At 58.5% G+C, this 56,277-nt stretch carries 57 protein-coding genes and 1 pseudogene (1 of these 58 only partly in view); 26 read left to right on the top strand and 32 right to left on the bottom strand.

All coding sequences use genetic code 11. The features are described from left to right. From DCO47_RS01890 to DCO47_RS01880, 3 genes are all read right to left on the bottom strand, one after another. Positions 1-4,173: the 5' portion of a non-ribosomal peptide synthetase gene (locus DCO47_RS01890; protein ID WP_116657319.1), read on the bottom strand. The gene continues 4,836 nt to the left of window position 1, outside the view; only the first 4,173 of its 9,009 coding nucleotides appear in the window; the start codon lies at positions 4,171-4,173; its stop codon lies beyond the left edge, outside the window. Between the two features lie 938 nt (positions 4,174-5,111). After that, complete coding sequence (locus DCO47_RS01885; protein WP_042609968.1) at positions 5,112-5,501, bottom strand: low affinity iron permease family protein; 390 nt, start codon at positions 5,499-5,501, stop codon at positions 5,112-5,114. 108 nt (positions 5,502-5,609) lie between these two features. Beyond that, entirely contained in the window at positions 5,610-6,242 is a 633-nt protein-coding gene (locus tag DCO47_RS01880; RefSeq protein WP_116657318.1) for a dTMP kinase, read from the bottom strand. A gap of 102 nt (positions 6,243-6,344) precedes the next feature. On the opposite strand from DCO47_RS01880, the gene DCO47_RS01875 reads away from it, so the two are divergent. Continuing rightward, positions 6,345-7,406, top strand: a complete 1,062-nt coding sequence (locus tag DCO47_RS01875) for an SDR family oxidoreductase (RefSeq protein WP_116657317.1) — start codon at positions 6,345-6,347, stop codon at positions 7,404-7,406. A gap of 55 nt (positions 7,407-7,461) precedes the next feature. Here the strand turns inward: DCO47_RS01875 and DCO47_RS01870 are convergent, their stop codons facing one another. Beyond that, positions 7,462-8,589 (bottom strand): aromatic ring-hydroxylating dioxygenase subunit alpha, encoded by a 1,128-nt coding sequence (locus tag DCO47_RS01870; RefSeq protein ID WP_116657345.1) that lies wholly within the window; start codon positions 8,587-8,589, stop codon positions 7,462-7,464. Between the two features lie 325 nt (positions 8,590-8,914). Here DCO47_RS01870 and DCO47_RS01865 point away from each other — a divergent pair, with 325 nt between their 5' ends. The 7 genes from DCO47_RS01865 (at position 8,915) to DCO47_RS01835 (ending at position 13,665) form a co-directional block, all read left to right on the top strand. After that, positions 8,915-9,430 carry a DoxX family protein gene (locus DCO47_RS01865; RefSeq protein ID WP_042609971.1) on the top strand — a complete coding sequence of 172 codons (516 nt, stop codon included), beginning with the start codon at positions 8,915-8,917 and terminating at the stop codon, positions 9,428-9,430. Positions 9,431-9,476: 46 nt separating this feature from the next. Next, positions 9,477-10,361 carry a DUF692 domain-containing protein gene (locus DCO47_RS01860; protein ID WP_116657316.1) on the top strand — a complete coding sequence of 295 codons (885 nt, stop codon included), beginning with the start codon at positions 9,477-9,479 and terminating at the stop codon, positions 10,359-10,361. Next, positions 10,354-11,139, top strand: coding sequence for a DUF2063 domain-containing protein (locus DCO47_RS01855; RefSeq protein ID WP_116657315.1), 786 nt, complete (start codon positions 10,354-10,356; stop codon positions 11,137-11,139). The genes DCO47_RS01860 and DCO47_RS01855 overlap by 8 nt, the downstream gene beginning before the upstream one ends. 290 nt (positions 11,140-11,429) lie before the next feature. Next, the gene (locus tag DCO47_RS01850) at positions 11,430-11,897 is read left to right on the top strand and encodes a hypothetical protein (protein WP_116657314.1); all 468 of its coding nucleotides are present in this window, start codon (positions 11,430-11,432) and stop codon (positions 11,895-11,897) included. Positions 11,898-12,092: 195 nt separating this feature from the next. Further along, positions 12,093-12,308, top strand: coding sequence for a 4-oxalocrotonate tautomerase family protein (locus tag DCO47_RS01845; RefSeq protein ID WP_016774741.1), 216 nt, complete (start codon positions 12,093-12,095; stop codon positions 12,306-12,308). Then, on the top strand, positions 12,305-12,961 hold the full coding sequence (locus DCO47_RS01840) for a DsbA family oxidoreductase (protein WP_116657313.1): 657 nt from the start codon (positions 12,305-12,307) through the stop codon (positions 12,959-12,961). Before DCO47_RS01845 ends, DCO47_RS01840 begins: the two co-directional genes overlap by 4 nt. A 74-nt stretch (positions 12,962-13,035) precedes the next feature. Beyond that, positions 13,036-13,665 carry an isochorismatase family cysteine hydrolase gene (locus DCO47_RS01835; protein WP_116657312.1) on the top strand — a complete coding sequence of 210 codons (630 nt, stop codon included), beginning with the start codon at positions 13,036-13,038 and terminating at the stop codon, positions 13,663-13,665. A 179-nt stretch (positions 13,666-13,844) separates the two neighbouring features. On the opposite strand, the gene DCO47_RS01830 is transcribed toward DCO47_RS01835, so the two are convergent. Both DCO47_RS01830 and namA read right to left on the bottom strand, forming a co-directional pair. After that, positions 13,845-14,228 carry a nuclear transport factor 2 family protein gene (locus tag DCO47_RS01830; protein WP_064362362.1) on the bottom strand — a complete coding sequence of 128 codons (384 nt, stop codon included), beginning with the start codon at positions 14,226-14,228 and terminating at the stop codon, positions 13,845-13,847. Between the two features lie 65 nt (positions 14,229-14,293). Then, positions 14,294-15,334: an NADPH dehydrogenase NamA gene (namA, locus tag DCO47_RS01825; RefSeq protein ID WP_064362363.1), complete on the bottom strand. Its 1,041-nt coding sequence runs from the start codon at positions 15,332-15,334 to the stop codon at positions 14,294-14,296. Positions 15,335-15,446: 112 nt separating this feature from the next. Between namA and DCO47_RS01820 the strand changes: the two genes are divergently transcribed. Next, entirely contained in the window at positions 15,447-15,842 is a 396-nt protein-coding gene (locus DCO47_RS01820) for a helix-turn-helix domain-containing protein (RefSeq protein ID WP_064362365.1), read from the top strand. A gap of 124 nt (positions 15,843-15,966) precedes the next feature. On the opposite strand, the gene DCO47_RS01815 is transcribed toward DCO47_RS01820, so the two are convergent. The 9 genes from DCO47_RS01815 to DCO47_RS01770 all read right to left on the bottom strand — a co-directional run bounded on the left by DCO47_RS01815 (position 15,967) and on the right by DCO47_RS01770 (position 22,604). Next, the gene (locus DCO47_RS01815) at positions 15,967-16,407 is read right to left on the bottom strand and encodes an SRPBCC family protein (RefSeq protein ID WP_064362367.1); all 441 of its coding nucleotides are present in this window, start codon (positions 16,405-16,407) and stop codon (positions 15,967-15,969) included. Positions 16,408-16,542: 135 nt separating this feature from the next. Further along, positions 16,543-17,211 (bottom strand): NAD(P)-binding oxidoreductase, encoded by a 669-nt coding sequence (locus DCO47_RS01805; protein ID WP_064362369.1) that lies wholly within the window; start codon positions 17,209-17,211, stop codon positions 16,543-16,545. Positions 17,212-17,280: 69 nt separating this feature from the next. Then, the gene (locus tag DCO47_RS01800; RefSeq protein ID WP_048728942.1) at positions 17,281-17,667 is read right to left on the bottom strand and encodes a nuclear transport factor 2 family protein; all 387 of its coding nucleotides are present in this window, start codon (positions 17,665-17,667) and stop codon (positions 17,281-17,283) included. A 58-nt stretch (positions 17,668-17,725) separates the two neighbouring features. Beyond that, positions 17,726-18,106, bottom strand: a complete 381-nt coding sequence (locus DCO47_RS01795; RefSeq protein WP_064362371.1) for a nuclear transport factor 2 family protein — start codon at positions 18,104-18,106, stop codon at positions 17,726-17,728. 67 nt (positions 18,107-18,173) lie between these two features. Next, a complete protein-coding gene (locus DCO47_RS01790; protein WP_065617354.1) occupies positions 18,174-18,917 on the bottom strand; it encodes an SDR family oxidoreductase in 744 nt (247 codons plus the stop codon). A gap of 79 nt (positions 18,918-18,996) precedes the next feature. Next, complete coding sequence (locus DCO47_RS01785) at positions 18,997-20,103, bottom strand: alkene reductase (protein WP_064362377.1); 1,107 nt, start codon at positions 20,101-20,103, stop codon at positions 18,997-18,999. A 55-nt stretch (positions 20,104-20,158) separates the two neighbouring features. Continuing rightward, positions 20,159-20,740, bottom strand: a complete 582-nt coding sequence (locus DCO47_RS01780) for a TetR/AcrR family transcriptional regulator (RefSeq protein WP_064362378.1) — start codon at positions 20,738-20,740, stop codon at positions 20,159-20,161. 68 nt (positions 20,741-20,808) lie between these two features. Then, positions 20,809-22,065 carry a cation:dicarboxylate symporter family transporter gene (locus tag DCO47_RS01775; protein WP_065617356.1) on the bottom strand — a complete coding sequence of 419 codons (1,257 nt, stop codon included), beginning with the start codon at positions 22,063-22,065 and terminating at the stop codon, positions 20,809-20,811. Between the two features lie 113 nt (positions 22,066-22,178). Then, positions 22,179-22,604, bottom strand: a complete 426-nt coding sequence (locus DCO47_RS01770; RefSeq protein ID WP_039762906.1) for a VOC family protein — start codon at positions 22,602-22,604, stop codon at positions 22,179-22,181. Between the two features lie 154 nt (positions 22,605-22,758). Here DCO47_RS01770 and DCO47_RS01765 point away from each other — a divergent pair, with 154 nt between their 5' ends. Next, the gene (locus DCO47_RS01765) at positions 22,759-23,637 is read left to right on the top strand and encodes a LysR substrate-binding domain-containing protein (protein ID WP_116657311.1); all 879 of its coding nucleotides are present in this window, start codon (positions 22,759-22,761) and stop codon (positions 23,635-23,637) included. 46 nt (positions 23,638-23,683) lie between these two features. On the opposite strand, the gene DCO47_RS01760 is transcribed toward DCO47_RS01765, so the two are convergent. From DCO47_RS01760 to DCO47_RS01740, 5 genes and pseudogenes are all read right to left on the bottom strand, one after another. Then, positions 23,684-24,049, bottom strand: coding sequence for a histone-like nucleoid-structuring protein, MvaT/MvaU family (locus tag DCO47_RS01760; RefSeq protein WP_042609978.1), 366 nt, complete (start codon positions 24,047-24,049; stop codon positions 23,684-23,686). A gap of 67 nt (positions 24,050-24,116) precedes the next feature. After that, the gene (locus DCO47_RS01755) at positions 24,117-24,512 is read right to left on the bottom strand and encodes a DUF1330 domain-containing protein (protein WP_083201995.1); all 396 of its coding nucleotides are present in this window, start codon (positions 24,510-24,512) and stop codon (positions 24,117-24,119) included. A 45-nt stretch (positions 24,513-24,557) separates the two neighbouring features. After that, the gene (locus DCO47_RS01750) at positions 24,558-24,944 is read right to left on the bottom strand and encodes a putative quinol monooxygenase (RefSeq protein WP_116657310.1); all 387 of its coding nucleotides are present in this window, start codon (positions 24,942-24,944) and stop codon (positions 24,558-24,560) included. A gap of 17 nt (positions 24,945-24,961) precedes the next feature. Beyond that, a pseudogene (locus tag DCO47_RS27480) lies at positions 24,962-25,129 on the bottom strand (quinate dehydrogenase); the annotation flags it as partial. A 79-nt stretch (positions 25,130-25,208) separates the two neighbouring features. Next, positions 25,209-25,919: an SOS response-associated peptidase gene (locus DCO47_RS01740; RefSeq protein WP_083352807.1), complete on the bottom strand. Its 711-nt coding sequence runs from the start codon at positions 25,917-25,919 to the stop codon at positions 25,209-25,211. Between the two features lie 98 nt (positions 25,920-26,017). On the opposite strand from DCO47_RS01740, the gene DCO47_RS01735 reads away from it, so the two are divergent. From DCO47_RS01735 to DCO47_RS01725, 3 genes are all read left to right on the top strand, one after another. Then, a complete protein-coding gene (locus DCO47_RS01735) occupies positions 26,018-26,449 on the top strand; it encodes a LexA family transcriptional regulator (RefSeq protein WP_064362391.1) in 432 nt (143 codons plus the stop codon). Further along, positions 26,436-27,716, top strand: a complete 1,281-nt coding sequence (gene umuC / locus DCO47_RS01730; protein WP_116657308.1) for a translesion error-prone DNA polymerase V subunit UmuC — start codon at positions 26,436-26,438, stop codon at positions 27,714-27,716. The genes DCO47_RS01735 and umuC overlap by 14 nt, the downstream gene beginning before the upstream one ends. 178 nt (positions 27,717-27,894) lie before the next feature. Continuing rightward, a complete protein-coding gene (locus tag DCO47_RS01725) occupies positions 27,895-28,821 on the top strand; it encodes a DMT family transporter (protein ID WP_133247384.1) in 927 nt (308 codons plus the stop codon). 102 nt (positions 28,822-28,923) lie between these two features. Here the strand turns inward: DCO47_RS01725 and DCO47_RS01720 are convergent, their stop codons facing one another. After that, positions 28,924-29,682, bottom strand: coding sequence for a GIY-YIG nuclease family protein (locus DCO47_RS01720; RefSeq protein ID WP_083352810.1), 759 nt, complete (start codon positions 29,680-29,682; stop codon positions 28,924-28,926). A gap of 241 nt (positions 29,683-29,923) precedes the next feature. Beyond that, positions 29,924-30,355: a VOC family protein gene (locus DCO47_RS01715; RefSeq protein WP_083352811.1), complete on the bottom strand. Its 432-nt coding sequence runs from the start codon at positions 30,353-30,355 to the stop codon at positions 29,924-29,926. Positions 30,356-30,755: 400 nt separating this feature from the next. On the opposite strand from DCO47_RS01715, the gene folE reads away from it, so the two are divergent. The 3 genes from folE (at position 30,756) to DCO47_RS01700 (ending at position 32,826) form a co-directional block, all read left to right on the top strand. Then, positions 30,756-31,313: a GTP cyclohydrolase I FolE gene (gene folE, locus DCO47_RS01710; protein WP_064362399.1), complete on the top strand. Its 558-nt coding sequence runs from the start codon at positions 30,756-30,758 to the stop codon at positions 31,311-31,313. A 45-nt stretch (positions 31,314-31,358) separates the two neighbouring features. Next, entirely contained in the window at positions 31,359-31,901 is a 543-nt protein-coding gene (locus tag DCO47_RS01705) for a DUF3833 domain-containing protein (RefSeq protein WP_116657306.1), read from the top strand. A 121-nt stretch (positions 31,902-32,022) separates the two neighbouring features. Beyond that, positions 32,023-32,826, top strand: a complete 804-nt coding sequence (locus DCO47_RS01700; RefSeq protein WP_042609988.1) for a DUF1206 domain-containing protein — start codon at positions 32,023-32,025, stop codon at positions 32,824-32,826. A 42-nt stretch (positions 32,827-32,868) separates the two neighbouring features. On the opposite strand, the gene DCO47_RS01695 is transcribed toward DCO47_RS01700, so the two are convergent. After that, positions 32,869-34,161, bottom strand: coding sequence for an Nramp family divalent metal transporter (locus DCO47_RS01695; protein ID WP_371919852.1), 1,293 nt, complete (start codon positions 34,159-34,161; stop codon positions 32,869-32,871). A 274-nt stretch (positions 34,162-34,435) separates the two neighbouring features. Here DCO47_RS01695 and DCO47_RS01690 point away from each other — a divergent pair, with 274 nt between their 5' ends. Together DCO47_RS01690 and DCO47_RS01685 are read left to right on the top strand one after the other, a co-directional pair. Then, positions 34,436-35,569 (top strand): lactonase family protein, encoded by a 1,134-nt coding sequence (locus tag DCO47_RS01690; protein ID WP_116657305.1) that lies wholly within the window; start codon positions 34,436-34,438, stop codon positions 35,567-35,569. Between the two features lie 117 nt (positions 35,570-35,686). Continuing rightward, complete coding sequence (locus DCO47_RS01685) at positions 35,687-36,928, top strand: MFS transporter (protein WP_065617363.1); 1,242 nt, start codon at positions 35,687-35,689, stop codon at positions 36,926-36,928. A gap of 1 nt (position 36,929) precedes the next feature. On the opposite strand, the gene DCO47_RS01680 is transcribed toward DCO47_RS01685, so the two are convergent. Both DCO47_RS01680 and rclC read right to left on the bottom strand, forming a co-directional pair. Next, on the bottom strand, positions 36,930-37,157 hold the full coding sequence (locus DCO47_RS01680; RefSeq protein ID WP_042609992.1) for a DUF2790 domain-containing protein: 228 nt from the start codon (positions 37,155-37,157) through the stop codon (positions 36,930-36,932). A gap of 30 nt (positions 37,158-37,187) precedes the next feature. Continuing rightward, positions 37,188-37,763 carry a reactive chlorine resistance membrane protein RclC gene (rclC, locus tag DCO47_RS01675; RefSeq protein WP_116657304.1) on the bottom strand — a complete coding sequence of 192 codons (576 nt, stop codon included), beginning with the start codon at positions 37,761-37,763 and terminating at the stop codon, positions 37,188-37,190. A 125-nt stretch (positions 37,764-37,888) separates the two neighbouring features. On the opposite strand from rclC, the gene DCO47_RS01670 reads away from it, so the two are divergent. Both DCO47_RS01670 and DCO47_RS01665 read left to right on the top strand, forming a co-directional pair. Next, a complete protein-coding gene (locus DCO47_RS01670; RefSeq protein ID WP_116657303.1) occupies positions 37,889-38,794 on the top strand; it encodes an AraC family transcriptional regulator in 906 nt (301 codons plus the stop codon). A gap of 154 nt (positions 38,795-38,948) precedes the next feature. Beyond that, entirely contained in the window at positions 38,949-39,725 is a 777-nt protein-coding gene (locus DCO47_RS01665; RefSeq protein ID WP_116657302.1) for an alpha/beta fold hydrolase, read from the top strand. A 15-nt stretch (positions 39,726-39,740) separates the two neighbouring features. Here the strand turns inward: DCO47_RS01665 and DCO47_RS01660 are convergent, their stop codons facing one another. Together DCO47_RS01660 and DCO47_RS01650 are read right to left on the bottom strand one after the other, a co-directional pair. Continuing rightward, positions 39,741-40,661, bottom strand: coding sequence for a LysR family transcriptional regulator (locus tag DCO47_RS01660; RefSeq protein ID WP_116657301.1), 921 nt, complete (start codon positions 40,659-40,661; stop codon positions 39,741-39,743). Between the two features lie 153 nt (positions 40,662-40,814). Further along, positions 40,815-41,444, bottom strand: a complete 630-nt coding sequence (locus DCO47_RS01650; protein ID WP_042609997.1) for a glutathione S-transferase family protein — start codon at positions 41,442-41,444, stop codon at positions 40,815-40,817. A 283-nt stretch (positions 41,445-41,727) separates the two neighbouring features. Between DCO47_RS01650 and DCO47_RS01645 the strand changes: the two genes are divergently transcribed. Both DCO47_RS01645 and DCO47_RS01640 read left to right on the top strand, forming a co-directional pair. After that, on the top strand, positions 41,728-43,779 hold the full coding sequence (locus DCO47_RS01645) for a pyridoxamine 5'-phosphate oxidase family protein (protein WP_116657300.1): 2,052 nt from the start codon (positions 41,728-41,730) through the stop codon (positions 43,777-43,779). 18 nt (positions 43,780-43,797) lie between these two features. Further along, positions 43,798-44,013: a hypothetical protein gene (locus DCO47_RS01640; protein ID WP_116657299.1), complete on the top strand. Its 216-nt coding sequence runs from the start codon at positions 43,798-43,800 to the stop codon at positions 44,011-44,013. Here the strand turns inward: DCO47_RS01640 and gabP are convergent. After that, the gene (gabP, locus tag DCO47_RS01635) at positions 44,010-45,416 is read right to left on the bottom strand and encodes a GABA permease (protein ID WP_116657298.1); all 1,407 of its coding nucleotides are present in this window, start codon (positions 45,414-45,416) and stop codon (positions 44,010-44,012) included. The two genes, DCO47_RS01640 and gabP, sit on opposite strands and share 4 nt — an antisense overlap. A gap of 235 nt (positions 45,417-45,651) precedes the next feature. After that, the gene (locus DCO47_RS01630; RefSeq protein ID WP_116657297.1) at positions 45,652-47,778 is read right to left on the bottom strand and encodes a TonB-dependent siderophore receptor; all 2,127 of its coding nucleotides are present in this window, start codon (positions 47,776-47,778) and stop codon (positions 45,652-45,654) included. Between the two features lie 266 nt (positions 47,779-48,044). On the opposite strand from DCO47_RS01630, the gene paoC reads away from it, so the two are divergent. Both paoC and DCO47_RS01620 read left to right on the top strand, forming a co-directional pair. Then, on the top strand, positions 48,045-50,255 hold the full coding sequence (gene paoC, locus DCO47_RS01625) for an aldehyde oxidoreductase molybdenum-binding subunit PaoC (RefSeq protein ID WP_116657296.1): 2,211 nt from the start codon (positions 48,045-48,047) through the stop codon (positions 50,253-50,255). A gap of 26 nt (positions 50,256-50,281) precedes the next feature. After that, a complete protein-coding gene (locus tag DCO47_RS01620) occupies positions 50,282-50,614 on the top strand; it encodes a hypothetical protein (RefSeq protein ID WP_116657295.1) in 333 nt (110 codons plus the stop codon). A 101-nt stretch (positions 50,615-50,715) separates the two neighbouring features. Here DCO47_RS01620 and DCO47_RS01615 read toward each other — a convergent pair whose 3' ends face one another. Next, a complete protein-coding gene (locus tag DCO47_RS01615; RefSeq protein WP_042610004.1) occupies positions 50,716-51,300 on the bottom strand; it encodes a TetR/AcrR family transcriptional regulator in 585 nt (194 codons plus the stop codon). 212 nt (positions 51,301-51,512) lie between these two features. Between DCO47_RS01615 and DCO47_RS01610 the strand changes: the two genes are divergently transcribed. Both DCO47_RS01610 and DCO47_RS01605 read left to right on the top strand, forming a co-directional pair. Beyond that, the gene (locus DCO47_RS01610) at positions 51,513-52,190 is read left to right on the top strand and encodes a type 1 glutamine amidotransferase domain-containing protein (RefSeq protein WP_116657294.1); all 678 of its coding nucleotides are present in this window, start codon (positions 51,513-51,515) and stop codon (positions 52,188-52,190) included. Between the two features lie 103 nt (positions 52,191-52,293). Next, positions 52,294-53,415: an alkene reductase gene (locus DCO47_RS01605; protein ID WP_116657293.1), complete on the top strand. Its 1,122-nt coding sequence runs from the start codon at positions 52,294-52,296 to the stop codon at positions 53,413-53,415. 123 nt (positions 53,416-53,538) lie between these two features. Here the strand turns inward: DCO47_RS01605 and DCO47_RS01595 are convergent, their stop codons facing one another. Next, positions 53,539-55,032, bottom strand: a complete 1,494-nt coding sequence (locus DCO47_RS01595; RefSeq protein ID WP_042610007.1) for a sensor domain-containing diguanylate cyclase — start codon at positions 55,030-55,032, stop codon at positions 53,539-53,541. A gap of 130 nt (positions 55,033-55,162) precedes the next feature. Beyond that, positions 55,163-56,077, bottom strand: a complete 915-nt coding sequence (locus DCO47_RS01590) for a LysR family transcriptional regulator (protein ID WP_116657292.1) — start codon at positions 56,075-56,077, stop codon at positions 55,163-55,165. Between the last annotated feature and the right edge of the window lie 200 nt (positions 56,078-56,277).

Raw genomic sequence — 56,277 nt, 5'->3', positions numbered from 1 at the left:
GGTTTCGGTCGGCCCGTACTGGTTGTGCAACTGCGCGCCGCCGAGCCCGCGGACAAAGCCACGCAGCTCGTCATTGATTTGCAGGGCTTCACCGGCGGTGATGATCTCGCAGCCGCCGGCCGGCATCGGTGCATCGGCCTCGGTCAGGCCGGCGAGTTGCTGCAACACGGCGAACGGCAGGAACGCCCGCTGTACACCTTCGGCCACCAGGGTCGGGCGTAGCGCGGCGAGGTCCTTGCGACTGTCTTCGGTCATCAGCAACAGGCTGCCGCCCTGGCACAGCGTGCTGCAGATTTCCTGGAACGAGACGTCGAAATTCAGCGAGGCGAATTGCAGCACCCGCTGCGGTGCCCTGGCCTGATCGAGTTGCCAGGTGATCAGGTTGTCCAGCGCACGACGGCTGTGGGCCACGCCCTTGGGTCGTCCGGTGGAGCCGGAGGTGTAAAGCACGTAGCCGAGGTGTTCCGGGGTCACCGTGACCTGCGGGTCATCCGTCGGGTGTTGCGCCCATTGCGATGCGTCAGTGTCCAGGCAGCAGATTTTCGCCTCGTTAGCCGGTAGCCCGGCCATCAGGCTCGATTGCGTCAGCAGCAAGGTAGGCGCCGCATCACTGAACATGAACGCCAGACGTTCGCTCGGGTAAGCCGGATCGAATGGCACATACGCTGCACCGGCCTTGAGGATCGCCAGCAGGCCGATGACCATTTGCGGCGAACGCTCCAGGCACAGGCCGACGCGATGCTCGGGGCCTACGCCTTGTTCGATCAGGTAACGCGCGAGGCGGTTGGCGGCGCGATTCAGTTCGCCGTAGCTCAGTTGCTCACGGTCGGCGAGCAACGCCACGGCGTCGGGTGTTTGCCGGGCGAGGCTTTCGAAACGCGCCACGCAACCGGGTAGCGACGCGGTTTCCCGGGCGGTGCGGTTCCAGTCATGAACGATGCGCTGGTGTTGCTCGGCGCTCAGCAGCTTGATCCCCGCCAGCGACTGCTCGCTATTCTCGAGCATCTGCGTCAGTACCCGACGCAGGTACTCGCCGAACTGCTCGACGGTGCCGCGCTCGAACAGGCCCGAAGCATATTCCAGACCGCCGACGATCCGCCCGTCACGCTCACTGAGGGCCAGTTGCAGGTCGAACTTGGCCACGTGATGGCTGCTCTCGACCGGGGTCACCTCAAGCCCGGTCAGCAGCAGATCGGAATCCTGATCTTGTTCCCAGGCAAACAGCACCTGGAACAGCGGACTGTGGGCCAGACTGCGCGGCGGGTTGAGCAATTCCACCACTTGCTCGAACGGCAGGTCCTGATGCTCCTGAGCCTCCAGCGCCACTCGCCGCGCCTGTTGCAGCCATTGCGCCACCGACGGCGTACCCGATTGAGTCATCCGCAGAGCCAACGTATTGACGAAGAAACCGATCAGCCCTTCCAGTTCCTGTTGCGGGCGGTTGGCCGACGGCACGCCGATCACCACGTCGCTTTGCCCCGACAGGCGCGACAACAACAGCGAAAAACCGGCCAGCAGAGTCATGAACAGCGTCGTGCCTTGCTGCATGCCCAGGGCTTTCAATCGCGCGGTCAAAGCTTCGTCGAAGACCAATGGAACAAAGCCGCCGAGGTAATCCTGCACGGGCGGGCGCTTGTGATCGGTCGGCAGCGCCAGCAGCACCGGTGCGCCGCTGAGGGTTTCACGCCAGTAACGGCTTTGCTGCTCCAGAACGTCACCGGACAGCCACTGTTTTTGCCACACGGCGTAATCCACGTACTGCACCGGCAATGGCGGCAGCGGATCGTCGCGATCCTGTAACGCCGCTGCGTACAGCTGGCCGAGCTCGCGGGTGAGCACGCCCATCGACCAGCCGTCTGAGATGATGTGGTGCTGGGTCAGCAACAGCACATGGTCATCCGCCGCCAGCCGCACCAGGCTGACCCTCATCAGCGGGCCGCGGCTCAGATCGAATGGTTCGGCGCCCTCCTCGTCGATCAAGCGGCTCAGGCGTTTTTGCGCATCGTTCCCCTGTACGTCAATCACCGTCAGCCGGATACCGTGCGCAGGCGGCGAAACCAATTGCCGCCCTTCCCCTTCAACGGCAATGAACGTCGTGCGTAGCGCCGCATGGCGCGCCACCAGTTGATTGAAGCTGTGTTCGAGTGCTGCCACGTCCAGCGAACCGCGCAAACGCAGGTTCAACGGCATGTGATAGGCGGCGTTGCCACCCTCCATTTGCGCCAAAAACCACAGGCGCTGCTGAGCAGACGACAACGTTTGCGCGCCCGAGCGTTCAAGGGTTGTGATGGCTGGACGAGCCGCCGCCTGACTGGCATGCAGCCGTTCGGCGAACTCAGCCAGAACCGGCGCGGCAAACAGCGTCGAGGGTGCCACTTCCAGCCCCAGCGCATGACGAACCTGCGCCAGCACGCGCATCACCAGCAGCGAGTGACCGCCGAGGGCGAAGAACTGATCCTGACGCCCGACCTGCTCGACGCCGAGCACGTCGGCCCAGATTGCGGCGAGCGCTGTTTCCAGCGGGCCTTGTGGTACCTGATACTCCTGCTGCTCGAACGCCTCGATGTCCGGCGCCGGCAGGTTTGGTCGATCGACCTTGCCGTTGGCGGTCAGCGGCAACGCATCGAGACGCACGAAGGCGGTTGGCACCATGTAGTCCGGCAGACTGGTTTGCAGCTGTTCACGCAGCGCGCGCGGGCTCAGTGTTGAGTCTGGTTTTTCGCAGAAGTAGGCCACCAGACGCGGTTCACCGGGACTGTCCTGACGCAGCAACACCACGCTTTCCCGCACGCCCGGAATGTCCGCGAGCCGGGTTTCGATTTCCCCCAGCTCCAGACGCAGCCCGCGCAATTTGGCCTGGGAATCGTTGCGGCCGAGGAATTCCAATTGGCCGTCGGCCCGGTAACGCGCCAGATCACCGGTGCGATACAGACGCTCGCCCGCCACGAACGGGCTGTCGATGAAACGCTCAGCGGTCAGTTGCGGCAGGTTCAGATAACCGCGCGCCACGCCGACGCCACCGATGTACAGTTCACCGGCTCCTCCCTCGGCAACCGCTTTACCGTCAGCGTCGAGCAGGTAAATCCGGGTATTGGGCAGTGCCCGGCCGACGGGCAACACCGCGTCGATCTGGCTGCCTTCGGTGAATTCAAAACAGGTGCTGTCGATGCTCGCCTCGGTGACGCCATAGGCCTGGACGATCTGCACCTGCTCACCGCACAGCCTGCGTAATTGCCGGGCGCTGTGGGCGGTCCAGATGTCGGAGCCGCAGACCACGGTGCGCAGGAACGACAGGTCGTGGCCGGTCTCTTCGACCCACGCCAACAGTGGATTGAGCAGCGCCGGCACGAAGTCGGCAAAGCCGATGTGCGCGTCACGTATCAAGCGATACAGGGCCGGCGGGTCCATCAGGGTGTCCCGTGGACACAGCACCAGCGTGCCGCCAAAACCCAGCGCACGGATCAGGTCGGCGCTGAACACGTCGAAGGAAAAGCCGGCCATTTGCAGGTGGTTGATCGGCTCGCCCAACTCATAGAGTTGCGCCCAGTCAGCACTCACCGCAACCAGCCCGCGATGCTCGACCATCACGCCTTTCGGGGTGCCGGTGGAGCCGGAGGTGTAGATCACGTAAGCCAGGTGACGGGGTGTCAGGCCGATCGCGTGAGGATCAAGGTTGTCAGCCGCAAGCGCAGCCCAATCGCGGGCGTCGGCCAGATCCAGCAGAGTGGGGGTGGTCGCCGACTGTTCGAGCGCCGCCCGCAAAACAACGCGCGCCTGTCCATGGGTCAGCACCACCGGCGGTGCGCTGTCGGCCAGCATGTGCGCCAGCCGCGCCTGCGGATAAGACGGGTCCAGCGGTACATAGGCGCCGCCGGCCTTGAGCACCGCGAGTACGCCGACCAGCATTTCCAACGAACGCTCCAGGCACAGTCCGACTCGCACGTCCGGCCCGACCCCGAGCTTGCGAAGGTGATGGGCCAACCGGTTGGCGCGGGTGTTCAGTTCACGATAACTGAGCGCCTTCTGCTGCCAGCGTGCGGCGATGGCATCAGGGTTGCGCAGCACCTGCGCCTCAAACAGGCCGTGCACGCACAGATCTGCATCGAACGGTTTCAAGGAGCAAACGTCGGGCTGCGTTGGATTCGTCCCACGCAAGGAAGTGTTATCGAGCATCGGAGACTACCGTCCATGACTACTTTATTGTTGTGATCAGGCCGGGACAGAACATGCCCCGCCAGTCAGGCCCCGGCATCGGATGCCGGCAAGGTCATTCGAATTCAGGAGGATGGCACGGCACGCGCGTGCAGACTCGCGTTGAACGCGGGCACACGCAGAAATTCGGGGGGAGACAGGCTGGAGAAAAACGCCGCCGCGCGGTCGGCGCAGGCAACTGGAAGGTGGGTCGAATCATTGGCGACAGACGTCGCCCCATTCACTACATCGACGATTGCAAACCGCGTGACCAATTGAAACCTCGCCTTCCATTTTGAGGGTCAACGACGAGGAACAACCTGCGCGGGGATGACAGCGCCAGGGTGGTCCCGATCGGCTGCGACTGCCGGGTCTGTGGACACACGGCAATCTTCTGGCGCCGGGTTTGTGACCCGAAGCGCCGGCAGATAATAACCACGTTTTTTGCTGGTGAGGCAAACAAAATGTAGGAATTCTGCGAAATAAATATCAGCCGTTTCCCACATGGTTGCGACGATGGCAAAGAGACAGGGATGTCAAAAATGTTCGTACATCGTACTGCCGTTTCGTGCAGGCCACGGGCATCGAAAACCGCTGCAGAGTCTTGAGTGGCCAGCGAAAAAGTCACCACGCGACATCCTTCAGTAGCCGGGCGCTAACAAGCACTAACAACGCATAACTGACAGTCACTCGGCTGTGAAGGCAGGCTTGGATCTCACCGCTGAACGCCAGGCTACCTGCAAATCTTTTCGGTCGCCGCGCTCAGTCGAACGATGGTTTTGCGAGGGATTCGCCCACGCTGAACTACCCCGGAACAGAGCGCGGATTGTCCACGAGCACTGAGCGATCATGAAGATCAAAAACATTGCCGCTTGTGAACCGTCACGATAGCGACAGAAAAAAGACCACCACTCGAAATCCTAACGAGCGCCATTATCATGGATCGGCTCTACATCAATTTCACTCGATTCACCCAGCGCACGATACCGGTCCCGCAATTTTCTCAGCTCGCGCGCCTCCATCTTCTCAAGACCCAGCGTGGCGTTCTGCGCTTCGTTGGTGGCGCGTATCAGCTCATCAATCTTCAAATGCAAAATGTCGTTGTCGCGGTTCTGGGTGTTTTGAATGAGGAACACCATCAGGAACGTAATGATCGTGGTCGACGTGTTGATGATGAGTTGCCAGGTGTCGTTGTAGTGGAAATATGGCCCTGTTCCCGCCCAGGCGACGATCAGGAGGATCGCTGTCAAAAAGGTCTTCGGGCTACCCGCCCAGTTGGAAAGTGCCTGGCAAAAGCGTGCAAATCTCATCTTGAAACCTCTGAATAAACCTGACTACTTGACCTCGCTGGGCGGTGAAATACTTTGTAATATTTGCACCGCTCGTCGGCGGCGCAGATTCGCGCGCGTGCTCAGGCATCAGACCAAGGGAATATTCCGGCGGCTCATCACCTGATTGATCTCCACGACCACCCGCCTCGTCGCCTCCTCGATCGTTCCCTCATTCCGGCACAAAAACCAACCCTGATCGGCAGCGACTTGCTCAAAAGCCTGAGTGCAAGCGGCATGCTCCTCAAGCCCCCGAAGCACAGTGCTGCTCAGGCCGCGCCGTCGTGCCCCTGCCCTCGCCCACGAAATCTCCGGCGCAGTGACCACCCCGACATGCAGGTCGGGCACTTGGACGTTGCGATCAATATTGAGCTGCAGGATTTCTGCAAACGGGACTGTCCGGCGAAAGGCGGCCTCGGACGGGTACCAGCGATCGATCAGGATGATGCTGTCGGTGGGTTGTCTGGGCAGCACGTGCCGGGAGATCCAACTGCGGCTATCAGCCAGGCGTTGGCAGACTTCGAGTTCCAGATCCCGGTCAGGATGTCGGGCGAGCCGGTTCACCAGATGCATTGTCTCGCCCCTGAACGGGTCGCTTTTTTTCTCGCACAGTCGGATGACTTTCTGGTTGCCTGCCCTGAGGGCTTCAGTGATCGCCTCCAACAGCGAGGTTTTGCCGACGCCTTTGGGGCCATCCAGAGAAACAAACAGCGGACGAGTCATTGTTCACAGACTTCTACAGGGAGTAGCGAACACTCTAACGGATTTTCCGGTTGAACCTCTGCTGCCCACACGGACTCCCAAACTCAAATCCAGGAGAAACCTATGACCCAGACAGCTTTAGTCGTGGGCGCCAGCGGCATTGTCGGCAGCGCCATCACCCAGTTACTCATCGACAACAAATGGCAGGTCGCCGCCCTTTCGAGGCATCCATCGCAAGCGCAAGGCGTGATCCCTGTCGCGGCAGATCTTCAGGACCCGGCGTCGCTGGAACAGGCGCTGAGGGATTTGAAACCCACTCACGTGTTCATTACCACATGGTCACGGCAAGGCACAGAAGCCGAGAACATTCGGGTTAACGCCGCCATGGTACGCAACGTGCTCGCTGCGGTTCGCCCAGCCAAGAGCGTCGAACACGTAGCACTGGTCACTGGCCTGAAGCACTACCTCGGCCCGTTCGAAGCCTATGGTAAAGGCAGCCTTCCGCAGACACCGTTTCGCGAGGAACAAGGTCGTCTGGACGTCGAGAATTTCTATTACGCCCAGGAAGACGAACTCTTCGCCGCTGCTGAACAGGACGGCTTCACCTGGAGCGTCCATCGCCCGCACACCGTCACCGGGGTCGCCGTGGGCAATGCGATGAACATGGCAACCACCCTCGCCGTCTATGCCTCGGTGTGCAAACACACCAATCGCCCCTTTGTGTTTCCCGGATCGAGGGTGCAGTGGGACAGCCTCACCGATATGACGGACGCGCGGCAGTTGGCGAAACAACAACTGTGGGCGGCCACCACTCCGGCTGCGGCTAACCAGGCGTTCAATGTCACCAATGGCGACGTATTTCGCTGGAAATGGATGTGGGGCCGAATTGCCGAATACTTCGACTTGCCTGCTGCTGATTATCCTGCGTCGCCCTCTCCTCTGGAGAAGCAGATGGCTGACGACCAAGCCGTATGGACGCAGATAGTTGCCGAACACGCTTTGAAGGAATCGGATATCAGTCGCCTGATTTCCCCATGGCATACCGATGCAGATCTCGGTCGCCCGATCGAAGTGGTCACGGACATGTCGAAAAGCCGCATGATGGGCTTCACTGCCTACCAGGCGAGCGATCTGGCGTTTTTTGACGTCTTCGACAAACTGCGGGAGATGCGTTTGATCCCCTAGGCTGTTTCAGAACAGATAGGAAACGGTATGGCGCGTGATTTCAGGCGCAATCCCGCTACAGCTTTGAAGCGTCTTCGACTGCTTCAACCTGCGTAAGCGGGATGGTCTCAATCGCCCAGGCACGCGCCTGCCGACGTTCTGGGCTCGGCACCGCGCAAGCCTTTCGCCCCGTGAATTCTCGTCCGAGTCGGTCTTCGTCGATACGCCAGCCGTTCTGCTCCAACTCTTTCACACGACGCCTGAAGAAAATCTGCAACGCGTCCGATTTCAACGACACTTCCTGCTGCCAGGAATCCGGTACACGTTCTGGCCGGACATTCTTCAGCACTTCATGATCCTGCTCGAAGATCCGAATATTGCTGGCAACAAAACGTCGGTCAAACAGTCGGGATCGGAGGAATGTACGGCCCATCATCCACCAGGTTCGCGTGCGGTTGGCATCAATGGGGACATGCGCCGAGACAATGTGGATTCGCCACCCATTCGGCAATTCAAGTTCCAGCGTCGTGCACGGACCAGACAGATGAAAGCCTGGAATCGTCTCCACGCTCACCCGCTCAGTCGCAGATTTACGTCGAAATAACCCGGTGCGTTTTGGGCGCCGCATGATCATCTTCGCGCGCCCACTCCATGCATCGCCATCCACTTCAAATGCATCGATCTCAGGATGATCAGGGTCGCCGAACGTGCTGCCGTGAACGAATGGCGCGTGCGCAAAGTCGAGCCCGTTCTCAATGACACGATCCCAACTTGCCTCCCAGTCGAAATACCCGGAAACCACACGAATGTTCGCGTCATCTATCCAGTCGAGCACGGGTAGCGGCGGCCTTTCGTGCTCGGGCAGATCGCCGAGAAATGCCCAGACCCAGCCGTAGCGTTCAAGTGTGGGATAGGCATCGACTCGAGCCTTGGCGGGGATGCGCACATGCGGCTGTGCCGGGATATGTGTGCAGACGCCATCCGCTCCGAACCGCCACCCGTGGTAGGGACACTGCACGCTCTCCCCGACTTTGGTGCCGGCCGAAAGCGAGCCACCACGATGGACACAGACATCGGACAGAAGATGCGCCTTCCCGTTGTCGTCACGAAAGGCAACGAATGGCTGGCCAAGCAAGCGTACTGCCGCAAGTTCGTCGGTCAATTGCGTGGATGGCAGGACGACATACCAAAGGTTGGTGAGCATCAGGAAGTTGAACTCATTGGCTGGGAACGAGAGTGGCTTAGCCTTCTTCGACGCATTTGGAACAACGATGTTCAGTTGGACGTGACATCTCGAATGAATCAAACCTTGCCACAACCATTGTCGGGTATTGGTCTGTATCCAAGTGTGTATAGAGGCGGACGCGTTACACAACATTGAGCTTCCAGCAGCGCAAGACACAAGCGAGATACACCAACCCGATGAACTACGGTCACGGCCAGCGCAGTGGGTACCGTGCCTGGCACCTCTCATTGGGAGCACCTGAAATGCTTCCACTTTCTTGACGACAAGTCGGAGGTTTAAATCAATGCAAACAAACACGTCATCGGTCTTGAATCGGCTGCACCTTAACCTCGATCGCGTCGGAGACTGGATCGCGCCTTTAAGCCTGCGCGTTTTTCTGGCGTGGGAGTTTTTTGAGGCCGGGTGGGAAAAGTGGAACGGTGAGAACTGGTTCCCAAGCATTCAAGGTGCCTTTCCTTTTCCCTTCAATCAGCTGCCCGCTACGTTCAATTGGCAGTTATCAATGTGGGCAGAACTGCTCTGTTCCATTGCTTTGCTTGTAGGTCTGGGAACACGTCTTTCAGCACTGATCCTCATCGTGGTCACCGTTGTGGCAACTGCCGCAGTTCATTGGCCAGCAGACTGGTCGACGTTGAGCGAACTCGCAAGAGGCTACTCCATCAGCAATCAGGGCTACGGCAATTACAAGCTGCCCTTGATCTACCTCGTAGCACTTGTGCCGCTGCTGTTCACTGGGGCCGGCAAGCTGAGCCTGGATGCATTCATCCATCGGTGTATCCAGCGTTTGAATGCACGCTGAATCGTCATTGCTTTCGTCAGTTACATCGACTCGGAGAATCAAGCGAATGCAAACGAACATTTCATCGTCAATATCTTTAGCTCCACAGCCCGCTCGTGAGGCGACCGTTGGCCTCGGATTGCGCCGCGCACTACTCAAAACACTTCGTGACGCTCCAGTCGGGGATTTCGATTTTCTAGAGGTTGCTCCAGAGAACTGGATCGGCATCGGCGGCGCTCATGGGGATGCTCTGCAGTCGCTAGCTGAACGCTACCCGTTGTCATGCCATGGCCTGTCACTGTCGCTAGGTGGCAGTGCGCCTCTGGACGAGTCTTTTCTTGAGCAAGTACGAGGATTTCTCGATCGCTACCACGTGCCGTTTTATAGCGAACACCTGAGTTACTGCAGTGACGATGGCCATCTATACGACCTGCTGCCGTTGCCATTTACTGAGGAGGCGGTTCATCACGTTGCCGCGCGCATCCGTCGTGCACAGGACATCCTCGGCCGCCGTCTTGCCGTAGAGAACGTCTCTTATTACGCCGCTGCTCATCAGGATATGGACGAGCTTACTTTCACCAATGCAGTACTTCGCGAGGCTGATTGCGACCTGTTGCTCGACGTTAATAATGTGTACGTCAACTCAGTGAACCATCGGTTTGATCCAACGGTTTTCCTGGCCGGCGTGGAACCAGAACGCGTAGTCGCCATGCACGTGGCTGGGCATTACGACGAAGCCGATGACCTGATAATCGACACCCATGGTGCTTCGGTCAAACCGGTAGTCTGGTCATTGCTGGAACAGGCTTATGGCCTCTTTGGTGTAAAGCCAACGCTGCTGGAGCGCGATTTCAACTTTCCGTCTTACGACGAACTTGTGGCTGAGCTGAATACCATCAGGCGGTTGCAGCGCGACGCGGACGCTTTGGCGCGGGTGACCGTCGATGGCTGACTCCACTGCAAGTTTGCACAGTCAGCAGCTCGCGCTGACCCGTTACCTGCGTGACCCGGACAGTTACGCGCCGCCTGCGCAGATGAATCCCGCAAGAGCACAGGTCTATCTGAACCTGGTGTTCAATAATCTCCTGAGTTTGCTGGGCGGAACGTTTCCGGTACTGGTTGCCGTGTTGGGCGATGCTGGCTGGCGTGCGCTGGTCCGACGTTTTTTGCGTGACTACCGCGCGCAAACGCCACGTTTCGGAGAAATTGCTCGTGAGTTTGTAGACTTCGTAGCGAGCCTGGAGGACGCGCCTGGCTTTGAGCATCCCTGGTACCCGTTCTTGCCTGAATTGGCCCATTACGAGTGGGTGGAGATGGCGCTGCAACAGTTGGACGCTGCGCCGCTGGAGACCAGTGATGCGGCGCACCTACTCGACCGCCCCCTTCGGCTATCCCCGCTCGTCTGGCCGTTGGCTTACACCTGGGCCGTACATCGTCTCGGGCCAGGCCACCTGCCTTCTGAACCGCCAGAACTACCGACGTTGCTGCTGATCAGCCGGGTGCCGAGTGGTCAAGTGCAGTTCTCCCAGGTCAGTCCTCTGACGTACCGCTTGTTGCAGCGCATCGAGCAGTTCCCTCACATGGATGGCCGGGCGCAGTTGCATGCTTTGGCTGCAGAGGCTGGTGCATCAGATGTGACCAGCTTCGTTGCCGACGCGCTGGTTCTGCTGCGCCAGCTTCATCAGCAAGCTGCCGTCGGCGTAGCAGCGACACCGGTTTCAAGGCCGTAGTCCTGACGAGTGATCAACGGCCGAGGTCAGCTTTTGTATCTCTATGTACCTGCACGCGAAGTCTTGGGATTGGCTTACAAATGCATCTCTCGCTTGATACATCGTGGATACATGACCCCGGCTAAATAAGCCTTACCCGAATAAGGTCGCCCTGTCGAAGTGGAAGACGCTTGCGCGCATAAGCCTTGTAACTCAAGGCTTTTCCCACTTCGCCTAGAGCTTCCTTGCGGGTTTATTCGCCCTGTGGCGTGAACCGCGGCCCGGCCGCGCAAAGTATCTGGAGAATCACCATGTACCGTAAATCTTTCTCGAACAAAAAAAGTCTTGGCCTGGCCGCTATCGCTTTAGCCGGTGGCATGAGCCTGGCATCGTCTGCGGCTTTTGCTGTTGAGCCGTTGCCCCAAGGCTATCAGCTGGCATCGGCGGATAAGGTCGGCGAAGGCAAGTGTGGCGAAGGCAAATGCGGTGCCAGCCAAGCCAGCGACAAGTCCGTGACTGCCGAAGGCAAGTGCGGTGAAGGCAAGTGTGGTGACGACTCTTTCGCTCGCACAGATACCGACCATGATGGTCGCGTCTCTCTCAAAGAACTCCTGGCTGTGGCACCTCAGGGCGGTGAAGAATTTCAAGCGATGGACACCAACCACGATGGTTTTCTTTCTGAAGGCGAGGTCTACAAGTTCAGAAGCAACCAATACCTTTCCAACGGCAAGAAAGTACCCACCGAGCTTTTCACCCACATGAGCAAAGCGCAGAACTGATTCCTCCTGCCGTAGCATTCGCCCTCCCCTGCGGCCGCCGCCAGGGAGGGCGATTTACCTTCTGCAGATGTATTGATTACACAACGTCACAAGTGATGTTCTCCGCCCCTGATTTATCCACTGAAAGCGACACTTTAAAGTCCATCCCACTGCTCACCTCATCATGTCGATGGGGCGCCAACAGGAGACTTCCCCATGCCTTTCATCAGCGTTCGTATCACCCGCGATGGCGTCACCAAGGAACAGAAATCCCAAGTCATCGCCGAGATCACCAAAACCATGCAAACAGTCCTCAACAAGGACCCGCACCTCACCCATATCGTTATTGAAGAGGTCGATACCGACAACTGGGGCTATGCCGGAATTACCACCACCGAGTACCGCCAACAACTGACAGAGTCGAAGAAATGACCTTTCCTGTCAGGATCGACTTTGTGTCGGATGTGGTGTGCCCCTGGTGCGCACTCGGCGCCAAAGCGCTGGAACAAGCCATCGCTAATGTTGCCGGCGAAGTTGCAGTGGAGCTGACCTTCAAGCCTTTCGAACTGAACCCGGACATGCCGGCCGAGGGCGAGCACGCCATCCAGCACATGATGCGCAAATATGGGCGCAGCGCCGAAGAAGTTTCCTCGCGCAATGAAATGATCATCGCGCGTGGCAAAGCCATCGGTTTTCAGTTCGACCTGGAAAAGCGCAACCATTTCTACAACACCTTCGACGCCCATCGCCTTCTGCTCTGGGCCGTGCAGGAGGGCCGCCAGGTCGCGCTGAAGAAAATCCTGCTCGAGGCTTATTTCACCAACGGCCAGAACCCCAGCGATTACGAAACATTGGTGCGCCTGGCCGGTGAAGCGGGTCTTTCAACCACCCGCGCCCGCGAGATTTTGACTAGCGAGGCGTTCGCTAGCGAGGTCCGCGAACTTGAGGGGTTTTACCTTGAACGCGGAATTAATTCGGTCCCGGCCATGGTGCTGAACGGTCGTCAGTTGGTGTCCGGATCGCATTCAGTCAAGGAATACGAACACATCCTCAGGCAGGTGGCACGAGAGTCCACCACAGCCTGACCAAGCAGCTTATCAACACGATGCCCCGGCAAGCCCACGGCACCGGTCACTCAACCTGTGTGGAGTACATCGTCATGTCGAACGCCCTCTATCCGCTGAACCGCACCGCTTATCTGCTGGTCGATCCGTACAACGACTTCCTCTCGGAGAACGGCAAGGTCTTCCCCTTGATCAAGCCGATTGCCGACCAGGTCGGGCTGCTCGACAACCTGCGGGCCCTCGATCGCGCCGTACGAGCGCAGAACATTCCGGTGGTTATTGTGCCGCACCACCGCTGGGAACACGGCGACTACGAAGGCTGGGACCATCCAACGCCGACCCAATGCAAAATCATGCACATGCACCACTTCGCACGCGGTGAATGGGGCGGCGAATGGCATCCCGATTTCGCGCCGAAGGACGGCGACATCGTCGTACAGGAACATTGGGGCGCCAGCGGCTTTGCCAATACCGACCTCGATTTTCGCCTGAAGCAGATAGGCATCACCCACGTCATCATCGTCGGCCTGCTCGCCAATACCTGCATCGAAGCGACCGCCCGCTACGCCTCGGAATTGGGCTACCACGTCACCTTGGTGCGTGACGCGACCGCCGCTTTCCGTGCGGAAATGATGCACGCCGCCCACGACCTGAACGGGCCGACTTTCGCTCACTCAATCGTGACCACCCACGAATTGATTGCTGCGCTGGTACCGCAGGAGTAATGGCCCGTGAATCTCACAGTTTTGCTCTACTCCCGGGTATGTGGTGGCGTACGCGCTAACGGGCGCAAGAGTGACGACCGTCGGAGCGAGAGCAGATGTAAGGGTTTTCATGACGCTTCCATTTTTATTGATGAGTGATGGGAAGCCTCAATTGCCGCAGACTCATAGACGACAGAGGGTCAAGGCGCGACGTGGGTGTGAAAGATCTTACTGACGACCGCCCACTTGCCATCGACTTTCAACAGGTGGAAAAAGTCGGTGAAGGAAATGCCGGACATGTCGTTGGCGTCGATGCGTGCGCTAGCGGCCGTACCAACGATTTCAATGCGGACGATAGCTGCCGGTGCATCAGGGGACGGGCGAAAACCTTCATCAATACCCTTGAAAAGGATTTGAATTGCACCACCGGCCAAGTGACCGTCTACATCGACGCTGAACATGGTTGCTCGCTCATCGAAAGCTGGCTTCATGATGCTGCTTTTCGCTTGCTTGCAGCCCTCAATGTACTTATTCAGCACCTCGGTGATGGCTTGGTATTCGTGAACGTAAGTAGGTTTGCTCATGGTGTATTCCTGGTTCATCGAGTCGAATTGGATTAAGGTCTGGCACGCTTATGACGAGGGCAAATTCACGCTTTGGTATCTAGCCATACAGAGCCGTAACGAGTGTAGGCTTCAGGAATCTCAATGGCTTCTTTCAAGTCATCTGCTGCAGTACGCACCCAAAATGGATCGCGCAGCATTTGCCGTCCGACAAACACCAAGTCAGCTCGGCCGTTCTGCAGGATTTCCTCGGCTTGACGACCACTCTGAATCACACCCACTGCACCCGTCGCAATATGCAGCTCCTTACGTAGCAACTCAGCGGCCGGTACTTGGTAACCTGGATAAGTCTGAACCTTGATCATTTTGATCCCACCGGAGCTGCAGTCGATCAGATCGACGCCCTGCTCTTTCATCCAGCGACCGTATTCAAGAAATGACTCGGGTGTGTTTCCGCCTTCGGCGTAATCAGAGCTGGAGATACGAACAAACAGAGGACGATCGCCCCAATGGGTTTTGACTTCCTCCAGCACTTCGCGCAGGAAGCGATAGCGACGCTTGGCATCACCGCCATATTCGTCATCGCGGGTATTGGCGAGTGGGGATAGGAACTCACTCAGCAAATAACCGTGAGCGGCATGGATCTCGAGCACATCAAAGCCCGCTTCACTGGCGCGTCGTGCGGCATCGCCATAAAGCTTCACCAAACCCGGAATTTCGTCAGCCGCGAGTGCCCGAGGCACAGGGCTGGAATCCGTAAACGGAATCGCCGACGGGGCGATATGAATAAGGTTGGGCAGATCGGCATTGCGTCCCGCATGGCCGATCTGAGCGCCGGCTTTCGCACCAAAGCTGTGAAGCAGTTCGGTTAGCCCTTTCAAGCCGACAACGTGTTCATCGCTCCAGATCCCAAGGTCACCAGCCCCGATACGACCGTCAGCCTGGATAGCCAGCGTCTCGGGAAAAATCAGCGCCGCCTGACCCAGTGCGCGAGCTCCATAATGAACGCGGTGCCAATCAGTGACAAAGCCATCATCCGCTGCCATGTGCATGCACATGGGGGACATGACGACCCGGTTTTTCAGTTTAAGGCCTTTAATTTCATGGGGGGATAACAACAAACTCATCTGGCGGATTCCATACTGGTCAATATGGAATCATGCTAACTTACACACCACTTGCGTGTAAGTACGCACAATTTTGTGCTGTAGGCACACTTTTTATACCATGGTGATTTCAGTGAAAAAATGTAACCCTCAGGATGAAATTGAGGCCTTCGCTTGTCCCGTCGCGTTTACTGTCGATGTCATAGGTGGAAAATGGAAATCGCTCATACTGTTTCACTTGATGTCTGGAACGAAGCGCTTCAACGAGCTCCGACGCCTCATTCCAGATATCACTCAGAGGATGCTGACACTCCAGTTGAGAGAGCTGGAGACTGATGGGGTTATACATCGCGAAATCTATCGCGAGGTGCCGCCAAAGGTTGAGTATTCGCTGACAGAATTAGGCAACTCTCTCGCGCCTTTGGTGAGTGCCATGCGGGAATGGGGAGCTGTTCATGAGCGAAAGATTTTGGAGCTCAGGCGCTCTGCGGTGCCGGCGAGTTCGGTCGCTTCCTGTTCCACCATCTGATCACGCGAGGGCTTTGTGCTTCAGCACTGCTTTGAGCCGACAATCATCAGCTTCCAGGGCCTTTGGTATCCACGCTTAGAATACTTGCCTGGCCAAGCCTGTACGCGTCAATTCTTTGAAATGTTCAATGCCTGTTTAGAAACAGCTGAAGGCTATTGTGACCATCCACGATCAGTCCACGTATGAGTTCCTGATAGTCGTCTGCTGTATTCAAATCTTGCAGGTCAAAGCTTGCAGACCAATTGATGAACGTCTTGGGCTGTCCAGTGAGAGAGGCCAATTTCACCGTGGCAACATAGTTGTCCAGCGGTAATGGCGCCTCCTCGAAGCGGTAGGATAGCGTTGTATTGTGATCATCGACCGATAACAAACGCTCCCTGACAACTGCGCCATCGGCCAGCGTGAGTCTGCGAATACAGCCGACCAATCCATCAGGTTGGTTGTCCTCAATGCTGCTTTCGACAATCGATGGATGCCATTTATGAATCTCTCCAAATTTTTTCAACACGCTCCAGGCATGTCCAACATTGCTGTCCAAGACAGCGGAAAACTCAACCATCGGCATCGTGTATCTCCCTTCAGATATGTGCTGTAAGAGCACGGCGAGTCGGCGCAACCACCAGGCTGATCCGTGGATCGTCGAGCGCCTGTTTCAGAACCTCGCGTCCATCCAGCCCCGTAGCGCCAATCAAAACTAATTTCATTGCAAGCAACGCTCATGACCAAGCCTGCGAACAGCGTCGGAGACTGGCATGTCACCTTGAGTAAGCTCGATAATGACTCGACTCACCCTGGGCTGTTCGATCAACTCGGCAAGTGTCGCTGCTACGTCATCTCTCGAAACTTCACCGTAAGGAATAGCAACGTCAGCACGGATTCTGCCAGTGCCTGGGTCATCCAGAAGCGTTCCTGGACGCACAATTACCCAATCCAGACCCGTCCCAACCAAGTGAGCATCAGCTCGTTTTTTCACGGCAATGTAATTTTCGAAACCTTCGGATGACGGACTACCACGCAGCGCATCGGGGAAGGCCGAGACCAGAATGAAACGCCGGACACCTGCCTGAATTGTCGCGGCCACTGCCAACTCCAATCCCCGACCATCAATCGCATTAGTCAGATCCATACCTGCGCCGCCTGCCCCTGCGGTGAAGACCACGGCATCAATGCCCGACATAAGTCGCGCCATTTGCCCGGGATCCAGCTCAAGCAAATTGCCTATAACGGGCGTCGCGCCCAGGGCCGCAAGCTGACTTTCCTGCTCCGGGTTCCGATGCAGTGCGATCGTTTCGTGACCTCGCCCGACGAGCTGCTTAACCAATCGCCGCCCCACTTTGCCAGCGGCGCCGATGATGAAAACCTTACTCATGATCGCTTCTCCATTTGACGATGAACGAGCTCCGATCCCGGGATTGATTCAACCGGGATCGGTGAACGCTCAACCTTCGAACTGGTGATAAACCTTGGCGATGACCTTCCAGGTGCCGTCGATTTTGATCAGGGTCAGGTAGTCGTTGTAGTCGGCACCGATCGCATCCTTTTCCATATCGACACGCACAACGGCTGTCGTGGGTGTGATTGCCAAGATATCGAGGCGAGTCGTAATTTCTGGGGCGCTGCCATTCTTCTGAACGAAATCAAACAGATTCTTGATCGGGCCGCCAAGCAATTCACCATTTGTGAAACCGTACATCACAGCGTCTTTATGGAAAGCTTGAGCAACGCCTTCTGCACTGCCCACACGCAGACCTTCAACGTACTGATTGGCGGTAGCGATGACAGCGTTGTACTCGGAGGTTGGTACTGCCTTGATGTTCTTTGACATGGTTCTCTCCTTTTATTAGGGCGACGTAAAACACACGCCGCCAGACGCGCTCAAATGCTCAAGCGGTCGGATGGGTGTGGTAAATCTTGCTGACGATCGTCCACTTGCCTTCTACCTTCAGCAGGTTGAAGAAGTCGGTGAATCGATACCCCGAAACATTGTCAGTATCAACGCGCGCACTGGCGGCAGTGCCCACGATGTCGATGCGAACGATCGCGGCTTTGGCTTCGGGAGATGGGCGGAAAGAGTTGTCGATGACGTCGTACAGATTCTGGATCGCGCCGCCGACGAGCTTGTCGCCGTCGACGCCAAACATGGTTGCTTGCTCGTTGAACGCGGGCTTCATCAAAGTGCTGTCAGCCTTGGCACCACCTTCGTTGTACTGACTCAGAACAGCAACGATCGCGTCGTATTCCTGGACGTAGGTTGGGTTACTCATGATGTACTCCTGGTTGCATGTTGCCGGTGACTTTTGGTCAATCGGACACGGGAAACTCAAACGACAATCACCAATCCTGGCGAGTCGGCGAGATGATGAGATCGTTGACGGTGACGTTTTCCGGTTGGTTGAGCGCGTAGATCACTGCGCGGGCAACATCGTCGGGCGCAATGGCAATCCGGTTCAGCTCTTGGGCAGCCTTACGCCCTTCAGGATCGCTGACCTTGTCCGCCCAGCCGGTATTGATCACGCCCGGGCTGACAGTGTTGACGCGGATGCCATGCTGCACGCCCAACTCCTTTCGCATGGATTCGGTCATGGCCTGGACGAAGAACTTGGTAGCGCTGTAAACACCCGCCGCGGGGCCGACCTGGTGGCCTGCAACGGAGTCCATGTTGAGAATCTGCCCGGATTTCTGTCCAAGCATGAATGGCAACACAGCAGCAGTAGTGTTGAGGTAGCCCTTGATGTTCACATCGATCATCTTTTCCCAATCCTGCACGGCCAGATCGACCCAGTTGGAAAAGAGCATCAGACCGGCGTTGTTGACCAGGATGTCCACTGCGCCATAGGTATCTTGTGCAAACTTCGCGAGCGCTTTGGTTTGATCCAGATGGGTAACGTCTGTAGTGAACGCGACCACGTCGCTCCCGGCCTCACGCAACTCGGCAACAAACGCTTCCAACCCGTGCTGATCGAGTGCTGCTGCCACGACGCGAGCGCCCTGTGCGGCCAATGCGCGGGTGGTGGCAGCACCAATGCCGGAAGATGCGCCAGTGACGATGGCAACCTTGTTTTGCAAATAATTCATATTTGAGTACCTCTTGTGCGGCGAAATGTTTTCGCGACGAAGCCTCCCCGCGCCGAACTGACGCAAAGGGAATCTCTAATCAGTTGGAGTTGGCCGTTGGCCAATCGATGTAGCCCTTGGCGCCTCCGCCGTAGTAACTCTCGCGCGGAGCTATGGTCAGCTCGACACCGCGACGCAGGCGCTCTACCAGGTCGGGGTTGGCAATGAACAACCGACCAAACGCCACGGCATCAATCCGCCCTTGCGCCCTGCGCTCCAGCGCCATTTCCAGGTCATAGTTGTTGTTGCCAATGTACGAACCTTCGAACTGCGCACTCAGCGCGTCCAGATCCACCCCTTCAGGAACGGTACGAGAGGTGGCTGTCGCGCCTTCGACGAAATGCAGATAGGCCAAATTGAATCTGTTCAACTGTTGAATGAGGTGACCGTAGGTCGCCATGACGTTGCTGTCTGGAGGCGTGTTACCTGCATCAGGAGTTACGGGTGAAAGGCGGATGCCGACCCGATCACTACCCCAAATTGCTACCACGGCTTCGGTGACTTCAAGTGTCAGTCGTGTCCGATTTTCGATGGAGCCACCGTACCGGTCAGTCCGCTGGTTGGTGGAATCACGCAGGAACTGATCGAGCAGATAGCTGTTGGCAGAATGGACTTCCACACCGTCGAAACCGGCTCGCTTGGCATTTTCTGCCGCATGCCTGTACTGCTCGATGATCCCCGGGATCTCTGAGGTCTCAAGCGCCCGAGGCATGGACACTTCGACCATGCCATTGTTGGTATAGGTGGTCCCTTCGGCCTTGATTGCCGAGGGCGCGACCGGCGCTTCGCCGTTTGGCTGCAACTCAACGCTGGAGAAGCGACCTACGTGCCACAACTGGCTGACGATTTTTCCGCCGGCCGCGTGCACTGCGTCAGTGACTTTTTTCCAGCCTGCTACCTGCTCCTCTGTCCAGATTCCGGGCGTCATGGCATAGCCACGCCCCTGAGCCGAAATGTTTGTGGCCTCGGCAATGATCAGGCCCGCGCTGGCACGCTGGGCGTAATAAGTAGCGTGCATTTCATTCGGCACGCCGTCGTCGGCCATTCGGCTGCGAGTCACGGGGGCCATGACAATTCGGTTAGCCAGTTGTATCGCCCCCATGGTCATAGGGGAAAACAGGTCGGTGTCTGCGGCAATATCAATCATAAAAACTCCAAATGAATAGACCGGTCGTCTAGTTAAAAGCTTAAAAAAAATGCCCCTATGCCAGCAGGCGCTTACTCGTGATCAGTGCCGTATCAAAGGCAGCCGTCGTATTGCGGACTTTTACCAGAAGCGATGCCCCCAACCACAATTGATACAGCGATTCAGCCAGTGATTCTGCGTCTTGAGCCGAAGTGATTGAGCCATCAGCCATTCCTTGCTGAACACATCGCGTGATTCTCTCGATGATCAGCGCTGTGCCCTCCTCCAGTACGCCGCGCATGTCTTCCGACAGGTCGCACACTTCGGCGCCGAGTTTCACCACCAGGCATTTCTCCTCGGGATGATCGAACGCCTGCGTCTTCGCCCAATAGCGCAAATAGCCAAGGAGCCGCTCGGCACCCGTCCCTTGCGCCGCCATAACGACGTCCACCCGCCCGATGTACTCCTGAAAGTATTCCTCCAATAGTGCCTGGCCGAATTCCTCTTTGGAGGAGAAGTAGTGATAAAACGACCCTTTAGGTACACCCGCCGCCTTCAGCACTTCCATAAGACCGACAGCGGTGTAGCCTTTGTGGGTCATCAATGCCTTCGCTACATCGATGATGTGTTGTCGCATGTCTTGATTAGGTTTTTTCATAGTGAGCACAGCCTAATCAGAACTAGACCGGTCGTCTAGTAACTATTTCCAGTATCTGACGAACGCGACTAAACGCTTGCTGCCGTGTGCGGCTGAGAAGGTTTCAGTGCAACCTTCTCCCACTTGGCGATAACCAACGGTGCAATGGCATTGCCCAATACGTTCAGCGTGGTGGTGCCACTGTCGATAATCCTGAAGATGCCTGCGATCAACGCCACGCCCTCCAACGGTAATCCGGCGGACGCCAATGTCGCTGACAGGATGATGATGGCAAAACCGGGTACCCCTGCTGCTCCCTTTGAGGTCAGCACCATCGTCACCACCAGCAGGATCTGCTGCGACAGAGAAAGGTCGATGCCATAGAGCTGCGCCACGAAGATCGTTGCCACACCGAGAAAAATCGATGCGCCATCCAGGTTGAACGCATAACCCACTGGCACCACAAAACCGACGATCCGACGCGGGACACCGTAGTTCTCCAATCGCGTCATCAACTGCGGCATGACGGCGGCGGACGCGGCACTCGAAAACGCCAGAATAAGCTCATTGCGAAAGTACCTGATCAACTTGAAAATGTTTTCGCCGATCAAATAGCAAATGCCGCCAAGTATCACCAACGCGAAAACTATCAGCGCCAGATAAACCACCCCGATTAGCTTGAGCAACGGCAACAATGAGGCGAAACCAAACGTCGCCACGGTCGCGCCGATCATTCCAAACACGCCGATCGGTGCATAAGCCATGACGATTGAGACGACCTTGAACATTGCATCGGAAAGGCTCTGAACGACCGCGATGAAGGGTGCGCTTTTGTCCTTCGGCAGAGCGTTCAATGCCATGCCTAACAGCACCGCGAAAAACAACACGGACAGCAACTTCGCTTCTGACATAGCAACCAGCACATTGTCAGGGACGATGTTCTGCAAGATGACCAATGCGCCTTTGGCCGGCTCCAGAGTGATCGCTGCGGTGCCGTGCGAAATACCGGAAATGTCGGTGCCCGTCCCCGGCTCGAAAACATTGGCGAAACACAAGCCGATGACAATGGCCAAGGCCGTAATTGCAAAAAAGTAGCCCAGCGATTTTATCCCCATGCGGCCAAACGATTTGTTATCGCCACCGCCTGCGATGCCCAGAATCATGCAACAGAACACAATCGGTACAACCACCATCTTCATCATCTTGATGAAGATATCTCCGAGCGGTTTTAGGATCTCCGAACTCACCCATGCCTGATACTGCGGATGCGTATTGAAGTACCAACCGACAAGCACGCCAAGCAATAGCCCGGCAACGATTTGCCACACCAGGGGAATACGTTTCATGTCTAGCCTTCTTGTTGGAGTGAAAGGTCTGCGTCTATTCGCAGTTGCTAGAGTCATGAGCTTCCAGCTCATTTGAAATCAAATGGCACAACGCCGTTGTGCCATGGTTGTTGTTACTTGGCGAAGAGCTGGCTCATATCCTTGAACGCCTTGAACTCAAGAGCGTTGCCGCACGGGTCAAACAAAAACATGGTGGCTTGCTCGCCCACTTGGCCTTTGAAACGAATGTACGGTTCGATCACAAATTCGGTACCAAACGACTTCAAACGTTCGGCCAGTGCCTCCCACTGTTCCCAACCTAAAATGATGCCGAAGTGCGGAACTGGAACATCGTGTCCGTCAACCGGGTTGCTATGCACGCTTTCCTGCGAAGCGGTTTTTGGATGTTCATGAATCACCAGTTGGTGACCATAAAAATCGAAATCTACCCACTGCGTGCTGGAGCGCCCTTCTTCAAGACCAAAAACCTCACCGTAAAAGGTGCGAGCTGCAGCCAGGTCGTAAACAGGGATAGCAAGGTGGAATGGCGAGAGGCTCATGAGAACTCCAAATATTTTTTGTTGGTTGGCGAACATTTCCACCGCCATTGGCTCTCTGGATTAAGCCGTTGCCGTGGATGGGAAACATCGTAGGATGGGAAGCCAAACATAAAAATCAATATATATTTCTTAGAAACACAACTAATATTTGTGAATGATCAAAGAACTGAAGACACTCATTGCTGTGGCGCGTGAAGGCACGTTCGCCGCTGCCGGCAACAAGATCGGCCTGACTCAGGCCGCCGTGAGCGCGCAAATCCAGCGCCTGGAAGCCGAGCTCGGGTTCGAAATTTTCGACAGGAAAAGACGCTCGGCCCATCTCAACAAAATGGGCCACCAGATACTTCTGCAGGCGCAAGAGCTGCTGAGACTTTATGACAATCTGGGCTCTACAACGCTGGGCGAGCCTCCCAGCGTGCTGGTCAACATCGGTGCGATCGCGTCCGTGCAGCGCTCCTATTTGCCCGATGCGCTCGCAAAGTTTCACAAACAGTGTCCGCAGTGCCGCACACGTGTTATCCCGGGCCTTTCAATGGAGATGGTGAACCTCGTCGACGCCGGCGAGATCGACATGGCCGTGATCATTCGCCCGCCTTTCTCCCTTCAAAGTGACCTGCGCTGGACGACACTGGCGCTAGAGCCCTATCGACTGATCGTGCCACGTGACTTAGAGGGAGAAGACTGGTCGGAACTGCTGTCCAGCCAGCCATTCATTCGCTATGACCGATCATCCTTCGGCGGCAGGCAGGTCGACCGTTTCCTGCGGCAGATGCATTTCACCTTGCAGGAAGTTTGCGAGCTGGATGAACTGGAGGCCATCATCAAGCTGGTTGAAAAGGGTGTAGGCGTAGCTCTGGTGCCGCAGACAAAACCCCATCAGGAATGGCCCACAGGTGTACGGGCGATCGATTTGGGACAACACACCTTTCACCGGGATATCGGGTTGGTACATCGGTCTCGACAGAGTTTTACGGAGCCTGTGCGAATTTTGGCCCAGCTTATTAGTGATCAGGTAACAGCGATCTCCAAATAAGAGTTTCAAAAAAGGCCCTATCGGGCCTTTTTACTCAATCAACACATCACTTGGTCAGCCAAGACTCTACGGTCGCGGCGCCGTGCTTTGTTTTCCACTCCTTGAGCGTCTTGTGATTGCCGCCCTTCGTCTCTACCACTTCGCCGGAGTGCGGGTTTTTATAGACCTTCAACTGGCGAGGCTTGCGGCTACCCGCTTTGGACTCGACAGCTGGAGCGCGGCGACCTGCCTGTGGATCGAGCACATTGATCACGTCCTTCAAGCTGTAGCCGTACTTTGCGAGCAAATCACGCAGCTTGGTTTCGAACTCGATTTCTTTCTTGAGGCCTGCGTCACCCTTGAGGGCTTCGAGCGCCTGAAGCTGTTCGGCGAGGTGTTTTTCGAGCTGGCGAAATTCTGCGAGTTTGGACATGAAATCTCTCTTCTGCTGTTGATCGGGGCTTCCCGCTAAACAATATCCTAAATTTACAAAGTCGGAACTACCGCACCGGTACTCCCTCGATCAAGTAGACGTCCGTCTTGGCTGAACGCTGGCGGACTTTCCTCAGTTCTGTGTACTGCGCGGAGTTGTACCAAGCCTGGGCTTTTTCGACGCTCGCGAACTCGATCACCACACGGCGACGCTTTGGTGCTTCACCTTCAAGCGAAATGGTTTTTCCGCCTCGCACGATGAAATGTCCGCCATAGGGTTTGAAGGTTGATTCGACCTGCGCACTGTAAGGCTTCATCCCCTCGGGATCGGTAACTTCAAACTCGGCGACATAGTAGGCCGGTGGTGCGGCAGACTCAGCGTCCGATGCCATCACCCGACAACTGCCCGCCGCAAAATACGCCATTCCCGCCAGGGCAATCGCCATCACCTTGAAATTTTTCATTCACTTTGCTCCATTGAAAAATCAACTTGACCAGCGCGCAGCAGGTTATCGGCCATGCCGTGAACCAAGCTCGATCGGGGTGGTTTCAATCAGGCGCTTCGACAGAATCATCGACTTCGTAGTAACAGCGTACTTTTTGAAGTGCGGCGATTCGATATGGCTTCGATATGCCGAGTCGCTGGCGTAGATTTCGAAAAAATGAAACCAGTTTGGACGGTCGACTTCGGCCACGGCGTAGATGGATATGACGCCGGGCTCTACTCGAGTCGACTCAGATATCTCCTCTTTGACTGCGGCTTGATAGGCAGCAACCTGTGCGGGGTCGATTTCAAGTTGCGCGATGCGTACCACCAGGCCATTGTCTTCGGCGGCCAGCGCTTGTCCTGCCAGTAATCCTGTCAATGCGATCACTCTTGATAAACGTTTACCCATCAGTTTTTCCCCTTCCTTCACTGCGGCAGCGCATATGCCACCAAGTAATCACCCTTCTGCGTCGTCGCCGAATTACCGCCGGCGCTGACGACCAGATATTGTCGGCCACTCTTTGGAGAAACATACGTCATCGGGGTTGCCTCGGCGACGACAGGCAACCGCCCTTTCCACAGTTCTTCGCCGCTATGCTCGGCGGTTTTCCTCCTCATTGCCCGATGTTGCTGCAGCTGAGCCAGCCACGTCGATTTTTCCACCGCTGGTTTATCAATCGTCGACATCCGAGGCCAAGGAGAGCGGCTGAATGAGCTGCGGGCCTTGATTACGCACGTTGCCCACATCCTTGCCAACCTTGTACCAATGGAAATCCGTTGCCGGCCTGCAGTGCTCCATGGCTAATTCTCGAGCGCGTTCAGGTGAGGTATTGGGGTCGATCCATTCACGCGCATGCTCAGGCGCCAAGACCAGGGGCTTGCGGTCGTGGATATCGACCATGCCTTCATCACTTGCCGCGGTGATGATGACGAAGCCGTCCCGTTCGTCCGGTTCCAGAGCTTCGTGCACCTCGGCCAACCCTGCGAAGAACATCGGAATCTGCTCTTTCAGGGTGATGAAATACGGCTGCTTTTTCTTCGGATCTTCTTCGTCCTTGACCCACTCGAACCAGCCGTTCGCCGGCGCGAGTACGCGTCCGTCTGGCCAGAGCTGATTGAAAAATTTGCCGGTGATGACGGTCTCGACTCTTGCGTTGATCGGATCAGGACGCTTTCCCTTCGCCCAGAAAGGCGCCCATCCCCATCTGACCTTGTCAATGCTCAAGCCCTCCCTAACCGGCCGGATGATTTCCACCCGCGTCGACGGTGCGACGTTGTATCGCTCAACGGGCCAGAGGTCATAGCCATTGATCACCAACTGCCTTGGCGCAAGCTCCTTGAGGTAGTGATCCATCGATTCGTAGATCGAGTAGCGTCCGCACATGCTGTCACCCGTCGAATTGTGGTGCCTATGAGATTGACCGCAAGCGAACCAAATCGTTAACTGTATGTACGTACAGTTAACCTCCTAAGGCTTGCATCATGAGCATCATTCTTCTCGGCCCACTCGCTACTGGCGGCAAGAAGCTGCCCCTTTATTCCGCCAGGGTACCGGCGGGCTTCCCCTCCCCTGCGGCGGACCACATCGAAAAGCACATTTCCCTGGATGAGCTGTTCGATATCCGGGCGCCGCACGTGTATCTGGTGAGGATCGATGGCGACAGCATGCAAGGCGCGGGCATCTATTCCGGGGATATGGTGATCGTCGATCGGAGCATCGAGGCGGTCAGTGGCGATATCGTCATCGCTGCGTTGAACTCGGAGCCATTCTGCAAGCGCCTGCTTTTGCGCGAGAACGCCGTGATGCTTTTGTCGGAGAATCCGAAATACCCGGCGAGACATGTCATGGAAGGCGATGAGCTGGTGATCTGGGGTGTCGTGAAATACAGCGTCCGTGATCATGACCATGCGTGAACCGGTTTTTGCACTCATCGACTGCAACTCGTTTTACGCGAGCTGCGAGCGCGTCTTCAGGCCCGACCTGGCAAAGACCCCTATCGTGGTGCTGTCCAACAACGACGGCTGTGTGATCGCGCGTAGTTACGATGCCAAGCCTTTCGTGAAAATGGGTCAGCCATACTTTCAGATCAAAGACCATCTACGCCGGCATGGAATCGTGGCTTTCAGCAGTAATTACGCGCTGTACGGCGACATGAGCGAGCGCGTCATGACCATCATCGAATCGATGGTGCCGGCACTTGAGGTCTATAGCATCGATGAGGCATTTGCCGATTTGACTGGCATGCCCGGAGATCTGTCCGCGCTTGGCAGGCACATGCGCTCAACACTTCTCAAACGCGCCGGCATTCCAGTCGGAGTGGGCATCGCACGGACGAAGACGCTGGCCAAGCTCGCCAACCACACAGCCAAACGGCTGCTGGACATCACTGGCGGCGTGGTGGATCTGTGCGATCCGTTCAAACGGGACTGGACGCTGCGCAACACCGATGTCGGCGAAGTCTGGGGCGTCGGCCGGCGCATGAAGGCCCATCTGGAAACGATGGGCATCAAGACAGCGATGGACCTGGCGAAAGCCGATCCATGGATGCTTCGCCAGAAATTCAGCGTGGTGATCGAGAAGACTGCCCGCGAGCTCGCCGGCACCTCATGCCTGGAACTGGGTGAAGCTGATCCACCCAAGCAGGAGATCTGCTGCAGCAGGATGTTCGGCAACCGGCTCACGCAGATCGAGCCGATCAAAGAGGCCGTCGCCACCTACACTCAACGTGCGGCAGAAAAACTCCGAGCGCAAAACTCGCTGTGCAAGAAGATCCGCGTGAGCATTCGCACCGGCATGTTCAATCCTGAGGAAGCGAAATATGCCAATGGCGCCTTGGTGGAGTTACCGTACCCGACCAACGACGTGCGGCTGATGACGAAGGCTGCGACCGAAGCGGTCAATCGTCTCTTCCGTCCCGGCTACAAGTACAGCAAGGCGGAAGTGCTGCTGATGGATCTGCGCCAGCCTGGCGAATTCACCGATGACCTGTTCGCGCAATCCCAGCCGGCGATGGCAGACAAGGTGATGGGTGTGCTGGATGAGATCAATGGTCGCTGGGGAAAGGGCGTGCTGCGTGTAGCCAGCGTGCCTACAGCACCTGGATGGGCGATGCGTCGGGAGCTTATGAGCCAGAGTTATACGACGAAGCTGGATCAGTTGTGGACGGTGAGCGCCAGGTAGCGGCGACGGGATGGGCCACTGCCGCCTGAAAAACGAGCAGCCTTGAACGGCTGTTTATGGCCAGAAGCGGACAACGGTCAGGAATGAAAATCGCCGTCTGGCGTGTCGGCTATTTGCCCTGAGAATTCGCCACCATCTGTTAAATTCTCAGTTCACTGAAGGAACAGGAGTGCGATTCGTGAGCAAGTACAGTGCAAGCGGCGACAGTGTTGCCAAGGGCATATTGCTGATAAGCGCTGCTGTCTTTCTCCTTTCGCTGGCCGATGCAGCAGTAAAATATTTCAGCGCCAGACTTCCACTCTGGCAGTTGTTCCTCATCGTCTCCTGCCTGTCGGTGCCCACCCTTGTAGCCTGGCTCGCAAGGGACGTCAGATCGGGTCGATACTCAACCGCCTCGATGTTTTGGGTGACAATCAGGAGCATTCTGCTGTTGTTAATGTGGGTAACGTACTACTCGGCGTTACCGTTGATCCCGTTATCAGTGGCTGCCGTGGCGATCTACACAACTCCCCTTTTCATAGCGCTTTTCTCCACCCTTTACGGAGGTGAGCCGTTATCACTGCGAGGTTGGGTTGCGATAGGAATAGGTTTCGCGGGTGTCGCCACAGTGTTACGCCCGGGATCAGATGTTTTCGTCCTTGCAACTCTGCTACCTGTGATTGCGGCTGTTTTCTACGCGGTCGCGATGGTTGTGACACGTCGACATTGTCGCAATGAACATCCACTGGTATTGGCGCTGGGCTTGAATATCGCTTTTCTTTTCGCCGCCGTAATCGGAGGCGGCGCATCGCTGATGGTCAGTGAGTCCACAGTTGCTGGTGCTGCATTTCTACTCTCTCCCTGGCAGACGCCCGGTTGGCAGGAGATGCTTTTTATCTTCTGTTACGCCTGCGCCCTGATTTTCATAAATACGGCTACCGCCAAGGCCTACCAGGTTGCGCCTCCAGCACTTATCGGGACTTTCGATTATGCGTACCTGGTTTTCGCCTGCCTTTGGGGTTATGTACTGTTCCAGGAAACGCCGGACACCTTTACATGGGCTGGAATTGTTTTGATTGTCATTGCCGGCTTCCTGATTCTGCGCGCCCAAAAATGTAATCAATAGGCGCTTCTTGGCCCAGAGATATCGCCCGTGAGCGGCAGTTGTCGGCCAGAAGCGGACGTTTAATTTAATGTGGGCTGGGACGATTTCTGAAACTTGTGGGCTTTAAATGTCTCCCCATGCCTGTCCGCCGCTGGTAGGCTTGAACCGTGAATGTCTGCTTCGCCCCTTCCTCAATACCGCCTTAGCCTCTTCTCTGTTTCCGGACTGGCAGTGATGGATGTAGTGCTCAAGCGTCTCCTGATTCTCGTAGTCGGCACCCAGCCAGTCCAATTCCGTATCAACATACTGAATAATTTCCTCGAGTTGCGCACTAAACCACTCACCATTTGTGCGGTACTGGGCAAAATGCTCATGGCACTGCGTTTCGGCCGCAAGGCAGTCTGCAACTTTGACGTTTACGACATTGACGATAGGGCTCCCATGGCCGCCCATCTGTGCACGCTGCCGACGGCCAGCCGTCTTGGTGTGCCCGATTTTGCTCAGCCCCGTTATCCCATCAAATAAAACATAGACATAGCCTGTCAGCCGGTCAGGAGGGGTCGTAGGAGTGCCAGGCACCCGCGATGCTAGATGAGGGAGGAATTCTTTCGCAGCTTGTACTAGATGCGCCCAGGTCGGATGCACATCTTGTCTTACGCGCTCCTTGTTCTGCTTACGCAGTTCAGTCATACGGTCAAACTCATCCATGTGCGCCAAACGGTTCGCCTCATCGAGAATCATGCCCCAGCCAAATTTCGCCAATTCTTCCTGGAAGCGCTTTGCAGGTAAACCGAAAGTGACTGCCAGGTCGGCGAGTTCGACGTTTATGAATTGTTCTGCTGATCCATTTTTATCAGCTTCGGTTTTGGTGTCTCTGGTCAATTGAATAATTCCCGTTGCCTAATTTCGAAAATCGCGCCGTATCACACCCAAATATACGAGGTGTTGTCGATAAAGGAGGTTTTGTTCGTGGAGCAAGACGTCGCAGGGCGGCGAACCGAGCGCTAAGGAAGGGCCACATTTGGAGGCTATTTTCGGTAACGTCCGACCAATTAGGCTGGTTTTCTGCCTGCCGTCACAGGCAGAAAACGACCCAAAGCTGACCGGTCGGATTGGCTCAGATTCAGATTGAGCAAGCCGGCCGCTCACCCAACCTCTCTACCAACCTTACGAGATAACCGTCGGGATCCAGTACGATGAATTCGCGCTGGCCTACTTCTGCATTGTCAGCCCGATACCAAGTGTCTTTGCATTCTCGATAGAGTGGACATCCAGCCGAATCAAGTTTTTGGATGATGGGGGCGACAGCCTCAACATCAATCTGCAGGTTGATGCCTCTTCCAAACGGCTTGGTCAACGGCGCAGTCAGCCATTGACCCGCGTTCGAATCAACCTGCTCAAGCATTACTTGAGCACCATTCAAATCCAGGTATGCAAATCCATCTTCCGGGCGTTGATAAGCTACCTTGAACCCCAGACGAGAAACCCAAAAAGCCAGGCTGCTATCCAGGTTGGTGACCATTAACTCCGGAACCAGTTTGTTACGTTCGAACATGAGATGACTTCCATTTCAAAGGGCTTTTTCTTGCGGGCGGGCATGTTCTGCACTGATGGCTTCGATGCCACGTCGGGATCGTGGCGAGCGCGATGATGCACGCTCGGGTGGGAATTATCGAGTCGAATTGAGCGACCGCTTCTGGCCGATAGCTGCCATTCACCCCCGTGAGCTATCGATCCAAAACAGCCATCTGCCAGCCCGTATCAAGCCACTGACTGAACCTCGCCTTAAGTTTGTCCTGCCTGAAATTTCACGTCTGCACAAAAAAACCGCCGATTCGTTGTCAGTTGATCTTTTTCAGCCTATCTTCAATAAAACCTATACAGATTCCTCATATACGTACAACCTTTTTCACCCGACATTAGCCCTCACGCAGCACTCGCCACGAGTAACCCGAATGAGCCCAGAGTTAGCCAGCCATTACCGTGAGATCCTCGTTGGCGTCGGCGAGAACCCTGAGCGCGAAGGTCTGCGGGACACGCCCGAGCGGGCCGCCAAGGCCATGCGATACCTTTGCGACGGCTACGGGTTGAGCCTGGAAGACGTGACCAACGGTGCTCTGTTCGAATCGCAAAGTGATGAGATGGTGATCGTCAACGACATCGAGCTTTATTCGCTGTGCGAGCATCACATGCTTCCATTTATCGGCAAGGCGCATGTGGCGTACATCCCCACTGGCCGGGTGCTGGGGCTATCGAAGGTGGCGCGGGTGGTCGACATGTTCGCGCGGCGGCTGCAGATTCAGGAAAACCTTACTCAGCAGATTGCTCAAGCCATCCAGCAGATCACCGATGCCGCCGGTGTCGCGGTGGTCATTGAAGCCAGGCACATGTGCATGATGATGCGCGGTGTCGCGAAGCAGAATTCGGTCATGACGTCCTCCGTCATGCTCGGTGCCTTCCGTGATAGTTCGACGACGCGGCAGGAATTTCTCCAGCTCATCGGACGGCGCTAGGCCTATACGCCGCTCGTTAACTGTACAAGCTCAAGGAGTAGGAAGATGACCCGATTTCTGCTGCTATTAGTAGTGTCGCTCAGCATTGCAAGCTGCGGCAGTGTCGATGTTGCTCGGTACGCAGACCAGCAACCTGCATTGAGTCTGGAGCAGTTTTTCAGCCAGCCCGTCAAAGCCTGGGGGATGTTTCAGAAGCGCAACGGCGAAGTGACCAAGCGTTTCGAGGTCGACCTCGTCAGTCGTCGCGAAGGCAACAACCTGATTCTCGACGAGCGCTTTGTGTATAGCGACGGTACCCATCAACGCCGAATCTGGACCCTCACTCCCGAGGAGAATGGCCGCTGGAGCGGTCGCGCGGGCGACGTGGTCGGTGTCGCAAAGGGACAGATTGCAGGAAATGCTTTCCACTGGCGGTATCGCCTGAACCTGCCCGTCGACGATTCGACCTACGAGGTGAGCATGGACGACTGGATGTACCTGATCGACGAAGACACGTTGATCAACCGCACCAGTATGTCCAAGTGGGGTGTTGAGGTCGGCCAGGTGACAGTGTTCTTCCGTCGCCAGAGTGCTGGAGCGAAACCTTGATCCGTTGAATGGCAGGCCGTTAAGGGCGCACGTCACTCAAGGGTGACGTGACCCACAACCTTAATCGAACCCCTGCCCCGTCCACGGGTCTGCTTCACATCGATTCCCTGGAAGCAAACTCATGTCCACTCAACACACCCTTGTCCTGCTCGCCCGAGGCGGATATGCCGCGCGCGGTGTTCTGTACCTGATCATCGGCATTTTCGCCCTGCTCGCCGCCCATGACTCCACCAAACCAAAAGACAGCCATAAAAGCCTCGAAGCATTGCTCAGCCAGCCATTCGGCTATGTGCTGATCGGCGTTGTGGTCGCCGGTCTGCTGGCCTTCGCCGCTTGGCGGGCGCTGCAAGCGATTCGTGACATCGACCACCACGGCAATGAGTTCAAGGGTCTGGTTATTCGTGCAGGCTTGCTTGCTGGCGGTATGGTCAACGCGGCGCTGGCCTTCTTTGCCTTGGGTCTGCTGGTGAGTGGCCTCAGGAGTTCGGGCGGCTCCGGCGATGGCAAGACCAAGGATCTGCTCGCGCATCTGCTGTCGTTCGAACACTCGAATCTGTTGATCTACCTCGTCGCGCTGATCCCGCTCGGTGTCGGTATCGCCCACATCATCAAAGGCTGGAAAGCCTCGTTCGAGAAGTACTTCGAAGCGGATGACGAAGTCATGCGCTACGTGCGTCCGGTGTCGCGCTTTGGCTTGATCGCCCGAGGCGTGGTGTTTATCGAGATTGCGCTGTTGATGGCGGTCAGCGGCTCGGTTTACCAGGCAACGAATCCACCCGGCATGAAGGAAGCGCTGGATGCTTTGCAGAATCTGCCGGCTGGCGGCGTGCTGTTGATGCTGATGGCGTTGGGGCTGATCGCATTCTCGGTGTACAGTTTTTCCGAGGCCGCCTGGCGCAGGATCGAGATGGATGTGCCGTTGTAAGCAGCGATTCGAGGGGGCGTATGCCCCCTCGATTTCGGGTCATCAAGTGAACAGATCAACGCCCAGTTGAAAGGCCACCCACAGCGCCAGCCCAGTGGCAAACAACAGCGCGATGTTTTCGAACAGGTTGTTGCGGTACTGCTTGTCCAGCAGCGATTTCTGGTTGGACATGATCAGCAAGCCCAGGGAAATCACCGGCAAACCAATGATGTTCAACGCGCTGACACCAATGGTCAGCGTGACGAAATCCGGCATGCCCGGCATCGACCAGATCAGCGGCGTGACCAGGATGAACAGCATGAACCACTTGTGCATCGGGTCGTGATGGAACTCTTTGCCGTACTTCTCGCGCCGCTCAGGGCGAACGTGCTGGAAGGCATCGGTGATCAGCATCGGAAACGCCGTGGTCTTGCCGGAAATGCTGGCAAACAACGTTGCGAATACGCCGATGAAGAACACATACCAGCCAATCGGGCCGAAGTAGATTTCCAGCGCCTTGCCCAGATCGCCTAAGGTTTTCACCTCGATACCGTTCGGTCGCAGGATTTCCGCACCGACGATCCAGATCGCCAGGTTGATGATGATCCCGACGAACACCGCAAACAGCAGATCGTTGCGCTGAATGCGCTTGTGCTGCGGCCCGATCCAGCCTTTCTGGCGCATGACATAGGGGTGCACGAAGTTGGCGATCGAACCGGCGACCGCACCGATCACCGAGACCGCCACCAGCAACGCGCCGTGCACGCCCTCGTCAGGCGGAATGCTGAAGCCGATGGTGCCTTTGATGATGCCGGTGACATCCGGGCCGGACATCACCGCCAGAGCGATGAAGGCCAGCGTCATGATCGCCAGCAGCAGTTTCATTACGCCTTCGATCATCGTGTAGATGTTGCGCCCGACGAGCATCCAGACCGCCAGCACCACCGCCACCGAACACAGCAATGGCTGATCGATCTTGAACAGCATCGCCAGCGACTCGCCTGCCCCCTTGATCATGTAGGCGTTCATCAAGTGCCCCATCAACAAGGCGTAAACCAGCATGAACCAGGCAAACACCGGATTGAGCTGGGCATAGCCCTGAAGGATGGTCATGCCCTGGTTATTGCATAGCTGAAAGCGGGCAATGATGTTGACGATCAAGTACCGAAGCAACAACGAGACCGCCAGCACCCACATCATGGCGTAGCCGTAATTCGCGCCGGCCACCGAGGACGTGATCAGGTCGCCCGCGCCAAGCCACGACAGCACGGCGATGATGCCGGGGCCGAGCAGTTTCAGCGTTCGCAGGAACAGGTTTTGCGGTTTCGCAGCGGCCTGATGATCGAGTGGAGCCATGCTCGTCATAGGGGTATCTCCGTTATTGTTTTTGTGAGAACGAATGCAGTCCGGCACATTAGTAGGATGTCGTACAACAACGCTAATGGGAGAGTATGTAGAAATGTTTCATATCTGCCGAGGCATTGCCCTCCCCGATCATTTTCACCGATCCATCCCAGCTGAATCGACGCTGTGACAGAGGCGCGACCGGAGTACAGATCGGCCAAATATACATTGATGCCCCCGCCAATCACTCATAGGATGACTGATCACAAAAACAATACGGCTGGAAATGATGAAAAGAACCCTTTTGATCGCTGCGCTTGCCTCAACCCTTAGCGTGACTGCCAATGCCGCGACCTACGCCTACATCTCAAGTCCCGGTGACGGTCTGATCTCGCAATACCGCCTCGATCCGGACAACGGCGCGCTCACCCTGGTCGAACAGATCCAGGCCGGTGACCAGGTCAATCCAATGGCCCTCACCCCGGATGGCAAGGTGCTGTTTGCAGCCTTGCGGGTCAAACCTTTCCAGGTTCTGGGCTACCGGATCGATCCCCGAAGCGGTCATTTGACAAAGTTTACCCAGGCGCCTCTGGCAGAGAGCATGGCCTACCTGTCGACCGACCGAAAAGGTCGCTACCTGCTCGCGGCGTCTTACGGCGCCGACACCCTCAGCGTTCAGAAGATCGGCGAGGATCAACAACCTTCCGCCAGCATCCTGCGCTACCCGACCGGCCTGCATGCGCATTCGATTCGCACCGAGCCGAGCAATCGCTTTGCCTACGCCGGCAACCTGGGCACCGATAAGGTTCTGCAATATCGCCTGAATGCCCAGACGGGTGAGCTGAGCCCGATTGGCAGTGGTTCGGTCAGCGTCCCGGAGAAAACCGGGCCTCGGCATCTGGCATTCTCGCCGGACGGCAAATTCCTTTACGTCGTGGGCGAAATGAGTGGCACCGTGACCGCGTTCTCAATCGACCAAAGCAGCGGCGCGCTGACCCGAATCGCTGCAGCCAATGGCATTCCCGAGCGTTTGAAACTGGCCCACGGCGAAATCCGTGATGCGCGCAACAACGATCTGAAAGACGACCCGACCCCGCGCATCTGGGCCGCTGACCTGCGCATGTCGCCGGACGGAAAGCTGCTGCTGATGAGTGAACGTACCAGTAGCAGCGTCTCGGCGTTTTCCGTGAATCCGGCAACAGGCCGACTGGCCTTCCTCGACAACTACCCGGTGCAGGAACAGCAACCGCGCAACATCGCCTTCTCGCCCGATGGCCGCTGGCTGCTGGTCACGGGCGAGAAAAGTGCCAAGGTCGGTACTTACGCGGTGAGCAAGGATGGCGCCCTGAAGCGTGTCGGCGAAGCGGCATCGGGCAAAGGTGCATTGTGGATCGAGGTACTGCAAACCCCTGATCAGTGAGCCTCTGCGGAGCAGCAACTGCTCCGCTGTCCTGCAACTAATCTCCTGCCGCTTCGGTCATTAGCTTTGCCGAGGTTGATACATTTACGCAGACCTCACTTTCAAGAGACTGCCGTCGTGATCAGCCATCTCGATCGCCGCAACAACCGCTCGCTGGACAGTCTGAATTTCTTCCTCGCGGATGTTCGCGACGGCCTCGGGCCGTACCTCGCCATTTACTTGCTCGCCGTGCACCACTGGGACCCGGCCAGCATCGGTGTGGTCATGACCCTCGCCGGTATCGCTGCACTGATCACGCAAACACCCGCCGGTGCACTGGTTGACAGCAGTCGCGCGAAACGTGCGTTGATCATCATCGCCGCGCTGCTGGTGACCGCGAGTTGTCTGGTCCTGCCGTTCATTTCTTCATTCACTCTGGTGGCGTTGACCCAAGCCTTGAGCGCAGCGGCTGCGTCGATTTTCGCCCCGGCGATTTCCGCGATCACGCTGGGCATTACCGGCCCCCGGGCATTTACCCGGCGCACTGGCCGCAACGAGACGTTCAACCACGCCGGCAACGCGTGCGCCGCGTTGTTGGCCGGTTTGTTTGCGTATCTGTTCGGTCCGGTGGCGGTGTTTTATCTGATGGCGGTCATGGCGCTGGCCAGCGTGGTTGCCGTGCTGTTCGTCTCGGCCGAGGCGATAGATCATGACGTCGCGCGCGGTCTGCAACCTGGCGATCAGAGCCATCAGCCATCCGGGTTCAAGGTGCTGCTGAGCAATCGACCGCTGTTGATGTTTGCCCTGTGCTGCGCACTGTTCCACCTGGCCAATGCGGCGATGCTGCCGCTGGTGAGCCAGAAACTCGCGCAAGCCAACCTGCACATGGCCACGCCGCTGACGTCGGCATGCATCGTCGCCGCGCAACTGGTCATGGTGCCGATGGCGCTACTGGCCGGTGCGAAAGCCGATGTCTGGGGGCGCAAACCGTTGTTGCTGGCGGGTTTCCTGATCCTGCCGCTGCGCGGGTTGCTCTACACCTTCTCGGATGATCCCTACTGGCTGGTCGCCGTGCAGTTGCTCGACGGTGTTGGCGCCGGGCTTTTCGGGGCGCTGTTCCCGGTGATGGTCAAGGATCTCACCCTCGGCTCCGGGCATTTCAATGTCAGCCTCGGCGCACTGACGACCGCGTTTGGTCTGGGGGCGGCGTTGAGCAATGGACTGGCCGGGTTCGTCGTCGAGGCTGCCGGTTACAGCGCGGCATTCCTCACCCTCGCCGGGGTTGCAGCGGCGGCGTTCCTGCTGCTGTTGATCGGTGTTCCGGAAACGCTGCAGCGGACTGCCAAAATCGAGTCCGCTACAGTGCTGGGGCAAACCTGAGCTAATCGCCACCGCAGCCATTGCCCAGCACGGTGTACGTGGCGACATGCCGCTGACCGTGACTGTCTTCATAGACGACCTCCACCGGGACGATTCCGCAGGCGGCGCTGGTGTCGGTGATGCTGATGGTTTTGGCGATATCCAGTGGCACGCCGGTTTGTGCAGGTTCGGTGGCGGCGAACACGTTGCCAGCGACGATGGCCAGGGTCAAAGCGAAAAGCGTTTTCATGGTGTGATCTCTCTATTAAGGATGAGGAATTCAGGCCTGACGTTCGGTCAGCAATTGGCGCGCGGAATCGGCCATCACTGGCAGCGCTCCGGCGAGCATCAGGACGTCCTTGAGCACCAGTCGTCCGGCACCGGACAGATAGGGAAAGCCGTGCTGACCATCACCCAGCGCAGCGACCCAGGCTTCTGGCGTAGTGATCAGAAAGCTCAGGGTCACCAGCGGCGTAGCGAATGCCAGAGCGCCGCCGAGCAGGCCGGTACGGCGGGAAAGCGGATTGGACAGGACCAGCAGACCGATGAGGATTTCCACCACGCCGAGCCCGGTGGAAAAACCGTAGGTGTTGTTCGCGGCCTGCCAGGCGCGCTTGTCGGCGTTCAGTTCGCCCTCGTGGGTCAGGTGCGCCTTGTAGTCCTGAGGGTGTTCGTAGAAGAACGACATCACCGGGCTGTTGGCGACGAAGGGCGTGATGCTGTCGGCTTCGTACGGCACGAACTTCAACGCACCGATCCACAGGAACACGATGGCGATGGCCACGCGCATCAGCAGAATGCCGAAGCGATCGAGTTTGCCGAGCTGTTGTAGTCCGGCGTTGATTGAGGTGAACATGCGACTTCTCCAGATCAATGAAAGTGGAGTCAGTCTGCGGTGCTATCGAATCGCGCTTTTGTCGGTCATGCTCAACGTCTTGCTCAATCGTCTCAACTTTGCGGACTCCATCGTGATGCGTGCCAATGAACTCGCTCGATAAGCTCATCAGCCTGGCCAACGTGCGCGGCGGCCTGGATCTGCGTTGCCAGTTTCAGGGCGACTGGGCACGTGATCACCAGCAGGAAGCCTTGGGCAAGGCGCCCTATCACATCGTCCTCAAAGGTGAATGCCGGGTTGAGCTGGCGAGCGGACAACGCCTGGCGATGCGCGCCGGCGATATTCTTTTGCTGCCACGGGGCACGCCACATGTGCTGCACAGCACCGGTAAAAACGTAGCGCCGATGGCGCCAACGCTGATTCCCGGCGGGGTGTTGCCAATCTATCGGCTGGGTGGCGCGAGCGCCGATCTGGACATGCTCTGCGGTGGCTTTCATTACAACCGCGCGTCGATGCTGTTCGCTGCCCTCCCCGACTACCTGTTGATTGCCAACGATGGCTTGCCGGTGGATGCGCCGCTGACTGCCCTGGTCGGGCTGTTACGCAGCGAAGCTGACAGCGAGCAACCGGGCGCACGATTTCTTCTCGACTCGCTGTCCCAGGCCTTGTTCACCTTGATCCTGCGTGCGCATCTGGCCCGGGCCGATCACGACAAAAGTACCCTGGCGCTGCTTGGCGACCAGCGCCTTGGTCGGACCTGTCAGGCGATATTGGCCGACCCGGCGCACGAATGGACCATCGAGGCCATGGCCGACACCGCTAACATGTCCCGCGCAACCTTCATGCGTACATTTGCCCGGGTCGCTGGCGTGTCGCCGTGGGTGATGCTGACCCAGTTGCGCATGGAACTGGCATTCAGTCTGCTCAGCCATTCGCACCTGGGCCTGAACGACATTGCCGTGCAGGTCGGCTATCAGTCGCAAGCGGCGTTCAGCAAGAAATTCAAGGAAATCTACGGCGAGGCCCCGGGCAAGATCCGCCGCGCGATCTGAAGGATCGACCGGTTTGTATCAGCATGTAGCTTTCGCCAACCCGGATACACACGCATGCGAAGTTCGGCCATGCGCACACAGAACTGACACATTTAGCGCGCTAAATACCCCTGTCGCTTCCATTCCTACCCTAATCAAACGACAGGACATCACCATGAACAAAGTCTTCGCAACCCTCGCCCTCACCGCCGCCATGTTCGGCGCCACAGCCGCATTCGCCGCGCCGGTCAAACCTACCGTGGTGCTGGTGCACGGTGCCTTCGCCGATTCGAGCAGCTGGAACGGCGTGGTCAAGATTCTCGAGAAGGATGGCTACCCGGTGATCGCCGCCGCCAACCCGCTGCGTTCGGTCAAGGGTGATGCGCAATCGGTGGCTGATGTGCTGGCCAGCGTGAAAACTCCGGTGGTGCTGGTCGGCCACTCCTACGGTGGCCCGGTTATCAGCGAAGCCGCTTATGGCAATGCCAATGTCAAAGCGCTGGTGTACGTCGCTGCGTTCGCGCCGGAAAAGGGTGAAACCGCTGCCGAGTTGTCCGGGCGTTTCCCCGGCAGCACCCTTGGCCCGACCCTGTCGGCCCCTGTTGAGCTGGCCGATGGTGGCAAGGATTTGTATATCCAGCAGGATAAATTCCACGATCAGTTCGCAGCCGATGTGTCCCAGGCCGATGCGAAGTTGATGGCCGCCACTCAGCGCCCGGTGACCGTCGCCGCGCTGAACGAAGCTGCCACCGAGCCTGCGTGGAAAACCGTGCCGTCGTACTTCGTCTACGGTGACCAGGACAAGAACATCCCGGCGCAGGCCCTGGCGTTCATGGCCGAGCGCGCGCACGCCAAGCAGACCGTCGTGGTCAAAGGCGCCTCGCACGTGGTGATGGTGTCCAACCCGAAAGCCGTCGCCAGCCTGATCGAAACCGCCGCTACGGCGAAGTGATCGAACCTTGCAGCGTCAGCCGTGAACCCTGTTCACGGCTTTCAGCGCCGGGTGATGCTGAAGGCGTTCGCTGAGAAAATCGACAAACGTGCGTACCTTCGCCGGTACGCGCGGATGTTTCAGATAGACCAATTGCACAGGTAACGCCGGCGGCTCAAAGCCCTCCAGCACCAACTCCAGTTCACCAGCCGCGACCTGGCTGGCAACTTGATAAGACAGCACCCGGGTAATGCCCCAGCCGGAACTGGCAATGTTGATCGCCGCCTGATTCGCGGTGACCACCAGACGCGGTTCGAAGCGAAAATTCAACAGGCCATCGGCATGGGCGAATTGCCAATCGCTGAGCAAATGACTGGCAGACGACATGACGATGTTGGCGCGGCTCAACTCGTTCGGATGTTGCGGCCGACCATAACGGGCGAAGTAATCGGGCGTGCCGCAGATGACCTGGCGGACCTCGCCGACCTTGATCGCATGCTGATTGTTGTCGTGCAGATGACCGATGCGCACGGCGACATCGATGCCCTCCTCGGCCATGTTCACCACCCGATCAACCAGCAAGGCCTTCAGATGTACGGAAGGAAACGCATCGACGTATTGCGCCAGCAACGGCGCGATGAACAACTCGCCAAACAACACCGACGCAGTCACGCTCAAATGCCCGCACGGCACCCGATAACTGCCTGCGGCCGCCTCTTCGGCTTCGTCGATATCGCAAAGAATCCGTCGGCAATCATCCAGATAACGATGCCCGGCTTCGGTCAGGTGCAGGCTGCGCGTGGTGCGCGACAACAGGCGCGTGCCGATGCGTTGCTCCAGCGCAGCAATCGCACGGGTGACGCTGGGTGGCGAGGTATTCAAACGCCGGGCCGCAGCCGCGAAGCCACCCTCCTCGGCCACGGCCAGGAACATGCGCATTTCCTGAAAACGATCCATAGGCGGGAACCTGTAGAAAACCTCGAAAACACAGTGAAATCATGTGGGAGCGAGCCTGCTCGCGAAAGCGGTGTGTCATTCAACTCTGATGTTGACTGACAGAAAGCCTTCGCGAGCAGGCTCGCTCCCACAGGGGTTTGGCGTGTGCTGATATCAAGCGCTTTGCAGGCCTACCGCAGTGCGCTGCATGCCGACGAATTTCGGCAGCGCCTCAACCCGTTCCAGCCAGGCCCGCACATTCGGGTAATCCTCGAGCGAGACATTGCCTTCCGGTGCGTGGGCGACATAAGTGTAGGCAGCCACATCGGCAACGGTTGCCTTGTCACCGGCGAGGAATGCGCTGTTGGCCAGTTCGTCTTCCATCACTTGCAACAAAGCATGGGAACGTTTGATCGCATCAGCCGCGTCGTAACCGGCACCGAACACAGTGATCAAGCGCGCCGTGGCCGGGCCGGAGCTGATCTGGCCGGCAGCCACCGATAACCAGCGCTGCACTTTGGCTTGCTCGACCGGGTCGCTCGGCAGCCATTGCCCGTTGCCATATTTGCCGGCGAGGTAGACGAGAATGCCGTTGGAATCAGCGAGCACCGTGCCGTTGTCGTCAATCACCGGCACCTGGCCGAAACGGTTGAGGGCAAGAAATTCAGGCGTTTTGTGCGCGCCCTTCATCAGGTCGACGAACACCAGTTCGGTCGGAACGTCCAGCAGGGACAGCATCAACTCGACGCGATGCGAATGGCCGGACAACGGATGGCGGTACAGTTTGACGGCTGACTGAGACATGACGTGCTCCTGAATTATTCGAGGTCGACCCGCTGATCGTGTCGATGGGCTCATCCTGCTCCCCTGCCGTAAATCGCGGAATCCTCACTCAATACAATCGAGCATTTCAGCCAGTGAAATAATCCCCCTCGTCCTTGGACGCACGTAGGGATCATTTCACCGACTGAAACAGTGGATTGCAGTTTCTGGCCATTCCCTCGCAACCGGCCGAGAGCGAACATGAGCCCACTTGAGCTTCAGCCCCTGGCGGCTCACCGGCCCGTCTGCACTGAGGAGAATCGAAATGGACACAGCGTCGAAACCGCAGCCCTCGCCCTGGCATGAAGGTGAGCTGACCCTGCAACGTGCCGTCGGCGCGGTGGAGATGATGGTCGGTGTAGGCCAGCGACAACTGGCCCGCGACTGGATGCCGGACCAGCACCGCGAGTTCTATGCGCAACTGCCCTTCGTCGTGCTCGGCGCCGTCGACAGCCAGGGCGATCCATGGGCAACGCTGCGCACCGGTCAACCGGGGTTCATGGATTCGCCTTCGCCGCAGGTGTTGAAGATCAAACTCGACGCCCAGCGCAATGACCCGGCCAATCAAGGCCTGCAGCCCGGCGATGCGATCGGCATGCTCGGCATCGAGTTGCACACTCGCCGGCGCAATCGCATGAACGGCAACATCAGCCGCCGCGATGACAACAGCCTCGAGATCGGCGTGACCCAGGCTTACGGCAATTGCCCGCGCTACATCAACCTGCGCCATTACGCCTTCGTCGACGAAACCACCGACACCGCGCTCGACTTGCCGGTCAGCGAACCGCTGGTGCGCGACATGATCACCGCCGCCGATTCGTTCTATGTAGCTACTTATGTGGTGCGCGACGGTGAGCGTCAGGTCGATGTGTCCCATCGCGGCGGCAAATCCGGTTTCGTGCATATGGACGAGGACGGCACCCTGACCATCCCGGATTTCTCCGGCAATCTGTTCTTCAACACCTTGGGCAACATTCTGCTCAATCCGCGAGCCGGACTGACCTTTATCGATTTTGAAAGCGGCGATCTATTGCAGATGACCGGCAGTGCCGAAGTGCTGCTCGACGATCCGCAGATCGCCGCGTTCCAGGGTGCCGAGCGTCTGTGGCGTTTCAAGCCGCAGCGCATCGTTTACCGTCAGGCCGCGTTGCCGCTGCGTTGGGCCGAGCAGCCGGAAGGCGATTCGCCCAATTCGCAGATGACCGGCAGCTGGGAACAGACCCGCGAGCGCTTGCAGGCTGAGGCGCTGCGCAATCAGTGGCGTGCGCTGCACGTCACGCGGGTGGTCGATGAGAGTCCGCAGATCCGCTCCTTTTACCTGCAAGCCAACGACGGCTTCGGCCTGCCGCGCTTCGAACCAGGCCAGCACTTGCCGATCAAGGTCTTGCTCGACGGCCAGGACGCCGCGTCGATCCGCACTTACAGCGTATCCAGCGCGCCGTCGGACGAGTTCTTGCGCATCAGCGTCAAACGCGATGGCTCGGTTTCTTCACACTTGCACGACCGGGTTCAAGCACTGGATTTGATCGAAGCCCGCGCCCCGCAAGGCGACTTCACCGTCGACGCCACCGAACGCCGCCCGCTGGTGCTGCTCGCCGCCGGGGTCGGGGTGACGCCGTTGCTGTCGATGCTGCGCGAAGTGGTCTATCAGGGCAAACGCATCAGCCGCATGCGCCCGACCTGGGTGGTGCAAAGCAGTCGCACCGTCGAGGATCTGGCCTTTCGCGAAGAAATCGATGCTTTGGCTGCGCGTGCCGGCGACAAGGTCAAAGTGCTGCGGGTGGTCAGCCAGCCGCCGCTGCAGGCTACAGCGCAGGGTTACGACCATGCCGGGCGCATCGACATCGCCTTGCTGAAAAGCCTGCTGCCGCTGGATGACTACGATTTCTATCTGTGTGGCCCGGGCAGCTTCACCCAGGCGCTGTACGACGGCCTGCGCAAGATGCGCATTCCCGATGATCGCATCCACGCCGAAACCTTCGGCCCGTCGACGCTGATCCGCGATGTCGAAATCAGCACCCCGGCGCCGCCGCAAGTGCCGGTCGCTGAAGAGCCGGTCAAGGTGTTGTTCGCCACGTCCGGCAAGGAAGCGCGCTGGGAACCGGGCAGCGGCACCTTGCTGGAACTGGCCGAGGCACGTGGCCTGAATCCGGAATTCAGCTGCCGCGGCGGTTCGTGCGGCACCTGCAAAACCCGCCTGAGCAGCGGCCAGGTGCATTACCTCACCCCGCCGGCCATGCGCCTGGCGGACGACGAAGTGCTGATCTGCTGCGCCGCCCCGGCGCAGGGCAGCGACACCCTGGTGCTGGACGTTTGAATTTTGAGGAGGTGTGCCATGAACCCGTTTGCCGAAACCACCGTTGTCGTTTGGCCTGAGAACAATGCCGAGTTGGCTGCCAGCGAGTGCGAGCGCAGCTTCTTGCTGCCGCAATTGATGGGCTCGCTCGCTGGTGAAACCTGCGCGATGACTGGCTCATTCAATCAACGCGAGGATCTGCCCTCGAGCCCGAACGGCTGGTTTTCCCGCGGGCTCAAGGCGCTGTTTGCTTAGGCTTTGCTCGCAGCCGCCACTCTGCCCGCCGGCCGATGCTGGCGGCTGGTGGCCAATCCGATGAACGAGATCAGCAGCGCCAGGCCAATCGTCGAGCTCACTTCCATGCGATGTTCAGGGGTGATCATCATCACTGCCAAAGCCGCGCAGATGAAAGCGATGACCAGCCAGGTGAGCCACGGAAACAGCCACATGCGCAAGGTCATTTCGATCTTTTCCCGTTCCAGTCGGCGGCGCATGCGCAACTGCGAAATGGCGATCACCAGATACACCAGCAAGGCAATCGCGCCGGAGCTGGCGAGCAGGAACTGGAACAACCCGGCCGGCATGAAATAGCTGAGCAACGTCACGCCCGCGCCGATCACGGTGCTGGCGATGACCGCCGCCCGTGGCACACCGGCGGCCGAGGTCACTTTCAATGCCGGCGGCGCATCGCCGCGTCGGCCCAGCGAATAGAGCATGCGCGAAGAGATGTAGATCGACGAGTTCATGCAACTGGCGACCGCGATCAGCACGACCACGTCGACGAGGAATTTGGCGTTGGGGATGTTCATCAGCTCCAGTGCGCGCTGGTAGGACCCGACCGAGGCGAGTTGCGGGTCGTTCCACGGCACCACGGAAATCACCACGAAGATCGACAGCAGATAGAAGATGCCGATGCGCCAGATTACCGAACGGGTCGCCTTGGCGATATTCTGCGCCGGGTTGTTCGACTCCGCAGCGGCGATGGTCACCGCTTCGGTGCCAATGAAACTGAACATGATGGTGATGAAAGCGCCGACCACCGCTGACATGCCGTTCGGCGCGAAGCCGCCGTGCTCGGCCATCAGCGTGCTCAAGCCGCTGGCTTCGCGCTCGGGAATCCAGCCCATCAGCACCGCAAAGCCCAGGCCGATGAAGCCGATGATCGCGATGACCTTGGCCATGGCGAACCAGAATTCGAACTCGCCGTATTTCGACACGCTGAACAGGTTGGTGATCACCAGCAGCACGATCGACAGCAAGGCGAACAACCACGCGTCGACCTGGGGAAACCATTGATTGAGTACGTGCCCCGCGGCCAGTGCTTCGATGGGAATCACCAGCACCCAGAACCACCAGTAGAGCCAGCCGATGGTGAACCCGGCCCAGCGGCCGATGGCTTGATCGGCGTAGGTGGAAAACGAGCCGGTGTCGGGATGCGCCACGGCCATTTCGCCGAGCATGCGCATCACCAGCACGACCAATAGACCGGAGAACAGATAAGCGAGCAGCACCGCAGGTCCTGCGGCGGCGATGGCGTGGCCTGAGCCAACGAAAAGTCCTGCGCCGATGATGCCGGCAATCGAAAGCATGGTCACGTGACGCGGTTTGAAACCTTGCGCCAACTGACCGTTGGAGTCCTTGGGGTTCAGGCTGTTCATGGGTTCTTATTGTTCTCATGATCGACGTTAGGGCCACTGACTGAGCGTCAGGCGATCATCATTTCCTTGAGCCGACTCAGGCGAAAGCAGCGACGCAGACGCTTTGCCGACGAAATGATGCTTCACCTTACGTGGCCCGACCGCCGCCCAACTAGCCTGAGTGCGGCATGCCGATGCCTGATCTCGACATGCCACTCTCAGGCCACCATGGGTCGGAGGCAACCGCTCCGGCGGATTACAGCGTGTAGGAAATACCCACCTGCACGGTTCTCGGCGCGCCCGGATAGGCGTAGACGTTGCCGAAGGCGCCTTCTTCGTAGTCGCGATCAAAGATGTTTTTCACATCGAGATTGAGCCGCACCTTGTCGTTGACTTTGTAGAAGCTCAGCAGGTCGACCACGGTGTAACTGCCCATGGAAAACGCGGTGTTGGCGGTCTGCCCGGCACGCTCGTCGACGTATTTCAGGCCGGTGCCCAGGCCGAGACCTTTGAGCGTGCCGTCCTGGAACTCGTACATGTTGAGCAGGCTGAAGCTGTTCTTCGGGATGTTCAGCAGGCGCGTGCCGGAGCGCAGTGTGTTGTCCTTGGTCACCTCGGCGTCGACGTAAGCGTAACCGCCGACCACTCGCCACTCGGGGGTGAGATTGCCGGTGACGTTGACGTCGAAACCACGGCTGCGCACTTCACCGGCGGCAACGCTGAAAGTGGAATCCACCGGGTCGGTGGTCAGCACGTTGCGTTTTTCGATCTGGTAGATCGCTGCGTCGACGCTCAACTGCTGATCCAGCGCTTCCCATTTCACGCCCACCTCATAGGACTTGCCTTTCTCCGGGGCGAAGCCGCCACCCTCACGACTGGCACCCGTGTTGGGCTTGAAAGAGCGCGCGGTGTTGGCGTACACCGCCAGAGTTTCGCTCAGATCGTAGGTCACGCCGATACGCGGGGTGACGGCGTTGTCGCTGGCCTGCCAGCTCTTGCCGCCCGGCACGTAGGTTTCGTAGTCGTGCTCGAAACGCTCGAAACGCGCGCCGGCCAGCACTTTCAGTTTGTCGGTCAGCGCCACCTGATCCTGCACGAACGCGGCGTAGGTCTTGAGGTTTTCTTTGTCGTGGGTCGGCGTGCGGGTCAGCGCCGGGCGCGGCTGGCCGTAAACCGGATTGAAGATGTCGATCGGGTAGGCACTGACGGCGCCGCTGGAGCGCTGGATGATCGACTTGTAGTCGTAATCTTCATACTCGATGCCAGTGAGCAAGGTGTGCTGCAGACCGCCGGTGTCGAAGTGGCCGGTGAGGTTGAGCTGGGTGTCCTTGTCGGTCCATTCCAGCTTGCGGTAGTTGAAATTGCGTCCCAGCGTACGGCCGTCAGCGGCAATGCCGTTGGCTTCGATCGCGTCGCCCTTGAGCGAGCCGTCAAGCCATTGGAAACCACCGCCCAGGGTCCAGTCGTCGTTGAGCATGTGCTCGAAACGCAGCTGCGCCATGTTGTTGTCGTTGTGCAGTTTGCCGACGTCTTTCTCGCCGAAGAAGCTGTCGCCCGAGGCGGTACCGATCTGCGCCGGATAGCGCGTCACGCCACGATCGAGTGGCGCGTTGTTGCGCATGAAGTCGCCTTCGAAGATCAGCTTGGTCGCGTCGGTCGCCTGCCAGCTCAGCACTGGCGTGATGCCGTAGCGCTCGGTCTCGACATGATCGCGGAAGGTGTCGCCGCCCTCGCCCACCACATTCAAGCGATAGGCCAGGCGACCTTCTTCATCGAGCGGCCCGGAAGCATCGAGGGTGCCGCGCTTCATGCCCTGGTCATTCAACTGGCTGCCGAGGGTGACCGTGCGTTCGGGCAACGGCTGTTTCGATACCACGTTGAAGGTACCGCCCGGATCGCCACGGCCATACAGCATGGTCGCCGGGCCGCGCAGCACTTCCAGCCGCTCGATGGTGTTGGCGTCGGGCATGTTCGGGTAGCCACGGTTGATCGGGAAACCGTTGCGGTAGAACTCACCGGTAGTAAAGCCGCGCACGGTAAACGTGGTCAGGCCCTGGCCGCCAAAATTATTCGCCCGCCCGACCCCGCCGGCGTAATCCAGCGCGTCCTGCAAACGGGTAGCACTTAGGTCTTCGACGGCGTCTTTGGTCACTACGCTGATCGACTGCGGGGTTTCATGAATCGACGTGTCGGTGCGCGTGGCGCTGGCCGAACGGGTGGCGCGATAGCCGTGTACCGGGCCGTCTGCCCTTTCGTAATCCGCCGTGCCGACCACATCGGTGGCTTCCAGCTCGAGCGTTGAAGAAGTCGGTTCGGCTGGCTCAGCCCACGAGGAAGAAGACAACGCCTGCAGCACACAAATGGAAAGCAGAGTTCGACGCATGAGGTGAAAACCTTTACGAATAGGCCAGAACGAAGGGCAAAACCGCCAATGAAAACGCCGCGCATGGTATACCGTCGTATTGGTAATTGAAACTTATTCTTATTTGTCATGTTGATCAGGATTGGTGAGCAGGATTCATCACTTCATCCTGAAACCACGCATTATCAGTTGCGCGTCGATGGCCTAGGCTCGTTGAAATCCGACGTCAACCGATGGCTGCGCGGCGCTGTGAATTTGCCGCCGGCCCGACTGAAAGGAATTCGCCTATGAAATTCGACACCCCGGCCGGTACCAATCCCATCGACCAGTTGAAGGTGATCGGCCAACCTGCCGACCGTATCGACGGCAAGCTGAAAACCACCGGCACCGCCACTTACGCCTACGAACAGCACGCAGCGGCACCCGATGCCGCTTACGGCTATATCGTCGGCGCCGGTATCGGCAAGGGGCGCATCGCCTCGATTGATTCAGCCCGAGCGAGCGAGGCGTCCGGGGTGATCGCCATCGTCACTTATGAGAACGCCGGACCGTTGGCCAAAGGCGAGTTTTACGTGGCCCGGGCCTTGGCCGGGCCGCAGGTCGATCACTATCACCAGGCCGTGGCAATTGTCGTCGCGAACACCTTTGAGGAGGCGCGCGCTGCGGCTGGGATGCTCGATATTCGCTACGTGGCCGAACCGGGTTCGTTTGATCTGGCGGCGGCGAAAGACTCAGCGCCCCCAGCGCCCCCGGCCGGTTTCGGCCCACCGCCGCAGACCAGCGTCGGTGACTTCGAAGGCGCCTTCAACGCCGCGCCCCTGCAGGTTGATCAGCACTACAGCACACCCGATCAGGCCCACGCGATGATGGAACCGCACGCGACCATCGCCCGCTGGAACGGCAAGCAGTTGACCTTGTGGACATCGATTCAGCAGATCAACTGGGGCGTGCGCGATCTGGCGAAAACCCTCGGGATTGCCAAGGAAGATGTACGCCTGGTCTCGCCGTATATCGGCGGCGGTTTCGGCGGTAAGGGCACGATTCTCTGCGACGCGGTACTGGCGTCGCTGGCGGCCCGACATGCCGGGCGTGCGGTGAAGGTCGCATTGCCGCGTCCGCTGATGTTCAACAACCTGACTCACCGCCCGGCGACGATTCAGCGCATACGCATCGGTGCCAACCGTGACGGCATGATCACGGCGATCGGCCACGAGAGCTGGTCGGGCAATCTGCGCGGCGGACGCACCGAAGCGGCTACCGCGTCAACGCGATTGCTTTATGCCGGGGCCAATCGCATGACTCGTTTGAACCTGGCCGTGCTCGATCTCGCTGAGGGTTCGGCGATGCGCGCGCCGGGTGAGGCGCCGGGGATGATGGCGCTGGAAATCGCCATGGATGAACTGGCAGAAAAGCTGCAGATGGATCCGCTGGAGCTGCGCGTCCTCAACGACACGCAGGTCGATCCGGAGCAGCCGTCGCGGCCGTTTTCCAAACGGCAACTCGTGGAGTGTCTGAACACGGGTGCCGAGCGCTTTGGCTGGCGTCAGCGCAACCCTCAACCCGGTCAGCGACGCGAGGGCGGTTGGCTGATCGGCATCGGGCTGGCCTCGGCAATTCGCGGCGCGCCGACCACCGCATCGGCGGCGCGCGTGCGCCTTGATCGCCAAGGCATCATCACCGTAGAAACCGACATGACCGACATCGGCACCGGCAGTTACACCATCATTGCCCAGACCGCTGCGGAAATGATGGGCGTACCGCTGGAGCGTGTCGTGGTGCATCTGGGCGATTCGCGGTTTCCGGAATCGTCAGGCTCCGGCGGTCAGTGGGGCGCGGCCTCCTCCACTGCCGGCGTGTATGCCGCGTGCCTGAAATTGCGCGAGGCCGCTGCTCGCGCCGTCGGGATCGATCCTCAGCAAGCGGAGTTTGTGGAGGGGCAGATTCGCGCAGGCTCGCAGCACGTTGCCCTGTCGCAAGCTGCCGCCAAGGGCGAGCTGACTGGCGAGGACCGCATGGAATACGGCGACCTTGCCCAGCGCTTCGCCCAGCAGACCTTCGGCGCGCATTTCGCCGAAGTCGCGGTCAACGCGGCGACTGGCGAAATCCGCCTGCGTCGGCAACTGGCGGTGTGTGCCGCCGGGCGCATCCTCAACCCGAAAACCGCGCGCAGCCAGATCATCGGCGGCATGACCATGGGTGCAGGCGCGGCATTGATGGAAGAGCTGGCGGTGGATCATCGCATGGGCTTTTTCGTCAATCACGATCTGGCCGGCTATGAGGTGCCGGTGCACGCCGACATTCCCCACCAGGAGGTGATCTTTCTCGATGAAGTCGATCCGTATGCCACCCCATTGAAAGCCAAAGGCGTCGGCGAGCTGGGTATCAGCGGCGCTGCGGCGGCCATCGCCAACGCGATCTATAACGCTTGCGGAGTACGGGTGCGCGATTATCCGATTACGCTGGATAAACTCATCGGCGAGTTGTCTTACCCGGTCTGAAAACGGATCACCCGAGGCCATCGCCTATGCACCCCACCACCCCCGACGGTCGCTATTTTGTGGTCAAGCAGCAACTGTGGCGCTGCAGCAATCCAGCACTGGCACCTGCCGAACGCGAGACGCTGGTCGCAGATCTCATGGCGGCGCGGCGTGCGGTCAAAGAAGCGAAGCGTGCGGACGATGCACAGGCGTTGAAGTCAGCCAGAGCGCGCGTGAACCAGGCGAAAGTCGCCCTGGGTGAGCGCGGTCCAGTGTGGTGGGATGACGGCAGCCCGGATTACAACCGTTTCAAGGTGACCAATACACCGTATGCGCAGTGGTTTGAACAATTGCCTGACAAGGACAGCAGACCTGAGTGAGTGTTGAATGGCCTGCAGATCCCCAATCCACAGGGATTGGGGATTGAATGAAGATCGATGGTTCGGCACATAACAGTGTAGGAGCGAGCCTGCGGTGAGGCTCAGACTCGCAGCAACTGCCGGGTCATCGCCATTGAGGTCTCCAGCGACTGGCCGGTGCGCTGCAGTTTGTTCAGCAAACTGGCGCCGAGCCAGAGCTGATACAGGGTCTCTGCCAACTTCCTCGCATCGCCTTCGGGCAGGCTTTGGTCGGTCTGGCCCTGTTCGATGCATTCGGTGATGCGCGCGACGATGCGTTCGGCGCCGTCGCGCAAGGTCAGGCGCATCGATTCGGACAGGTCGGCGACTTCGGCGCTGAGTTTGACCACCAGGCATTCATCACCGTGGCCTTCGACGGTGCAGCGGTTTTGCCAGCCCTGCCAGTAATCCATCAAGCGCTCGAAGGCAGTCAGCCCCGGCAGTGTCAGGCGGCGTTCCATGTCAGCAAGGTAGTCGACGAAATAATCCTCAAGCAGCGCCTGGCCGTACAACTCCTTGGATTTGAAGTAGTGATAGAACGAGCCCTTGGGCACGCCGGCGGTCTGCAGGATCTCGTTGAGGCCGACGCTGGTGAAGCCCTTCTCGGCCATCATCCGGTGGCCGGTGTCGAGCAAGTGTTGGCGGGTGTCGTCAAAGGTCGGCTTCATGGTGCGCAAGTTTCCAGACAATAGACCAGTCGTATAGATTTCAGGACCGGGAGTTTGCCATATCCAACAGGCAAAAACATTTTCTGAAAAAATTACTAGACGACTGGTCTAATTGGAAACTATGCTGCGCCCCGACACACCAATTCATGCGGTGCCGACGCTGAGCGAATTCCTCGCCTTGTGCCGATGCCTGACCAAACCAAGGGTGCTCTATGAAAATCTTGATGGTTCTGACTTCCCACGATCAACTCGGCAACACCGGCAAGAAAACCGGCTTCTGGCTGGAAGAATTTGCCGCACCGTATTACGCCTTCAAGGACGCCGGCGCCGATGTCACGCTGGTTTCCCCGGCCGGCGGCCAGCCGCCGCTCGATCCGAAAAGCGACGAGCCCGGCGCGCAGACTGCCGAGACCGATCGCTTCCGCGCCGATCCGGCCGCGCAAAAAGCATTGGCCAGCACTGGCCGTTTGGCTGATGTCCGCGCCGAAGATTTCGATGCAGTGTTCTACCCAGGCGGCCACGGCCCACTGTGGGATCTGGCCGAAGACAAGGCTTCGATCGCGCTGATCGAAGCCTTCGACCGCGCCAACAAGCCTCATGGTTTCGTCTGCCACGCACCGGGCGTGTTGCTGCATGTCGTGCGCGCTGATGGCCAGCCGTTCGTCAAGGATCGCGACGTCACCGGTTTTACCAATGCCGAAGAAGCGGCAGTCGGTTTGACTGACGTGGTGCCATTCCTCATCGAAGACGAATTCCAACGTCTCGGTGGCCGCTACTCGAAAGTCGCCGACTGGCAGGTGCATGTGGTAACTGACGGGCAACTGGTCACCGGCCAGAATCCGGCCAGTTCTGCCGCGGTTGCCGAAAAGCTGTTGAAGCTGCTCGGCTGACCTTCTCGCTCCAACCCGATCAACGCCGCGCGCGTACAGCCCGGCGTTGTTTTTTTGCCCAGTTACTAGTCGACTGGTCTAATCAGATTCAAAGGCTGACTCCATGAACAACGCTTTTTTCACGCCTGCTAAATTGGGCGCACATACCCTGAAAAACCGCATCGTCCTGCCACCCCTCACCCGCCAGCGCAGCACGCAGCCGGGCAATGTCGCCAACGAACTGATGGCTGAGTACTACCAACAGCGCGCCGGTGCCGGTTTGCTGGTCACCGAAGGCACGCAGATCGAACCGCGCGGGCAAGGCTATGCGTGGACGCCGGGCATTCACACGCCGGAGCAGATCGCCGGTTGGCGCACAGTCACCGAGGCGGTGCACGCGGTGGATGGCGTGATCTTCGCCCAGCTCTGGCATGTTGGCCGGGTCTCGCACACCGCATTGCAGCCCAATGGCGACGCGCCCGTGTCGGCATCTGCTGTCGCCACCGACCGCGTCAGCGTATTCATCGAGACCGCGCCCGGTGCCGGTGAACTGGTGCCGCCGTCGGCTCCGCGCGCGCTGAGCACGGATGAGGTGCAGGAGTTGATTCAGCTGTACATCCAGGCCGCGCGCAACGCGATGGAAGCCGGTTTCGATGGCATCGAACTGCACTGCGCCAATGGCTATCTGGTCAATCAGTTCATCTCGGCGCACAGCAATCTGCGCACCGATCAGTACGGTGGCTCGCTGGACAATCGCTTGCGCTTTTTGCGCGAAGTGGTGGCTGGCGTCGCGGAATGCATCGGCAAGGACAAGGTCGGTGTGCGCTTTGCGCCGCTGTTCAGCACCACCGATGAAGCGCGGACTTATCTGGGTCTGGTCGAGGAAGATCCGCACACCACCTACATCGGCGCAATCAAGATTCTCGAAGACGTGGGCATCGCCTACCTGTCGATCGCCGAAGCCGACTGGGACAACGCGCCAGCGATGCCGCAGACCTTTCGCCAGGCCGTGCGCGACACGTTCAGCGGCGCGATCATTTACGCCGGGCGCTACACCGCCGAAACCGGCGCGCAATTGCTTGAGTCAGGGCTTGCTGATCTCGTCGCATTTGGCCGGCCATTCATGGCCAACCCGGACCTGCCGGCGCGGATTGCCCAGGGCTGGCCGTTGAATCAATTGAATCCTGCCACGGTGTATGGCGGTGGTGCCGAGGGGTATACCGATTACCCGACCTACTCCGCCTAAGCACCCAACACACCTCCCCTGTAGGAGCGAGCCTGCTCGCGAAGACGTCGGGCCAGTCGATGAATGTGCAAGCTGACCCACCGCTATCGCGAGCAGGCTCACTCCTACAGGTTTTCGGGCGTGTCAGGCCAGACCGTTGCGCCCCGCCGCTTTTGCGCGATACAGCGCCTGATCGGCGGCCTCGATCAACTCCGGCAGCGAATCCAGCTGCGCGCCCGCGCCCACCGCCATACCGATACTCACCGTGACCCGACCGAACGGGCTGCCCGGATGGGCAATGTTCGCCTGCTGCAAGCGCTCGAGCACCAGTTGCGCCACCACCGTGGCGCCGGCGCTGTCGGTGGCCGGCATGATCACCGCCATTTCCTCGCCACCGTAGCGCGCGACCAGATCCGAGGGGCGTCGCACGCAGCTCTCGAGCACCTTGCTGACCGCTTGCAAACAGGCATCGCCGGCGACGTGGCCCAAGGCATCGTTGAACAATTTGAAGTGGTCGATATCGATCATCAGCAAGGCCAGCGAGGTTCCATCACGCTGCGCCCGCCGCGCTTCCACGGCCAGTGTTTCATCGAAACAGCGGCGGTTGGCCAGGCCGGTCAGCGCATCCTTCAGCGCCAGCAATTCGAGCTGTCGATTGGAGGCGAGCAACTGCTGCTGGGCGTCGAGCAACGCCTCTTCGGCTTCGGTCCGTCGGCGAATGTCGAGGATCAGGAACCAGCCGATCAGCCCGGTCAGCCCGAGCAGTCCGGTCACCACCACCGCCGACAACGCCGCTTCGATACGCCACGCTGCCAGCGCTTCGTCCTTGCCCAGGGCCACGGTGGTGATCAGTGGCAGGCTTTCGCTTTTGCGGAACGCGTACAGCCGCTCGACACCGTCGAGGCTGGAGGTGTACGACGCCGTGCCGACCGAGCGGTCGACGAGGTATTTGGCGTAGATTGGCGATGACGAGAAATTGCGGCCCATGTCCTGCTCGCGGAACGGGTAGCGCACCAGCAGCGTGCCGTCGGTGTACGACAGGCCGATCGCGCCGTCCTGGCCAACGTCGAGCTTGCCGAACACGCGAAGAAAGTTTTCCACCCCCAGCGTCACCGCCACTACACCGGCGAACTGTCCATCGTCGTCATTGAAGCGGCGGCTGATGGTCACCACCCATTCGTGATTGGAACGGCTCTGGATCGGCGGGCCAATGAACGGCTCGCGGCTCGGACTGTCACGGTGATGAATGAAATAGGCGCGATCGCTGCTGTTGGCACCCTCGGGAATCGGCCGGTTGGAGGACATCAACCAGTACCCGTGGCGGTCATAGACGGTAATGCCGCTGAGCTGTGGCATCAGCGGCTGCTGGTGGTCGATCAGGGTCTTGATGCGTTGGATCTGCGTCGGCCCGCTGCCCTCGGTTTCCAGACGTTCGACCAGCCCGAGCAAAAGCAGCGAGCTTTGCCGGACGATGCCTTCGGTGTAGGTATTGAGCGCCTGGGTCAGGTTCAGGCCATGCACGTCAACCTCGGCCAGCGCGCGTTCACGCGAGGACCATACTTTCCAGATCGTCAGCGAAGTCAGGGAACAGCCAATCACCAGCAGCAGGAGCATTACAAGGCGAGTATCACGCTTCACGTCTGTACCTTAAGGAAGTCCGGGATCCATTCCAGCCATCATTCGAACGTCGGCACTCACGGCGGCCACGTGTTCCGGGGCGCAAGCATACAAGCAGTGTGCAGCGGCTGCAGCAACAGAGTGTGCAGCGCTAGGGGGCGGGTGCAGCGGGTTTGAGAATTTCCACGAGAAAATCGATAAACACGTTGATCCGGCTCGAGCCTCGGTGATTGGGCAAGTACAGCGCGTTGATGCAACTGCTGGCGCTGCCGGGATTGACCTCGTAGTGCTCAAGCAAGCGCGTCAGGCGCCCGGCGGCGACGTCGTCGCGCACCAGCCAGTCGGCCAGCAGCGTCACCCCGCCACCACCGATCGCGGCTTCGCGCAGAATGTCGGCGTTATTGCTTTGCAGGCGTCCCTGGACGTTCAGTTGAATCGGCTCTTCGTCACCCTCGAAGGTCCAGTGGTGATGGCTGCCGCCGTAATCGAAACGCAGGCACTGGTGCTCGAGCAGATCCCGTGGATGCTCGAGCACCGCGCTGCGCGCCAGGTAATCCGGGCTGGCGACGACCCAGCGCTGGAAGTGCCCGACGCGTTTGCTGACGATGTCTTCGCTGACCACCGTCGAGCCGAGCCGCACCGAAACGTCGATCTGCTCGCTGAGCAAATCGCTGACCTGATCACTCAGCGAGAGGCTGATCTCCAGCCCCGGATGGCGTTCGAGCAAGCGGCTCAGGTGCGGCGCGATCAATCGGCGGCCAAACTCCACCGGCACGCTGATGCGCAACCGGCCTTGCGCTTCGCTGCCACGATCGGCGACCACCGCATCGGCTTCGTCGATGGCATCGAGAATCGCCACGGCTTTTTCGAAATAGGTCTGGCCGGCAACGGTGACGCTGGTGTTGCGCGTGGTGCGATTGAGCAGGCTTGCGCCCAACTCGTTCTCCAGCCCCGCCACTTGCCGTGTCACCGAAGACGTCGAGATCCCAAGCTTGCGCGCCGCCGAGGAATATCCCCCGCAGCGCACGGTTTCAACAAACATCTTCAATGCCAGCAACTTGTCCATAAGCGGGGTCCGGTGGTGAGGAAACGCCGCTGATTGTGCATCAGCGCTCGCCGGACGTCTTGTACCGTCGTGCTTGAGGGTGCTTTCTGCAGAACGCATGTTCATCGGTTCCTGAAAAAATCCGGAAATCACCGCCCCCTGTAGGAGCGAGCCTGCTCGCGATAGCGGTCTCTCAGTGCCATGTGTATTGACTGACACTC

This window comes from Pseudomonas sp. NDM (genome assembly GCF_003105095.1).
GTDB lineage: Bacteria > Pseudomonadota > Gammaproteobacteria > Pseudomonadales > Pseudomonadaceae > Aquipseudomonas > Aquipseudomonas moraviensis_A.
Note: the sequence above shows the minus strand (reverse complement) of the source record. Positions and strands in the feature narration are given on the sequence as shown.

Coding starts and splice junctions, on each gene's coding strand:
- DCO47_RS01885 (WP_042609968.1), bottom strand. CDS start 5,501: ATGAGATTTGCACGCTTTTGCCAGGCACTTTCCAACTGGGCGGGTAGC.
- DCO47_RS01880 (WP_116657318.1), bottom strand. CDS start 6,242: ATGACTCGTCCGCTGTTTGTTTCTCTGGATGGCCCCAAAGGCGTCGGC.
- DCO47_RS01875 (WP_116657317.1), top strand. CDS start 6,345: ATGACCCAGACAGCTTTAGTCGTGGGCGCCAGCGGCATTGTCGGCAGC.
- DCO47_RS01870 (WP_116657345.1), bottom strand. CDS start 8,589: ATGCTCACCAACCTTTGGTATGTCGTCCTGCCATCCACGCAATTGACC.
- DCO47_RS01865 (WP_042609971.1), top strand. CDS start 8,915: ATGCAAACAAACACGTCATCGGTCTTGAATCGGCTGCACCTTAACCTC.
- DCO47_RS01860 (WP_116657316.1), top strand. CDS start 9,477: ATGCAAACGAACATTTCATCGTCAATATCTTTAGCTCCACAGCCCGCT.
- DCO47_RS01855 (WP_116657315.1), top strand. CDS start 10,354: ATGGCTGACTCCACTGCAAGTTTGCACAGTCAGCAGCTCGCGCTGACC.
- DCO47_RS01850 (WP_116657314.1), top strand. CDS start 11,430: ATGTACCGTAAATCTTTCTCGAACAAAAAAAGTCTTGGCCTGGCCGCT.
- DCO47_RS01845 (WP_016774741.1), top strand. CDS start 12,093: ATGCCTTTCATCAGCGTTCGTATCACCCGCGATGGCGTCACCAAGGAA.
- DCO47_RS01840 (WP_116657313.1), top strand. CDS start 12,305: ATGACCTTTCCTGTCAGGATCGACTTTGTGTCGGATGTGGTGTGCCCC.
- DCO47_RS01835 (WP_116657312.1), top strand. CDS start 13,036: ATGTCGAACGCCCTCTATCCGCTGAACCGCACCGCTTATCTGCTGGTC.
- DCO47_RS01830 (WP_064362362.1), bottom strand. CDS start 14,228: ATGAGCAAACCTACTTACGTTCACGAATACCAAGCCATCACCGAGGTG.
- namA (WP_064362363.1), bottom strand. CDS start 15,334: ATGAGTTTGTTGTTATCCCCCCATGAAATTAAAGGCCTTAAACTGAAA.
- DCO47_RS01815 (WP_064362367.1), bottom strand. CDS start 16,407: ATGCCGATGGTTGAGTTTTCCGCTGTCTTGGACAGCAATGTTGGACAT.
- DCO47_RS01805 (WP_064362369.1), bottom strand. CDS start 17,211: ATGAGTAAGGTTTTCATCATCGGCGCCGCTGGCAAAGTGGGGCGGCGA.
- DCO47_RS01800 (WP_048728942.1), bottom strand. CDS start 17,667: ATGTCAAAGAACATCAAGGCAGTACCAACCTCCGAGTACAACGCTGTC.
- DCO47_RS01795 (WP_064362371.1), bottom strand. CDS start 18,106: ATGAGTAACCCAACCTACGTCCAGGAATACGACGCGATCGTTGCTGTT.
- DCO47_RS01790 (WP_065617354.1), bottom strand. CDS start 18,917: ATGAATTATTTGCAAAACAAGGTTGCCATCGTCACTGGCGCATCTTCC.
- DCO47_RS01785 (WP_064362377.1), bottom strand. CDS start 20,103: ATGATTGATATTGCCGCAGACACCGACCTGTTTTCCCCTATGACCATG.
- DCO47_RS01780 (WP_064362378.1), bottom strand. CDS start 20,740: ATGAAAAAACCTAATCAAGACATGCGACAACACATCATCGATGTAGCG.
- DCO47_RS01775 (WP_065617356.1), bottom strand. CDS start 22,065: ATGAAACGTATTCCCCTGGTGTGGCAAATCGTTGCCGGGCTATTGCTT.
- DCO47_RS01770 (WP_039762906.1), bottom strand. CDS start 22,604: ATGAGCCTCTCGCCATTCCACCTTGCTATCCCTGTTTACGACCTGGCT.
- DCO47_RS01765 (WP_116657311.1), top strand. CDS start 22,759: ATGATCAAAGAACTGAAGACACTCATTGCTGTGGCGCGTGAAGGCACG.
- DCO47_RS01760 (WP_042609978.1), bottom strand. CDS start 24,049: ATGTCCAAACTCGCAGAATTTCGCCAGCTCGAAAAACACCTCGCCGAA.
- DCO47_RS01755 (WP_083201995.1), bottom strand. CDS start 24,512: ATGAAAAATTTCAAGGTGATGGCGATTGCCCTGGCGGGAATGGCGTAT.
- DCO47_RS01750 (WP_116657310.1), bottom strand. CDS start 24,944: ATGGGTAAACGTTTATCAAGAGTGATCGCATTGACAGGATTACTGGCA.
- DCO47_RS01740 (WP_083352807.1), bottom strand. CDS start 25,919: ATGTGCGGACGCTACTCGATCTACGAATCGATGGATCACTACCTCAAG.
- DCO47_RS01735 (WP_064362391.1), top strand. CDS start 26,018: ATGAGCATCATTCTTCTCGGCCCACTCGCTACTGGCGGCAAGAAGCTG.
- umuC (WP_116657308.1), top strand. CDS start 26,436: ATGACCATGCGTGAACCGGTTTTTGCACTCATCGACTGCAACTCGTTT.
- DCO47_RS01715 (WP_083352811.1), bottom strand. CDS start 30,355: ATGTTCGAACGTAACAAACTGGTTCCGGAGTTAATGGTCACCAACCTG.
- folE (WP_064362399.1), top strand. CDS start 30,756: ATGAGCCCAGAGTTAGCCAGCCATTACCGTGAGATCCTCGTTGGCGTC.
- DCO47_RS01705 (WP_116657306.1), top strand. CDS start 31,359: ATGACCCGATTTCTGCTGCTATTAGTAGTGTCGCTCAGCATTGCAAGC.
- DCO47_RS01700 (WP_042609988.1), top strand. CDS start 32,023: ATGTCCACTCAACACACCCTTGTCCTGCTCGCCCGAGGCGGATATGCC.
- DCO47_RS01695 (WP_371919852.1), bottom strand. CDS start 34,161: ATGGCTCCACTCGATCATCAGGCCGCTGCGAAACCGCAAAACCTGTTC.
- DCO47_RS01690 (WP_116657305.1), top strand. CDS start 34,436: ATGATGAAAAGAACCCTTTTGATCGCTGCGCTTGCCTCAACCCTTAGC.
- DCO47_RS01680 (WP_042609992.1), bottom strand. CDS start 37,157: ATGAAAACGCTTTTCGCTTTGACCCTGGCCATCGTCGCTGGCAACGTG.
- rclC (WP_116657304.1), bottom strand. CDS start 37,763: ATGTTCACCTCAATCAACGCCGGACTACAACAGCTCGGCAAACTCGAT.
- DCO47_RS01670 (WP_116657303.1), top strand. CDS start 37,889: ATGAACTCGCTCGATAAGCTCATCAGCCTGGCCAACGTGCGCGGCGGC.
- DCO47_RS01665 (WP_116657302.1), top strand. CDS start 38,949: ATGAACAAAGTCTTCGCAACCCTCGCCCTCACCGCCGCCATGTTCGGC.
- DCO47_RS01660 (WP_116657301.1), bottom strand. CDS start 40,661: ATGGATCGTTTTCAGGAAATGCGCATGTTCCTGGCCGTGGCCGAGGAG.
- DCO47_RS01650 (WP_042609997.1), bottom strand. CDS start 41,444: ATGTCTCAGTCAGCCGTCAAACTGTACCGCCATCCGTTGTCCGGCCAT.
- DCO47_RS01645 (WP_116657300.1), top strand. CDS start 41,728: ATGGACACAGCGTCGAAACCGCAGCCCTCGCCCTGGCATGAAGGTGAG.
- DCO47_RS01640 (WP_116657299.1), top strand. CDS start 43,798: ATGAACCCGTTTGCCGAAACCACCGTTGTCGTTTGGCCTGAGAACAAT.
- gabP (WP_116657298.1), bottom strand. CDS start 45,416: ATGAACAGCCTGAACCCCAAGGACTCCAACGGTCAGTTGGCGCAAGGT.
- DCO47_RS01630 (WP_116657297.1), bottom strand. CDS start 47,778: ATGCGTCGAACTCTGCTTTCCATTTGTGTGCTGCAGGCGTTGTCTTCT.
- paoC (WP_116657296.1), top strand. CDS start 48,045: ATGAAATTCGACACCCCGGCCGGTACCAATCCCATCGACCAGTTGAAG.
- DCO47_RS01620 (WP_116657295.1), top strand. CDS start 50,282: ATGCACCCCACCACCCCCGACGGTCGCTATTTTGTGGTCAAGCAGCAA.
- DCO47_RS01615 (WP_042610004.1), bottom strand. CDS start 51,300: ATGAAGCCGACCTTTGACGACACCCGCCAACACTTGCTCGACACCGGC.
- DCO47_RS01610 (WP_116657294.1), top strand. CDS start 51,513: ATGAAAATCTTGATGGTTCTGACTTCCCACGATCAACTCGGCAACACC.
- DCO47_RS01605 (WP_116657293.1), top strand. CDS start 52,294: ATGAACAACGCTTTTTTCACGCCTGCTAAATTGGGCGCACATACCCTG.
- DCO47_RS01590 (WP_116657292.1), bottom strand. CDS start 56,077: ATGGACAAGTTGCTGGCATTGAAGATGTTTGTTGAAACCGTGCGCTGC.